Annotated in this window: 55 protein-coding genes and 1 riboswitch (2 of these 56 cut by a window edge); of the genes, 31 read left to right on the top strand and 24 right to left on the bottom strand. The window is 58.1% G+C overall.

Annotated features, from left to right (window positions below; genetic code table 11):
- From cobJ to QQG91_RS00815, 6 genes are all read right to left on the bottom strand, one after another.
- Positions 1 to 1,166: the 5' portion of a precorrin-3B C(17)-methyltransferase gene (gene cobJ, locus QQG91_RS00840; RefSeq protein WP_285771095.1), read on the bottom strand. 646 nt of this gene lie to the left of the window's left edge; the window shows 1,166 of its 1,812 coding nt (coding positions 1-1,166); the start codon lies at positions 1,164 to 1,166; the stop codon falls past the left edge of the window.
- Positions 1,157 to 1,858, bottom strand: a complete 702-nt coding sequence (cobI, locus tag QQG91_RS00835; protein WP_285771094.1) for a precorrin-2 C(20)-methyltransferase — start codon at positions 1,856 to 1,858, stop codon at positions 1,157 to 1,159. The genes cobJ and cobI overlap by 10 nt, the downstream gene beginning before the upstream one ends.
- Positions 1,859 to 1,889: 31 nt before the next feature.
- On the bottom strand, positions 1,890 to 3,092 hold the full coding sequence (cbiE, locus tag QQG91_RS00830; protein ID WP_285771093.1) for a precorrin-6y C5,15-methyltransferase (decarboxylating) subunit CbiE: 1,203 nt from the start codon (positions 3,090 to 3,092) through the stop codon (positions 1,890 to 1,892).
- Entirely contained in the window at positions 3,089 to 3,727 is a 639-nt protein-coding gene (locus tag QQG91_RS00825; protein WP_285771092.1) for a precorrin-8X methylmutase, read from the bottom strand. The genes cbiE and QQG91_RS00825 overlap by 4 nt, the downstream gene beginning before the upstream one ends.
- A gap of 64 nt (positions 3,728 to 3,791) precedes the next feature.
- Entirely contained in the window at positions 3,792 to 5,027 is a 1,236-nt protein-coding gene (locus QQG91_RS00820; RefSeq protein WP_285771091.1) for a sirohydrochlorin chelatase, read from the bottom strand.
- A complete protein-coding gene (locus QQG91_RS00815; protein ID WP_285771090.1) occupies positions 5,024 to 5,245 on the bottom strand; it encodes a DUF6732 family protein in 222 nt (73 codons plus the stop codon). Before QQG91_RS00815 ends, QQG91_RS00820 begins: the two co-directional genes overlap by 4 nt.
- A 286-nt stretch (positions 5,246 to 5,531) precedes the next feature.
- Here QQG91_RS00815 and QQG91_RS00810 point away from each other — a divergent pair, with 286 nt between their 5' ends.
- Positions 5,532 to 6,506 carry a glutathione S-transferase family protein gene (locus tag QQG91_RS00810; protein WP_285771089.1) on the top strand — a complete coding sequence of 325 codons (975 nt, stop codon included), beginning with the start codon at positions 5,532 to 5,534 and terminating at the stop codon, positions 6,504 to 6,506.
- Here QQG91_RS00810 and QQG91_RS00805 read toward each other — a convergent pair whose 3' ends face one another.
- A complete protein-coding gene (locus QQG91_RS00805) occupies positions 6,507 to 6,869 on the bottom strand; it encodes a response regulator (RefSeq protein ID WP_285771088.1) in 363 nt (120 codons plus the stop codon).
- A gap of 169 nt (positions 6,870 to 7,038) precedes the next feature.
- Here QQG91_RS00805 and QQG91_RS00800 point away from each other — a divergent pair, with 169 nt between their 5' ends.
- From QQG91_RS00800 to QQG91_RS00785, 4 genes are read left to right on the top strand one after another with little or no spacing between them, the layout of a single operon-like run.
- Positions 7,039 to 7,410, top strand: coding sequence for a DUF1636 family protein (locus QQG91_RS00800; RefSeq protein WP_285771087.1), 372 nt, complete (start codon positions 7,039 to 7,041; stop codon positions 7,408 to 7,410).
- Positions 7,410 to 8,351 carry a threonine-phosphate decarboxylase gene (locus tag QQG91_RS00795; RefSeq protein ID WP_285771086.1) on the top strand — a complete coding sequence of 314 codons (942 nt, stop codon included), beginning with the start codon at positions 7,410 to 7,412 and terminating at the stop codon, positions 8,349 to 8,351. The genes QQG91_RS00800 and QQG91_RS00795 overlap by 1 nt, the downstream gene beginning before the upstream one ends.
- The gene (gene cbiB / locus QQG91_RS00790) at positions 8,348 to 9,247 is read left to right on the top strand and encodes an adenosylcobinamide-phosphate synthase CbiB (RefSeq protein ID WP_285771085.1); all 900 of its coding nucleotides are present in this window, start codon (positions 8,348 to 8,350) and stop codon (positions 9,245 to 9,247) included. Before QQG91_RS00795 ends, cbiB begins: the two co-directional genes overlap by 4 nt.
- 54 nt (positions 9,248 to 9,301) lie before the next feature.
- The gene (locus QQG91_RS00785; RefSeq protein ID WP_285771084.1) at positions 9,302 to 10,474 is read left to right on the top strand and encodes a lytic murein transglycosylase; all 1,173 of its coding nucleotides are present in this window, start codon (positions 9,302 to 9,304) and stop codon (positions 10,472 to 10,474) included.
- Between the two features lie 41 nt (positions 10,475 to 10,515).
- On the opposite strand, the gene QQG91_RS00780 is transcribed toward QQG91_RS00785, so the two are convergent.
- On the bottom strand, positions 10,516 to 11,523 hold the full coding sequence (locus tag QQG91_RS00780; RefSeq protein ID WP_285771083.1) for a LacI family DNA-binding transcriptional regulator: 1,008 nt from the start codon (positions 11,521 to 11,523) through the stop codon (positions 10,516 to 10,518).
- An 85-nt stretch (positions 11,524 to 11,608) separates the two neighbouring features.
- Between QQG91_RS00780 and QQG91_RS00775 the strand changes: the two genes are divergently transcribed.
- Positions 11,609 to 12,781, top strand: coding sequence for a phytanoyl-CoA dioxygenase family protein (locus tag QQG91_RS00775; RefSeq protein ID WP_285771082.1), 1,173 nt, complete (start codon positions 11,609 to 11,611; stop codon positions 12,779 to 12,781).
- 48 nt (positions 12,782 to 12,829) lie between these two features.
- On the opposite strand, the gene cobO is transcribed toward QQG91_RS00775, so the two are convergent.
- The 3 genes from cobO to cobN form a co-directional block, all read right to left on the bottom strand.
- Positions 12,830 to 13,438, bottom strand: coding sequence for a cob(I)yrinic acid a,c-diamide adenosyltransferase (gene cobO, locus QQG91_RS00770; protein WP_285771081.1), 609 nt, complete (start codon positions 13,436 to 13,438; stop codon positions 12,830 to 12,832).
- Between the two features lie 113 nt (positions 13,439 to 13,551).
- Positions 13,552 to 14,763: a TsoY family (seleno)protein gene (locus QQG91_RS00765; protein WP_285771080.1), complete on the bottom strand. Its 1,212-nt coding sequence runs from the start codon at positions 14,761 to 14,763 to the stop codon at positions 13,552 to 13,554.
- An 88-nt stretch (positions 14,764 to 14,851) separates the two neighbouring features.
- Positions 14,852 to 18,541: a cobaltochelatase subunit CobN gene (gene cobN, locus QQG91_RS00760; RefSeq protein ID WP_285771079.1), complete on the bottom strand. Its 3,690-nt coding sequence runs from the start codon at positions 18,539 to 18,541 to the stop codon at positions 14,852 to 14,854.
- 67 nt (positions 18,542 to 18,608) lie between these two features.
- Between cobN and QQG91_RS00755 the strand changes: the two genes are divergently transcribed.
- On the top strand, positions 18,609 to 18,767 hold the full coding sequence (locus QQG91_RS00755; protein WP_285771078.1) for a hypothetical protein: 159 nt from the start codon (positions 18,609 to 18,611) through the stop codon (positions 18,765 to 18,767).
- Positions 18,768 to 18,769: 2 nt separating this feature from the next.
- Here QQG91_RS00755 and QQG91_RS00750 read toward each other — a convergent pair whose 3' ends face one another.
- Complete coding sequence (locus tag QQG91_RS00750) at positions 18,770 to 19,222, bottom strand: GNAT family N-acetyltransferase (RefSeq protein ID WP_285771077.1); 453 nt, start codon at positions 19,220 to 19,222, stop codon at positions 18,770 to 18,772.
- Positions 19,219 to 20,298 carry a cobalamin biosynthesis protein CobW gene (gene cobW / locus QQG91_RS00745; protein WP_285771076.1) on the bottom strand — a complete coding sequence of 360 codons (1,080 nt, stop codon included), beginning with the start codon at positions 20,296 to 20,298 and terminating at the stop codon, positions 19,219 to 19,221. The genes QQG91_RS00750 and cobW overlap by 4 nt, the downstream gene beginning before the upstream one ends.
- Before the next feature lie 60 nt (positions 20,299 to 20,358).
- Between cobW and QQG91_RS00740 the strand changes: the two genes are divergently transcribed.
- Positions 20,359 to 20,685 (top strand): DUF1636 family protein, encoded by a 327-nt coding sequence (locus QQG91_RS00740; RefSeq protein ID WP_285771075.1) that lies wholly within the window; start codon positions 20,359 to 20,361, stop codon positions 20,683 to 20,685.
- On the opposite strand, the gene QQG91_RS00735 is transcribed toward QQG91_RS00740, so the two are convergent.
- Together QQG91_RS00735 and QQG91_RS00730 are read right to left on the bottom strand one after the other, a co-directional pair.
- Entirely contained in the window at positions 20,682 to 21,362 is a 681-nt protein-coding gene (locus tag QQG91_RS00735) for a CbtA family protein (RefSeq protein ID WP_285771074.1), read from the bottom strand. The genes QQG91_RS00740 and QQG91_RS00735 overlap by 4 nt on opposite strands.
- Positions 21,363 to 21,381: 19 nt before the next feature.
- Complete coding sequence (locus tag QQG91_RS00730) at positions 21,382 to 21,549, bottom strand: CbtB domain-containing protein (protein WP_285771073.1); 168 nt, start codon at positions 21,547 to 21,549, stop codon at positions 21,382 to 21,384.
- A 35-nt stretch (positions 21,550 to 21,584) separates the two neighbouring features.
- A riboswitch (cobalamin riboswitch) is annotated at positions 21,585 to 21,803 on the bottom strand.
- Positions 21,804 to 21,989: 186 nt separating this feature from the next.
- Here QQG91_RS00730 and QQG91_RS00725 point away from each other — a divergent pair.
- From QQG91_RS00725 to QQG91_RS00700, 6 genes are read left to right on the top strand one after another with little or no spacing between them, the layout of a single operon-like run.
- The gene (locus tag QQG91_RS00725) at positions 21,990 to 22,727 is read left to right on the top strand and encodes a heparan-alpha-glucosaminide N-acetyltransferase (protein ID WP_285771072.1); all 738 of its coding nucleotides are present in this window, start codon (positions 21,990 to 21,992) and stop codon (positions 22,725 to 22,727) included.
- A 6-nt stretch (positions 22,728 to 22,733) separates the two neighbouring features.
- Positions 22,734 to 23,672, top strand: a complete 939-nt coding sequence (locus QQG91_RS00720; protein WP_285771071.1) for an AEC family transporter — start codon at positions 22,734 to 22,736, stop codon at positions 23,670 to 23,672.
- Between the two features lie 17 nt (positions 23,673 to 23,689).
- Positions 23,690 to 24,520: an S-formylglutathione hydrolase gene (fghA, locus tag QQG91_RS00715; protein WP_285771070.1), complete on the top strand. Its 831-nt coding sequence runs from the start codon at positions 23,690 to 23,692 to the stop codon at positions 24,518 to 24,520.
- On the top strand, positions 24,517 to 24,969 hold the full coding sequence (locus QQG91_RS00710) for a YaiI/YqxD family protein (protein WP_285771069.1): 453 nt from the start codon (positions 24,517 to 24,519) through the stop codon (positions 24,967 to 24,969). Before fghA ends, QQG91_RS00710 begins: the two co-directional genes overlap by 4 nt.
- Positions 24,966 to 25,586, top strand: coding sequence for an HAD family hydrolase (locus tag QQG91_RS00705; protein WP_285771068.1), 621 nt, complete (start codon positions 24,966 to 24,968; stop codon positions 25,584 to 25,586). Before QQG91_RS00710 ends, QQG91_RS00705 begins: the two co-directional genes overlap by 4 nt.
- A complete protein-coding gene (locus tag QQG91_RS00700; protein WP_285771067.1) occupies positions 25,586 to 26,488 on the top strand; it encodes an ornithine cyclodeaminase family protein in 903 nt (300 codons plus the stop codon). Before QQG91_RS00705 ends, QQG91_RS00700 begins: the two co-directional genes overlap by 1 nt.
- Here the strand turns inward: QQG91_RS00700 and QQG91_RS00695 are convergent.
- Complete coding sequence (locus QQG91_RS00695) at positions 26,485 to 27,726, bottom strand: MFS transporter (RefSeq protein ID WP_285771066.1); 1,242 nt, start codon at positions 27,724 to 27,726, stop codon at positions 26,485 to 26,487. The two genes, QQG91_RS00700 and QQG91_RS00695, sit on opposite strands and share 4 nt — an antisense overlap.
- A gap of 190 nt (positions 27,727 to 27,916) precedes the next feature.
- On the opposite strand from QQG91_RS00695, the gene smc reads away from it, so the two are divergent.
- Positions 27,917 to 31,372: a chromosome segregation protein SMC gene (smc, locus tag QQG91_RS00690; RefSeq protein WP_285771065.1), complete on the top strand. Its 3,456-nt coding sequence runs from the start codon at positions 27,917 to 27,919 to the stop codon at positions 31,370 to 31,372.
- Between the two features lie 15 nt (positions 31,373 to 31,387).
- On the opposite strand, the gene QQG91_RS00685 is transcribed toward smc, so the two are convergent.
- Together QQG91_RS00685 and QQG91_RS00680 are read right to left on the bottom strand one after the other, a co-directional pair.
- The gene (locus tag QQG91_RS00685) at positions 31,388 to 33,034 is read right to left on the bottom strand and encodes a thiamine pyrophosphate-binding protein (RefSeq protein ID WP_285771064.1); all 1,647 of its coding nucleotides are present in this window, start codon (positions 33,032 to 33,034) and stop codon (positions 31,388 to 31,390) included.
- 59 nt (positions 33,035 to 33,093) lie between these two features.
- Positions 33,094 to 34,134: an NAD(P)/FAD-dependent oxidoreductase gene (locus QQG91_RS00680; protein ID WP_285771063.1), complete on the bottom strand. Its 1,041-nt coding sequence runs from the start codon at positions 34,132 to 34,134 to the stop codon at positions 33,094 to 33,096.
- A gap of 47 nt (positions 34,135 to 34,181) precedes the next feature.
- On the opposite strand from QQG91_RS00680, the gene mnmC2 reads away from it, so the two are divergent.
- The gene (gene mnmC2 / locus QQG91_RS00675) at positions 34,182 to 34,856 is read left to right on the top strand and encodes a tRNA (5-methylaminomethyl-2-thiouridine)(34)-methyltransferase MnmC2 (RefSeq protein ID WP_285771062.1); all 675 of its coding nucleotides are present in this window, start codon (positions 34,182 to 34,184) and stop codon (positions 34,854 to 34,856) included.
- On the top strand, positions 34,856 to 35,728 hold the full coding sequence (locus QQG91_RS00670) for a DMT family transporter (protein ID WP_285771061.1): 873 nt from the start codon (positions 34,856 to 34,858) through the stop codon (positions 35,726 to 35,728). Before mnmC2 ends, QQG91_RS00670 begins: the two co-directional genes overlap by 1 nt.
- On the opposite strand, the gene QQG91_RS00665 is transcribed toward QQG91_RS00670, so the two are convergent.
- Positions 35,725 to 37,803 (bottom strand): lytic transglycosylase domain-containing protein, encoded by a 2,079-nt coding sequence (locus tag QQG91_RS00665; RefSeq protein ID WP_285771060.1) that lies wholly within the window; start codon positions 37,801 to 37,803, stop codon positions 35,725 to 35,727. The two genes, QQG91_RS00670 and QQG91_RS00665, sit on opposite strands and share 4 nt — an antisense overlap.
- A gap of 153 nt (positions 37,804 to 37,956) precedes the next feature.
- On the opposite strand from QQG91_RS00665, the gene dapA reads away from it, so the two are divergent.
- Positions 37,957 to 38,829, top strand: a complete 873-nt coding sequence (gene dapA / locus QQG91_RS00660; protein ID WP_285771059.1) for a 4-hydroxy-tetrahydrodipicolinate synthase — start codon at positions 37,957 to 37,959, stop codon at positions 38,827 to 38,829.
- Complete coding sequence (locus tag QQG91_RS00655) at positions 38,829 to 39,719, top strand: DMT family transporter (protein WP_285771058.1); 891 nt, start codon at positions 38,829 to 38,831, stop codon at positions 39,717 to 39,719. Before dapA ends, QQG91_RS00655 begins: the two co-directional genes overlap by 1 nt.
- On the opposite strand, the gene QQG91_RS00650 is transcribed toward QQG91_RS00655, so the two are convergent.
- Complete coding sequence (locus QQG91_RS00650; RefSeq protein ID WP_285771057.1) at positions 39,716 to 40,162, bottom strand: ion channel; 447 nt, start codon at positions 40,160 to 40,162, stop codon at positions 39,716 to 39,718. The genes QQG91_RS00655 and QQG91_RS00650 overlap by 4 nt on opposite strands.
- A gap of 111 nt (positions 40,163 to 40,273) precedes the next feature.
- On the opposite strand from QQG91_RS00650, the gene smpB reads away from it, so the two are divergent.
- The 3 genes from smpB to QQG91_RS00635 all read left to right on the top strand — a co-directional run bounded on the left by smpB (position 40,274) and on the right by QQG91_RS00635 (position 42,944).
- Positions 40,274 to 40,750, top strand: coding sequence for an SsrA-binding protein SmpB (gene smpB, locus QQG91_RS00645; protein WP_285771056.1), 477 nt, complete (start codon positions 40,274 to 40,276; stop codon positions 40,748 to 40,750).
- A 143-nt stretch (positions 40,751 to 40,893) separates the two neighbouring features.
- On the top strand, positions 40,894 to 41,760 hold the full coding sequence (gene sseA, locus QQG91_RS00640) for a 3-mercaptopyruvate sulfurtransferase (protein WP_285771055.1): 867 nt from the start codon (positions 40,894 to 40,896) through the stop codon (positions 41,758 to 41,760).
- Positions 41,760 to 42,944 carry an amino acid aminotransferase gene (locus tag QQG91_RS00635; RefSeq protein WP_285771054.1) on the top strand — a complete coding sequence of 395 codons (1,185 nt, stop codon included), beginning with the start codon at positions 41,760 to 41,762 and terminating at the stop codon, positions 42,942 to 42,944. Before sseA ends, QQG91_RS00635 begins: the two co-directional genes overlap by 1 nt.
- Before the next feature lie 126 nt (positions 42,945 to 43,070).
- On the opposite strand, the gene QQG91_RS00630 is transcribed toward QQG91_RS00635, so the two are convergent.
- On the bottom strand, positions 43,071 to 44,405 hold the full coding sequence (locus QQG91_RS00630) for an ammonium transporter AmtB (RefSeq protein WP_285771053.1): 1,335 nt from the start codon (positions 44,403 to 44,405) through the stop codon (positions 43,071 to 43,073).
- A 24-nt stretch (positions 44,406 to 44,429) separates the two neighbouring features.
- Positions 44,430 to 44,768 (bottom strand): P-II family nitrogen regulator, encoded by a 339-nt coding sequence (locus tag QQG91_RS00625; protein ID WP_285771052.1) that lies wholly within the window; start codon positions 44,766 to 44,768, stop codon positions 44,430 to 44,432.
- A gap of 264 nt (positions 44,769 to 45,032) precedes the next feature.
- Between QQG91_RS00625 and QQG91_RS00620 the strand changes: the two genes are divergently transcribed.
- Positions 45,033 to 47,183: a transglycosylase domain-containing protein gene (locus QQG91_RS00620; RefSeq protein ID WP_285771051.1), complete on the top strand. Its 2,151-nt coding sequence runs from the start codon at positions 45,033 to 45,035 to the stop codon at positions 47,181 to 47,183.
- Here QQG91_RS00620 and QQG91_RS00615 read toward each other — a convergent pair whose 3' ends face one another.
- A complete protein-coding gene (locus QQG91_RS00615) occupies positions 47,184 to 47,543 on the bottom strand; it encodes a hypothetical protein (RefSeq protein ID WP_285771050.1) in 360 nt (119 codons plus the stop codon).
- 141 nt (positions 47,544 to 47,684) lie between these two features.
- On the opposite strand from QQG91_RS00615, the gene QQG91_RS00610 reads away from it, so the two are divergent.
- From QQG91_RS00610 to QQG91_RS00580, 7 genes are read left to right on the top strand one after another with little or no spacing between them, the layout of a single operon-like run.
- The gene (locus QQG91_RS00610) at positions 47,685 to 49,430 is read left to right on the top strand and encodes a type I secretion system permease/ATPase (RefSeq protein ID WP_285771049.1); all 1,746 of its coding nucleotides are present in this window, start codon (positions 47,685 to 47,687) and stop codon (positions 49,428 to 49,430) included.
- Positions 49,427 to 50,701 (top strand): HlyD family type I secretion periplasmic adaptor subunit, encoded by a 1,275-nt coding sequence (locus tag QQG91_RS00605; protein WP_285771048.1) that lies wholly within the window; start codon positions 49,427 to 49,429, stop codon positions 50,699 to 50,701. The genes QQG91_RS00610 and QQG91_RS00605 overlap by 4 nt, the downstream gene beginning before the upstream one ends.
- A 60-nt stretch (positions 50,702 to 50,761) precedes the next feature.
- Positions 50,762 to 51,229 (top strand): RidA family protein, encoded by a 468-nt coding sequence (locus QQG91_RS00600; protein WP_285771047.1) that lies wholly within the window; start codon positions 50,762 to 50,764, stop codon positions 51,227 to 51,229.
- On the top strand, positions 51,226 to 51,978 hold the full coding sequence (locus QQG91_RS00595; RefSeq protein WP_285771046.1) for a glycerophosphodiester phosphodiesterase family protein: 753 nt from the start codon (positions 51,226 to 51,228) through the stop codon (positions 51,976 to 51,978). Before QQG91_RS00600 ends, QQG91_RS00595 begins: the two co-directional genes overlap by 4 nt.
- 31 nt (positions 51,979 to 52,009) lie before the next feature.
- Entirely contained in the window at positions 52,010 to 53,182 is a 1,173-nt protein-coding gene (locus QQG91_RS00590; protein ID WP_285771045.1) for a GNAT family N-acetyltransferase, read from the top strand.
- Positions 53,182 to 53,478: a 4a-hydroxytetrahydrobiopterin dehydratase gene (locus QQG91_RS00585; RefSeq protein ID WP_285771044.1), complete on the top strand. Its 297-nt coding sequence runs from the start codon at positions 53,182 to 53,184 to the stop codon at positions 53,476 to 53,478. Before QQG91_RS00590 ends, QQG91_RS00585 begins: the two co-directional genes overlap by 1 nt.
- Positions 53,478 to 54,320, top strand: coding sequence for a mechanosensitive ion channel family protein (locus QQG91_RS00580; RefSeq protein WP_285771043.1), 843 nt, complete (start codon positions 53,478 to 53,480; stop codon positions 54,318 to 54,320). The genes QQG91_RS00585 and QQG91_RS00580 overlap by 1 nt, the downstream gene beginning before the upstream one ends.
- 33 nt (positions 54,321 to 54,353) lie before the next feature.
- Here QQG91_RS00580 and QQG91_RS00575 read toward each other — a convergent pair whose 3' ends face one another.
- Positions 54,354 to 54,842: a peroxiredoxin gene (locus tag QQG91_RS00575; RefSeq protein ID WP_285771042.1), complete on the bottom strand. Its 489-nt coding sequence runs from the start codon at positions 54,840 to 54,842 to the stop codon at positions 54,354 to 54,356.
- 89 nt (positions 54,843 to 54,931) lie between these two features.
- Between QQG91_RS00575 and QQG91_RS00570 the strand changes: the two genes are divergently transcribed.
- On the top strand, positions 54,932 to 55,909 hold the 5' portion of the coding sequence (locus QQG91_RS00570) for an NAD(P)/FAD-dependent oxidoreductase (RefSeq protein ID WP_285771041.1). It continues 234 nt past the right edge of the window; only the first 978 of its 1,212 coding nucleotides appear in the window; the start codon lies at positions 54,932 to 54,934; its stop codon lies off the right edge, out of view.

Genomic DNA, 55,909 nt, shown 5'->3' with positions numbered 1-55,909 from the left:
TCGGCACGGTGCTTGCCCGCCGCAAGTGGTCCAAGGAGGTCGATGTAGAGGCCGTAACCAACAAGCTCTTCGGCCTCACTGACAAGACGGGACACCTCTGGCGTGCGCCAAGCGGCCTGACCCGGCCCGATCCCGACGACCGAGAGACGCCCGCGCGAGCGGCCTGCCATTTCGGTGATCGGCAGAGGCGCGCGCGCAATCGCACAGGTTGCTTCTGCAATCTTCTGCTTCTCTACGACAAGCACGGCATCAGGCCCCGCCGCCGCAAGCGCCGCACCTTCGGACACACCGTGACAGCCGACTTCGGCAAAAACGACGTCGGACGGATTTGCAAGTCGACCTGCCTCTGCCTCGAGTTCGGCGGCCGTAAACACGCGAAGCGGAACGCCGAGACGACGCGCAGCTTCGTTCATGGCAGGTTCGTCACCTTTGAGATCGAGAGAGGCAACGCATGCGATGGACCCTTTGGCGATCCCCGCATCTGCAAGTGTCTTTTCGACAAAGGCCCAAGTCTCATCCGCATCGGCGCCGCGTGCGGACCCAAGCCCGAGGACGTAACGCTGGGGATGATAGACGAGGTTCGAGCCACTGCCTTCGACAGGCGCTTCGGTCACGGTCAGGGTGACGGCTCCATTCTCGTCGCTTTCGATGCCGAAGATATTCTCGCCGACGACACGCACGCCTTTGCCTGCAAGGATGGCGGACATAGCGTCTTTGGCATCCTCGATATTGGCAATGCAATACCCGAGCGGCGGCTCGTCAAGCGCGACGCCGATGGCAACATCCCCCGCAGTGGTCACGGCGGCCTTTGCCTCCAAAAGCATAGCAATCTCGCTTGCCATACGGTTTGCGCCACGATGGCCGCCAAGCAGCGGGATCACGACCGACCCGTCGTCGCTTACCGAAAGCACGGCCGGCTCGGTCCGCTTGTGGTTCAACACAGGTGCAACTGCGCGGATCAAAATACCGCTCGCGCATACGCCGATGACAGGCACGCCCGCTGCAAACAGCGTCCGCACATGGTCAAGCGCGTTGCCGAAAAAGGCATCGGCTTTGTCCACGCGACCTTCGCGGCCATGTACTTGATATCCGAATTTGGACGCGATGCGATGCGCCACATCCTCACCCGCACGCGAAAGCGTAACGACGACCGGTTTCACAGCCACGGGTCTTCTCCCTTAGTCAGTAGTATCATTGAAAAATAAGGCGCCTTTTCGGGCGCCTTCGAAAGCGGCAGCACAACCTCTTCGGGGAGTGTTGCGCGCTCGACGTAGCTTGCCTTGTCCGTGAGCCCGAGGCTCTCGATCACGGCGCGGATTTTCGGAAGATGACGACCCACCTTCATAATCACAACGCTTTCTGCGCCCTCGATCCGCGCACGAAGCTCTGGCTCGGGGAGCGGACCTGCAAGGACTGTCAGTCTCTCGTTGCGGGCCACAAGCGGGCGACCCGCACGCGCCGCGCAAGCGGTGATCGACGTAACGCCGGGCACGACTTCGACCTCGTAACGGTCGGCAAGCCGCGCATAAAGATACATGAACGAGCCATAGAAGAAGGGATCGCCTTCGCAGAGGCAAACCACATCCTCGCCTGCATCCAAAGCAGCGGCGATTTCTTCGGCCCCCTTGTCATAGGCAGCCTGCGCGGGGGCGCGCTCGACCGTCATCGGGACATCCATAATGATCTCGCGCGCGCCGCTCGGGATGAGTTCAGCGGCAATAGAGCGCGCAAAACTCGACCCGCCCGCAAGGGTCGGATAGGCAATCACGTGCGCGCTTTCGATCAAACGTGCCGCGCGGAGCGTCATAAGATCAGCGGCCCCCGGCCCCAGACCGACACCATAGAGACGTCCCTTCATCGGATGCTCCACTTTTGAATTGTCACAAGGCTCATCGTTTGATCAGGCTCCATTGGGTCACGGTCATAGCAGGACGCCAGCCCGTAAGACGCCCTACCGGCGAGGCACGCTCGACCGACAGTCGAACCAATTCGCCGCCGTGCTCTGCATAAAGCCGCATCAGCTCTGCCTCGGATTCAAGCGTCACGGCATTGGCAACCAAGCGTCCGTGGGTCTTGAGCGCGGCAAAGGCAAAGTCGAAGACCTCTTGCGACAGGCCGCCGCCGATGAACACAGCGTCAGGACGAGCAAGACCTTCGAGAGCCGATGGCGCAGTTCCGTCAATGAGTTGAAGTTTCGGGGTCCCTAGCCGAGCCGCATTGGTCGCCGCCATCGCACGGCGCTCGTCTTTCTGCTCGATCCCGATGGCCATTGCGTGGGGCGCCGAACGCATCCATTCGATTGCGACCGAACCACTGCCCGAACCGATGTCCCACAGCAAAGCGCCCCGCATCGGCATCAGCTTGGCAAGGGTCACAGCGCGGACTTCCTGCTTGGTCATCGTACCGTCCGAGACGAAATTGTCATCTGACAATCCGGGAACACGGGGCAAAAGGGCCGCATCAGGACCCGCGATACATTCGACAGCCATAGTGTTGAATTCGGGCACATCATGGTCCCAGCTCTCGGCGATCCCATCGAAACGCAGCTCGTCTTTGCCGCCCATCGCGGCAAGGACAGTCAGCTTGGACTGGCCGTATCCACGTTCTGTCAGGAACCCCGCGATCTGGGCGGGGGTTTTCGATCCGGTCGTTAAAACAATCATCCGCACTTCGGGCTGGATAAAGGGGATCATCTGCTCGACAGGACGTCCATGGACGGTCAGAAGCTCGATATCGGGCATCGACCATCCCATGCGGGATGCGGCAAGCTGAAACGCAGACAGCTGCGGATGAAAGACGATCTCGCCTTCTTCCATCGCTCGGCCAATGCGTGCGCCGACCGAATACCAAAGCGGATCACCCGTCGCGAGAACGGCGACGCGCTTGCCGCGAAGGCTTTGGAGTAGGTCTATCAAAGCATCGAACGGCGAGGGCCAGCTGATGCGCTCGGCCTTGATCGTCGGGGTGAGTTTGTGGTGCCGATCCCCACCGATGATCACATCAGCGGTTTCGAGGACCGTAATCGTTGCAGCACTCAGACCATCGAGACCGTCTTCGCCGATCCCGATCACATGGAGCCAAGGCGCGGTCATGCGCGGTCCTCGGGGAGACCCGCTGCCAGTGCATTGACCGCAGCAGAGGCCATAGCCGATCCGCCTTTGCGACCCTTGAGCGCGACGAATTCACAGTCGCGCGGATCGGCGGCAAGCTCTGCCTTGGACTCTGCCGCGCCGACAAAACCGACAGGGAAACCGAGGATGACAGCGGGCTTGGGGAACCCCTGATCCAAAAGATCAAGGAGATGGAACAAGGCCGTTGGCGCATTGCCGACCGCAACAACCGCGCCTTCGATGTGCTGCTCCCAAAGCTCGACAGCGGCAGCGGAACGCGTGTTGCCAATGGCTTTGGCGCGCTCGGGCACCTCGTCATTGTTCAGCGTTACGATGACTTGGTTCTCGGCAGGCAGATACCGTCGAATGATGCCCGCGCCGACCATCTCGCAGTCGCAAAGCACAGGCTTGCCAGCGAGGAGCGCCTCGTGCCCAGCGCGATAGGCGTTCGGTGAAAATGCAAGTCGATCAGCAATCTCCACCATTCCGCAAGAATGGATCAACCGCGTGACCAAAGGCACCAGATCGGTTGGAAACCGATCAAGCCGCGCCTCTTTGCGCACTGTGGCAAAGCTCTGCGCGTAAATCGCTAGGGGGTCTTTTTCATAAGGGCGCATCGGTGATCCTTGAGGCATTCGGGGGCAACCCCGAATGCCTTTGGCGAAATGACGGGTATGCGGCTCAGCGCTTGTTGGTTTTCAACACACTTTTCGGCCCGTGCGGGTGATCCGCCTGAGGATAGGCCGCATGATGGTGGTGATGGTCATGCCCGTGGTGATGATGCCCGTGATCGTGACCATGGTGGTGATCATGATGGTGGTGGTCCTGCGCCTTGAGACGGCACATGCCCGTGCAGAAGGTATCGCAAAGCGTGCAATCGGCCACGTTCGATCCCGGAGCCGAAGCACCCTGACCTTCGACGTGGTGATGGTGGCTTTCCTGGATCGCGCCGACCTCGGACTCGAAGCCGATCACCTGCGTGCGGTATTTACACAGAACACAGGTCGGCGGAGGCATATCGCCGAACGCGGGGTGATCGCTCACTTTGATCCCGCCAAGACGTTCCGATGGCTTGATGTGCTTGTGCTCACCGCCTTCGAAGGAAAGGACCTGCTCACGGAACGGGCAAATCGCACAGTTCGGGATGACCGACTTTCCGTTCTGCTCTTTGATCCGCTCGGCAAAGGTTTCGAGCACTTTGGGGTGATCGTTGAGATACCCCGCCTTGACGAAATGGATATCGGGGTGCTGCGCGGCGACCTGATCGGTGAAGCCATAGATACGGTCGATCAGGATACCCGTGAACAGGAAATAAGGAAAAACGACAACGCGCTTGTAGCCGAGCTTGGCCACATGCTGGAGCGCGGGCTCGACAAGAGGGAAGGTCACCCCCGAATAGCCGACCTCGCACCAACCGAACCCCATGCCCTCCCAAAGGATGCGTGCAATTTTGGATACGTTGGCATTGGCATCGGGGTCAGAGGCGCCACGACCGATCACAACAAGACAGGTTTCGTGCAGAGGCACGTCCCCCGCTTTGGAGTTGGCGGCATTGATGGCTTCCTGGATGCGATCCGCCGCGGCAGCGATCATTTTGGGATCGACGCCCAACTCGCGGCCGTATTTGACTTCGATGTTGTGCTTGGCCGCATAGGTATTGAGCACGGTCGGAATGTCGTTCTTGGAGTGCATCGCGGCAAAAAGCATGCCCGGAACAGCCAGAATACGTTCGCAGCCGGCCTCGCGCAGGTTGTCGAGCCCGTCGCGGATCACAGGATTGGCAAACTCGAGATAACCATAGTCCACGACCCAATCGGAAGGCAGATAGGCAGGCAGCTTTTCAGCAAGAACTTTGAATTCGTCCACTGCGGCCTTGCTCCGAGAGCCGTGGCCGCAAATCATTACACCGGTTTTCATGCTGTTGCTTCTTCGCTTTCTTCCGCCTCGGTTTCTTCGGCAGGCTCGACTTCATCCTTGCGCCCCTTGAGCGCTTCACGAAGCCCGAGGAGGATCGCAAGACCAAGTGCGGCACCCGCCACCAAATGGTCATGGCCTGCAAACTCGCCGAGATGACCGACATGTGCCGCAGCAGACTGCGCGGTCAGGATCAGAAACAGGGTGAATGCGATACGCATGAGCAATCTCCGTCAAATACCAGAGAGCCGCTCTCGCGGTGCCGACGACGTAACGATCTGGTCCCCAATTGGGTCAACCGCTTCGCCACCAACCTCTCTGGCCCAAATGGGCTTCGTCAGCGGACAGGGTATATTGCACACCGTCGGGGTGCAAATGGTTAAACGTCGCACCGAAGTCGGAAACCGACCTGTGCAATGCTGCACGAGACATGCGCGCTGGGAATGTTTGAGAACCGAGCGCGATGGGCTAGGTTTTGAATAAGGAAAACGAAAGACGGAGTGCAAAATGGGCTATCTCGAAAACGGAACGTGGATCGACAAATGGTACGATACCGAATCGACGGGTGGCAAATTCGTGCGCTCGACCGCAGGCTTCCGCAATTGGATCACCGCAGACGGCGCCGCTGGTCCGACAGGTGACGCAGGGTTCAAGGCAGAGCGCGGTCGCTATCATCTCTATGTCTCGCTGGCTTGCCCTTGGGCCCATAGAACCCTTGTCTTCCGCGCGATCAAGGGACTTGCCGATCACATCTCAGTCTCGGTGGTTCATCCCCATATGCTTTCGGACGGCTGGACCTTCGGGACCGATTTCGACGGCGCGACGGGGGACACGCTTTTCGGTTTCGATTTTCTACGCGAGATCTACACCAAGGCGGACCCGAAAATCTCGGGTCGGGTGACGGTCCCGATCCTCTGGGACAAGGAACAGGGAACCATCGTCTCGAATGAAAGCTCGGAAATCATCCGTATGTTCAATTCGGCCTTTGACGGCATCACCGGAAACACGGACGACTATTGGCCGGAGGCTCTTCGTGACAAGATCGAAGCGGTGAACGAACGCATCTACGACACGGTGAACAACGGGGTATATAAATCAGGCTTTGCAACCACACAAGGCGCATACGAAGAGGCGGTCGAGCCGCTCTTCGAGAGCCTTGACTGGATCGAAGACACCCTTTCGCGCAATCGCTATCTCCTTGGCGAGGCATTGACCGAGGCGGACTGGCGACTTTGGACCACGCTGGTGCGGTTCGATGCCGTGTATCACGGACACTTCAAGTGCAACCGTCGCCGTATCGTCGATTATCCCAATATCTGGGCATATACGCGCGAGCTATACCAGCGTCCCGGCGTCGCGGAAACGCTCGATCTCGATCATATCACCGCCCATTATTACTATAGCCACGATATGATTAATCCGACCCGCGTTGTTCCTGTCGGCCCCGATCTTGACTGGAATGCACCGCACGGACGCGGGTGATCAACCGCGCTGGCCATAATGCGTGACAATCTCGGCGACATCGTTCGGGTCCGTTTCGCATTTGACCAAGGCTCTGGCATTGGCGCTAAAAGCAAAGAGCGAACCGTCCGAGAAAAAGGTCGTATCCGTGACAAAAACCACGTTGGTTTTGGGGGAACGGATACGCGCCCAATCGGCAAGCCCGAGCGCGCTCCCGTCAGGGAGAACGAGGTCCACGAGCATGACGTCGAAGTCCTCGCGCCTTACGGCGTCCATCGCCTCGTCAACGCCGTCTGCAACATCCACTGCATTGCCAAGTCTCTCGATATGGCGCTTCCAAATCCAACTGAGATTCGGATTATTTTCAACAATCAAAACTTTCATCAGGCCCCCGACGTTTTGTCGATTGCACCTCCGACAACGCACTACGCACCTTGGGTTTCGCTCCAAAAGTTTAACGATGCGTTAACAAATGTGCCGCAATCGAGATGACGTGAAGGCACTTGCGAAAGCGGCAAAAATCCGCTTTCAACCCCGTGATATGGAGAGACAAATGACAAGCTGGATCACGATCTGCGACACCTGTAAACGCGAGGACTGGGCGACGAGCGGCAAGACACGCACAGACGGCGAAGAGCTTGCCATTCTGATCGAAGCGGCCGCAGAAGGTCGCGAAACAGTTCGCACGCGACGTGTTTCCTGTCTCATGGGGTGCACCCATGGCTGTAACATCGCGATACAGTCCGAGGGCAAGCTTGCCTATACTCTCGGTCGTTTCGAACCCGATCAGGAAAGCGCAGAAGCTATCGTGGACTACGCCGTCAAACACGCCCAAAGCGAAACAGGACAAGTACCGTTCCGTGAGTGGCCCGTCGGCGTCAAAGGGCATTTTGTGACCCGCCACCCGCCTCTGCCCAAAGACTGATGACACTCAAGAGGGATCATGGCGGCGGTGTCGATGCCGCAATCGAAACGTGGGGCGGTCGGCGCGACGAGTGGCTTGACCTGTCGACGGGGATCAACCCTGTGCCCTACCCGATCGGCGCGATTTCTGCGTCCGCATGGAACGACCTCCCTGATCAACGCGCGCTTTCTGAATTGGAACGCGCTGCGCGTTCATTCTGGAACGTCCCGCAAGAGGCGGCAGTGCTTGCGGCGAACGGTGCATCTGCCCTGATTGCGCGCATGCCCGAAATTGCGCAGGACGGGGCCTATATTCCGGGACCGACCTATAACGAACATGCCGCCGCCTTTCGCCAGATGGGTAAAACCGTCTCAGACAACGACGGTTCGCTTCAAACCCACATTTACGTGCATCCGAACAATCCCGACGGGCGGGTCGTAGACGCGGGCGTGTTTCAAAACCGTAGGCTCACAATTATCGACGAGAGCTTTTGCGACGTGACCTCTGCCCTGTCTTTGATCGAACACAGTTCGAAAAAGGGCGTTCTGATCCTCAAGAGCTTTGGAAAGTTCTGGGGCCTCGCAGGACTTCGGCTCGGGTTTGTGATCGGGGACCCCGAATTGGTCGCATCACTGCGCGAACGTTTGGGACCGTGGAGTGTTTCAGGGCCCGCACTCGAGATCGGAGCGCGCGCGCTTTGCGATCACGAATGGGCAGAGCGGACCCGCGAGCGACTGGCCGAGGATGCCGCGCGGCTTGACGCCTTGATGAGCGCAAATGGGGCAACTCCGCTTGGGGGCACGACTCTCTTTCGTCTCTACGACACCGAAAGCGCCGAAGGCTGGCGAAACCACCTTGCCAAAGGTAAGGTCCTGTCGCGTATTTTCCCCTATTCGAACCGATGGGTCCGTCTCGGTCTTCCGCATCCCGATCGCTGGACACAACTCGAGGACGCGCTGTGATCGTTGCTCTTTCGATGATCCTTGATGCTATTTTCGGAGAACCCAAATGGCTTTGGGACCGCTTTACGCATCCTGCTGTGTTGATGGGTCGTTGCGTGTCCTTTGTCGATGAGCGCTTCAATCAAGGTCGAGCGCGCAAGCTCAAGGGTATGCTGAGTTTCGGAGCCCTTTGCCTTGGCTTCGGGCTGTTGGGGGTGATGCTCGAGGCGCTTCCGTTCGGCGTTGTCGATGTCGTGATCGGTGCAATCCTGATCGCGCAAAAATCGCTGGTCGAGCATGTTGCCGCCGTTGCTTCGGCACTGCGCCTATCGCTCGACGAAGGTCGTCGCCGCGTCGGCTGGATTGTCGGACGCGACACTAAAGAGATGGACCGGGCTGCGGTCTCACGCGCTGCAATCGAAAGTGCAGCCGAGAATTTTTCCGATGGGGTGATTGCGCCGATTTTCTGGTTCGCACTCCTCGGATTGCCCGGACTTTTGATCTATAAGATCACCAATACCGCAGACAGTATGATCGGCTATCGCACCCCGCGGCACGAGCAATTCGGATGGGCCGCAGCGCGCTTTGATGACGTGTTGAACTGGGTGCCTGCCCGGATCACCGCGCTTCTCATTGCCCTGACAACGCGGCCGCTCCCCTCACTTGGCGACATACGCAAAGACGCCGCGCTTCATCGAAGCCCCAACGCAGGATGGCCCGAGGCCGCGATGTCACGGGTTCTGCGGATCGCTCTTTCGGGTCCGCGGTCCTATGAAGGGGAAATGCGGCACTATCCCTTTGTCAACGCAGGCGCGCGCGAAAACGTGACACCCGATGACATCAATCGCGCATGCCGCACTCTCTGGCAGGCATGGGGGATCACATTTGTCGGCGTGGTCTTGCTGGCTCTGTTCTAGAGACTTGCACCAAGTTGCCATCTCGCTAGGCTCCTTCTCAACCAGGAGGATTACATGCGTTCAGCCATTCTTGCCGTTTCAGCCGCTCTTCTTGCCCAAACCGCATCAGCGCAATCTTGCGGAGGCAGTTTTCAGTCCTTTGTCACAGGACTAAAATCCGAAGCGGCAAGCCTTGGATATTCCCAGACCCAAATCGACACGTTCTTTAACGGTGTGGCCCAAGACGGCGCAGTTCTCAAAGCCGACCGCGCCCAAGGGGTTTTCCAAAAGAACTTCCTCGACTTCTCGCGTTCGTTGATCTCGCAGAACCGCATCGACAACGGTCGCATCTATGGTGACCGCTATGCATCGGTCTTTGATCGCATCCAGCGCGAATACGGTATCCCCAAAGGCGTGCTCTTGGCATTCTGGGCCTTCGAGACCGATTTCGGCCAAGTGCAGGGCAACTTCAACACTTTGAACGCCCTTGTGACGCTGTCCCATGATTGCCGCCGTCCCGAGCTTTTCCGTCCACAGATTTTCGCAGCGCTCGAACTCTTTAAACGCGGCGATTTCGAACCGAGGAAAACAACTGGGGCTTGGGCGGGTGAAATCGGGCAAGTGCAGATGCTCCCCAAGGATATCATAGAAAACGGACGTGACGGGGATGGCGACGGGCACGTCGATCTCAAGGGGTCTTCTCCCGATGCACTCATGTCGGGGGCTGCGATGCTCTCTTCTCTGGGGTGGCGCCCGAATGAACCTTGGCTGGTGGAGGTTACGGTTCCAGAGAACCTCGACTGGTCAAAAACAGGTCTGAACCACGCGATGAGCGAAGCAGACTGGGCGCGTCTTGGAGTGACCCCAAGGAGCGGCACACTCGGCAATCCGAACCTCCAAGCTTCGGTTCTCCTTCCTGTCGGACGCAAAGGGCCTGCCTTCCTCGCCTATCCCAATTTCCGCGTCTATTTCGAATGGAACAAGTCGATGGTTTACGTGACCACCGCAGCCTATTTCGCGACACGCCTGATGGGCGCTCCCGCCTATAACGCAGGGTCACCCGATGTTGGTCTTTCGGGAGAAGAAATCGTCAGTCTCCAGCGCAAACTCGAAGCGCGGGGTTATGACGTGGGCGGCGCGGACGGCATTATCGGCGAGATGACGCGCGAGGCCGTTCAAACCGAACAAGAGCGGCTCGGGCTTCCCGCTGATGCCTGGCCGACACGCGAATTGCTTGGCCGCCTTTAACTACTATCAGGTAAGATTCTTCGGGTGCTGGTTCATTGCACTCAAAGAGGCACTGCTATGCCGATATCCGCCTCCTCGATCTCGATCGTATCGGGAACGAGACGATAGTGTTTGAGAAACAAGAGAGAGACCCGCCGCGCGTCCTGACGGAAATTGTGGTGGAGCACAAAGCTCAGCTTGCCATCCTGTAGAAGCTGTTTGTTCGTGCGGTCGAGATCGTGGGCGGCAAAGATATCTATGGGACGTCGCGCCTCGGCAAAGGCGTCGAGGATCGCGCGATTTCCTCCACCTATGGAATAGACCGAGTCGATATCGGGGTGCGCCTCGAGTGCGCCCAGAACCAGCGTCTTGGTGGTTCGGTTCACGCCAAGACCCTCGGACACCGAAACGATGTCCTGCGTCGGATTTCGGCGCGCGAAATAGTCGAGAAATCCGACACGGCGTTGCTCTTCGCCCTGAAATGTCTGGCTCGACAGCGTGAGGAGGATCTTGGACCGCTTCGGTGACTTCATCTTGTTCAAGAGGTGCGCAGCGGTTGCGCCCGCTTTGCGGTTCTCCATCCCGACATAGGCAAGTCGAAGATCCGCTGCGACATCTGTCACATAGGTGACAATAGGGACTCCGCGGGCACCGATTTCGCGCAGGCAGGTTTCGATTGCGACGGTGGCGGGCACTTTGAGGACGATACCATGACTGCCCCTGCGCGCGATTGAATAAAGTTTCGCGATGATTTCCCGCTCTTCCATGCTCTCTTCAAGATGGAAGCGCATCCTGAAAGAGGCAGGTCGAACAAGCGGTAATTCATCCTCGAAAGCCTGACGCACGGCGCGGGAAAACCGCTTGGGCGACTGGATCACAACGTCGATGGTGAACTTGCGCCCATCAAGCCGTGCGGCGGCATACTGGCGATCAAGCTCGGCGATGGCCGCCTCGACGCGGTCTTTTGTAACCTGCCGAACCGAAGCACGGCTATGGAGCGCGCGATCCACCGTCGCGGGGCTTAGGCCGGCTTGAAAGGCGATTTCCTTGATCGTGAATTTTTGCGGCATGGTTTTGATGTGATTTTGAGGTTCTTTCTGTCTATCGCTTTCTCCCGTCCTGCGTCACTTCTTTCTTGAAAACGGGAGGACCGAAATGAATTTCCAAGACAGAAACATGGATGATCCGGTCTGGATCAGTGCCGAGAGCGGCGACTTTGAAGTGTTCAAGGCTCAGGTCGCACAAACCACAAAAGCGGGCGATGTCCCCCATGCGCAGGACATCATCCGAAATATCCCGATCTATTCGGGCGAAGATGTGGATGCGGCCGCTCAATCGCCCCATGATCGAAAAAGTCTGACTGCGGAATGGGCGCGGGTATTTGCCAAAGGCGCGGGGATTATCGTGATCAAGAACGGCCTCGGCAATCACGCCGCCATTGATCGCGCGAGCGAGATTTTCGAAAGCATCATCCGGGACGAAAAGGCCAATGCCATTGGCGGTGGTGACCATTTTGCAAAACCCGGCGCGAACGATCGCATCTGGAATTCACTTGAAAAGCACTGCCTTGCCGATCCTGCGAATTTTGCGGCGTATTACAGCTCCAACGGCATCGCGCTTGCGTCCGAGGCATGGCTTGGACCGGCGTATCAGATGACGGCACAAGTCAATCGCGTGAACCCCGGGGGCGCGGCGCAGACCCCGCATCGGGACTATCACCTCGGTTTTATGTCGAGCACGCGGATGGCCGAATACCCCTCGTATATCCATGGGGTTTCGCCGCTCCTCACGCTTCAGGGAGCTGTGGCGCACTGCGATATGCCGATCGAAACAGGCCCGACCATGGTTCTTCCGTTTTCGCAGATGTTCTACGAAGGCTATCTTGCCTTCGGTCGCCCCGAGTTTCAGGCGTATTTCGCGGATAACTATGTCCAGTTGCCCTTGGAAAAAGGCGACCTTGTGTTCTTTAACCCCGCCGTGATGCATGGCGCAGGGACCAACAGAACCTCTGATCGCTATCGGCTCGTGAACCTGCTTCAGGTGTCCTCTGCATTCGGCCGCGCAATGGAGAGCGTCAATCGTAGCCGTATGTGCGAAGCGATCTTCGAGACCTTGATCAAAGACCGTGAGACGATTGACCTTGCAAACGTGATCGCAGCTACGGCCGAGGGCTATCCGTTTCCGACAAATCTGGATCGCAATCCACCCATCGGCGGGCTCGCCCCCAAAACCCAAGCCGATTACCTCAGACAGGCCGTTGCCGAGCGTTGGAGCAAGGAAAAATTCGTGCAGTCGCTCGCCAATCTTGAACGTAAAAACGCGACTTAAAGGCGGAGTAAGGGCGAGAGCCGATTACGGCTCTCGACCCGCTGGCGTCTAGTATTCAACGCCGATCTGGGCCTTGATCCCCGAGCGGAAGGGATGCTTGATCAGCTCCATTTCCGTCACAAGGTCCGCAATCTCGATCAAGTCGTCGTGGGCATTTCGCCCCGTCAGGACCACATGCGTCATTTCGGGCTTTTCATCACGAAGGAAGGCGACAACCTCCTTGATGTCCACATAGTCATACCGGATCGCGATGTTGATCTCGTCCAAAAGCACCATCGTATTCGACGGATCACGAATGAGCTCTTTGGCCTTTTCCCAAGCGGCTTGGGCCATCTCGGTATCGCGGGTTTTGTCCTGTGTCTCCCAAGTAAAGCCTTCACCCATTGTATAGAACGAACAGATGTCGGTGAATTTGCTCAGGATGAGATCGCGCTCACCCGTGGACATGCCGCCCTTGATGAATTGGACAACCGCGCATTTCATATCGTGCGCGATACAGCGGAAAATCATGCCAAAGGCTGCCGACGATTTGCCTTTACCCTTGCCCGTATGGACGATCACAAGGCCCTTTTTGTCGGTCTTGGTCGCCATGATCTTGTCACGCGCCGCTTTCTTCTTGGCCATCTTCTGGGCGTGGCGTTCGGTATCTTCGGTCATCTGCTCCTCCGGTTTGAGTTTTGAATCTGGGGAAAGGGAGGGAAAAGCGCAAGGTGCAAATGAAATGGGCGCCAGATGCGGCGCCCATTTCGGTCTTGCGGGAAGGGAAGGGTTTATTCTGCGGGAACAGCCACGCTTGCGGACTTCGCAAAGTGACGGCGGTTCAAATGAAGGACCAGCGCAATCATCGCGAACTGGAACGCCAAGGCGATACCGACGATGATCCAATAGGTGACGCTGAACTTGGCGACGAGACCGACAGCGACAAGCCCCTTGTGCAACCAGAATTGGGTCATCACCGAAAGAGCTACACCCGGGCAAACAAGGGCGTAGGACCCTGCCGAATTCTTGTCACCTGTAAGAAAGGTTGCGGCATAGGCTTGGCGGCGCAGCACGGTCAAGCCGAGCAAAAGAAACAGGATCTGGACCGTCAAGAACTGTGTGAGCGTCATCAATGTATCGATATTCGAGCTGTGCGCCTCGAAGGCCGCGTGAAGGCCGTGGTTCTGCCGAAGCGTCATGATGCCCAAGACCGTCATGAGCGGAATGACAATCATAAGGGTCGGCGCGGCCTCTTTCGCGGTTCCGTAGTGCAGCATCGAATTGAACGCCGTAACAGATGCAACAGCCACATAGATCAACGCGATCAGGCCGAAGAAGGTCGACAGAATAAGCGAAGCACCGACAACGGTTGTGCTTGTCGACATTGCCGCAGGCGCCGAAAGACCGACGGCGACCATGGCAAGCGCAAAGGCGGGAAGAAGCTGTGCAAAGGAGTTATGCGCGGTGACATCGAAAAGCCCGCCTTCAGAGAGCACGCGGCCCAAGAAATGCCCGATCATCCGCAAAGCCAGAAGGCCTGTCAGGACGAAAGCCACCATAGCAGCGGGGAACAGAAACTCGACGACGCTCCAGAGGTTGGGCACAAAGACAAGACCGACGATGAACAATCCGTTGATCGACATGGCAACAGCAAGCGGCATCGCCAGAAGCTGGGTTTCCCCGTTCGAATGACGGAGTTTTTGATAGCTCTCTGTCTTTTTGAATTCCGCGAACTTGGTGAAATTCCAGATCAGATATCGGATGTTCTGAAAGGCGAAGAACGCGATTCCGAGCATGGCGGCTAGAATTCCGAACTGTTGCCAGGGATTACCTTTGCCCCATGCGGCGACGATGTCCTCGAACACCGGAACCGTTGCGTTGGGGTGCGGGACCCAGAACAGAAGATACATGAAAAACGTAACAGCAAGGCCACCGGCCCCGACCGAAGCGAGGAAATAAAGAGGCGACCAATTATCTGCGGGTCGACTGGAAATCGGGGTCATGATGCCCTCCTTATATATTAGTAATATTAAATATATTAGGAGCGGATCTAAAACATTACAAATTATAAATGTTTAATGCGACACTCTGTCATGTATCCGGGCTAAGTCCTTTTGCAAGAGCGGAAATTCGTGCGCGGGCCGAATTCGAACGGGGCACCCAAAGCCCGCGATCTATCGCTTCTTCGAGCCGTTCCGCAATCTCTCGGAGTGCCGAAGGGTTGTGTTCCGCGATAAACTCTCTTGTGTCCTGATCGTCGAAGAAGGCCCCTTCGACAAGGTCGAAATGGTGGTTCTTGACCGCGCCCGTGGTCGCCGCAAAAGCAAAGAGATAGTCGACCGTGGCCGCGATCTCGAATGCGCCCTTATAACCGTGCCGCTTGACCCCTTCGATCCATTTCGGATTGACCACGCGAAAGCGCACAACGCGCCCGATCTCGTCGTCCAGCGTCCGGATCACGGGGCGCTCGGGCCGCGAATGATCGTTATGATAGATCGGGCGGTCGCGCCCCTGAAGCGTAGAGATCGCAGCGGCGGCACCGCCCTCGAACTGGTAGTAGTCGTCACTATCGAGAAGATCATGTTCGCGGTTGTCCTGATTCTGGACGATGGCTTCGGTCTGGCTCAACCGCTGTTCAAACCCTTCGCGGTCGCGAACACCCTCGCCGTCCGCACCATAGGCATAGCCGCCCCACTCGAGATAGGCGTTTCCGAGGTCGGATTTTTCGGCCCAGATCCGCTCGTCGATGAGCGCCTGCAAACCTGCACCGTATGCACCGGGTTTGGAACCATAGACGCGCGCGGCGGCTTCGCCCGACCGCGTTCTCGCTGCGGCGGGGTTCATGCTCTCGTCTTCATCAAGAGCCTGAACGGCACGTGCCGCACTGTCGACCAATGCGATGAGCTGCGGGAAAGCATCGCGGAAAAACCCCGAAACGCGCAGTGTCACGTCGACGCGCGGGCGGCCAAGCACACCTTGAGGCAGGATCTCGAACCCCGTCACGCGGCGGTTGGCGCTGTCCCATTTGGGCTTTACCCCCATGAGAGCAAGCGCCTGCGCGATGTCATCACCGCCGGTGCGCATGTTCGCGGTGCCCCAGGCCGTGACAAGCATAGTGCGCGGCCAATCCCCGTGGTCTTGGAGGTGCTTTTCGATCAAGAGATTTGCAGACTTCCATCCCAAGGCCCAAGCCGAGGGCGTGGGAACCGCGCGGCTGTCCACACTGAAGAAATTGCGTCCCGTCGGAAGCACGTCCATGCGGCCGCGGGTCGGCGCGCCCGAAGGTCCCGCGGCAATGGCGCGACCGTCCAGCACCTTGAGGAAAGCCGCCGCTTCCGCAGGCCCACAGGCGGCAACGGTGGGCCGGATCACATCGTTGATCTCGGCAAGAACCTCTGCGGAACGAGGACCGGGGGCCGCAGCACCATCCAGCAACCGCTGGGACAAAAGCTCGAGACGTTCGACGGTATCCCCTGCGGTGCGCCAAGCCCCCTCACCATCCAAAAGCAAAGGCTTGGGCCCGAACCAAGTCTCGGCGAGATCGGCCGAGAGCGGATCAAAGCCGAGCTCGAGATCATCTGCCAGAGCGCGGAGCAAAGAGGAATCGCCCCCCACACCCGCACCTCGTGGAACCCGCGCAAGCGCAATCGCAAGATCGCGCGCCTGCACACCCTCGGGAGAGGCCCCGAAAATATGCAGACCATCGCGGATCTGCGCTTCTTTAAGCTCGCAGAGATAGGCATCGAGCTTGGCAAGATCGCCCTCTTGATCGCCCGACATCCCGACATCAGCGGCAAGCCCCGTCACCTCGGAAAGCGAAAGGATTTCGCGGCGCAAATGGTCGATGCGGCGCGGATCGACGCCCGCCGCCTCGTAATATTCATCGACCAAAGCTTCGAGATCGCGGAGCGGTCCATAGCTCTCGGCGCGGGTGAGAGGCGGCGTAAGGTGATCAATGATCACCGCCTGAGCGCGCCGCTTGGCCTGCGTACCTTCACCCGGATCGTTGACGATGAAAGGATAGAGATGCGGCACAGGTCCGAGGATCACTTCGGGCAGGCACGTCTCGGAAAGGGCAATCGCCTTGCCGGGGAGCCATTCAAGATTGCCGTGCTTGCCCATATGGGCGATCGCATCTGCACCCCAGTGGTGGCGGAGCCAGAAATAGAAGGCGAGATAATTGTGTGGCGGCACAAGATCGGGCGAGTGATAGGTCTCGGTCGGATCGATGTTATAGCCGCGCGCGGGTTGAAGCCCCACAACCACATTGCCGAACCGATGGATCGAAAGGGCAAAACCGTCCTCGGCACAGAACGGATCGTTAGCCGGAGCGCCCCAACGGTCGGTGATGCGTTCTTTGACCTCCCACGGAAGAGCCTCGAAATAGCGCACATACTCGGCCAGAGGCAGCACTTCGCCCCCCTCTCGCTCGGCGCGATCTGTGAGCCAATTCGTCGGACCCGCCATGAGACGTTCCATGAGCGCCTTGGGACCATGGGGGGCATCCTCGACAGCATAGCCCGCCTCGGCCATTTTTTCGATGACACGCGCGGTGCCCGCAGGGGTATCAAGACCAACCCCGTTCGCCAAACGACCGTCCTTGTTCGGATAATTGGCAAGAACGAGCGCAACTTTGCGGTCCGCAACCGCCCGATGACGCAGACGTGCCCAATTGGCGGCGAGCGCCACCACGAAGTCAATCCGATCCCCGCGCGCCTGATAGCTGGCAACGGGGCATTCCGTGGCTTCGTCGAAATAGGCCTCACCCTTGAAACTGATGGCACGGGAGAGGATACGCCCATCCACTTCGGGCAGGGCGACGTTCATCGCGATGTCGCGCCCAGAAAGACCCGAAAGCCCTTCGTCCCATGCCTTTTCACTGCTTCCAGCAAGAACCACCTGAAAAACGGGAGCTTCATTGGCAAAGGTCGCAGCAAGCGGGTTCTCGGACCCTTCGCCTGCATGGGGCGAACCAGTCGCGAAGGAGGTGCAATTGAGGATAACGGACGGCGGCGCGCTGGTGAAAAGCTGCTCCAAGGTTGCGACCGATACGGGATCCTTGAGGGAGGCAACAAAAACCGGAAGAGGGTTCAGCCCAGCCCGCAACAGCGATTTGGTCAATCGGTTGATCGGATTGAGGCCCGCACCCTGAACAAGTGCGCGGTAAAACACGACAGGCACCACGGGTGCGCCGTCGATCCATTGACCGCGCAGCATCGACAAGTCGGGTTTGTCCTCACCCGGCCAGTATATCCCCGCGCGCAAAAGCGGTGCTGCGCCCGCGGGCTTGTCTCCTCCATCAAGCATCGCTTTGGCATAGTTCAGGAATGCGACCGCGTTGGCTGGGCCACCCTCGACCAGATAGGACCAGAGCGCGTCGTAATCCTCGTCCTCGACCGTCGAGAAGCGGCGGAGTTCGTCGTCGGGTTTATCATCCCCCGGAAGCGCGACAAAAGGTACACCCGCCTCATGAAGACGGGCCGCATACTGCTCGAACCCGTATTTCCAATACCCCGCTCCTCCAAGGATACGAGCGATGACCAGTCGGGACTTGGTCGCGCAATCGTCCAGATGGAGGTCCACCGACATCGGATGCATCAGATTCATCATCGAAGCCAAGCGAAGACTCGGGGCATCCGTCATTTCCGACCGTGCCTGAGAAAGCGCTGCAAGTTCGGTATCGGCAGCGGAAATCACCACAACATCCGCCGGAGTCTGCCCGAGATCGACGGGTTCCTTGCCGTCATCGATGTTTCCGGGGGTCGCAGCGAGCAAATGCATTCGTTCGGTCCTTGTCTCAGCTTTGGCTTTCAGGCATCAGCATAGAGAAGCCAGAGAGGTCTTGATCATGGATTATGGAAAGTCGGGCAATGCGAAAAAAGGGGCAAATGCGCCTCGTTTCCAGCCCAGCAAAAAGGGTGAAGCACCCTACATGCAAAAAGCGCCCAAAGAAGAGCTCCTTGCAAAGCTCAAAGCGGCAGCGGCCAAGGGTAAGTCCAAGGACTGATTTCATCCCAACCGTTTTTGCATGAAGATGCTGGACGGCGCGTCGGGATAGTCACCGAATGGACCGCAGAGCTCAAACCCGTGCCGCGCGTAGACTTTATGCGCGGCATACAGCAAATTCCCTGTTTCAAGCTTGAGCCACTCAAGATTGTGCCGGCGCGCCTCGTCTTCGATCTGGCGCAAGAGTGCATCCGCAATCCCGCGCCCACGCGCGTCGGGATCGACAAACATCGACTTTACTTCGCCATATCCATCCTTGAGCGCCAAGGCACCAGTGCCCTGGATCACCGCGCCTTCGCGCGCGGTGAAAAAGCGGATGGAGGGCACGCAAAGCTCGTCGATCGACAAGAAGAAGTTATCCTCGGGCGGAAAGAGGCTCTGCATCAAAGCATGGCTTGCTTCGAGCAGTTCTACCACACGCGGGGTCTTGGGATCGGCGAGCTCTACGAAAATCATGCGCAGAGCGCCTCTTCGATGGCAGCGCGATCAAGTCCGGCCTCGCCGATGACGACAAGACGGGTTTCACGGGCCCCTGCAAAGGGCTGATCGAAATAGGTATCAACGCGCGGACCCACAGCCTGAAGCGTGAGGCGCATGGGTTTACCCTGAACCGCAACAAAACCTTTGAGACGAAGGATGTCGTGGGCGCGGATCACGTCGGACACCTGAGTTGCAAAAGCTTTGGCATCTGCGACTTCGCCCAAAGTGACGACAAAGCTCTCGAACTCGTCATGGCCGTGATCGTGATGATGGTGATCGTGATCGTCATCGTCGTCATCATGGTCGTGATCATCGTCGTGGTGATGGTGGTGGTGCACCTCGTGACGGGCTTCAAGATCGTTCTCTGCACCAATGCCTTGACCAAGCAGGACATCGACGGGAAGCGCACCCATCGACGTTTTGACGACCTGCACACCGTCGCGGCTTTCGGCCTTGAGCTTGGCGGCAAGGGCCTCTGCTTCTTCGGCGGAAAGAAGATCGGTCTTGTTGACGACGATCATATCCGCGCAAGCGATCTGGTCTTCGAAGAGTTCCGAGAGCGGGGTCTCGTGATCGAGGTTCTCATCCAGCTTGCGCTGGGCGTCGACGGCCTCGACACTATGCGCAAAACGTCCATCGAGAACGGCGCGGCCATCGACGACGGTCACGACACCATCCACGGTCACTTTGGTTGAAACGCTCGGCCAATTGAACGCGCGCACAAGCGGCTGCGGCAGAGCAAGACCCGAGGTTTCGATCACGATGTGATCGGGACGGTTTTCGCGGGCAAGGAGCTTTTCCATTGTGGGGATGAAATCGTCGGCCACGGTGCAGCAGATACAGCCGTTCGAAAGCTCCATCACATCGTCTTCGGAACAGGTTTCGTCACCGCACCCCTTGAGGATATCGCCGTCGACACCGAGATCGCCGAATTCGTTGATGATAAGCGCAATGCGCTTGCCTTTGGCGTTTTGCAGCATGTGACGGATGAGTGTCGTCTTGCCCGAGCCGAGAAAGCCGGTGACAACAGTTGCAGGAATCTTGGCAGCCATGGTTCGCTCCGTTATGGGTCGAGTGTATCTTTGGCCCATGAGGACCGGAAAGGAAAGTCGATGGCGGACAAGATCACCATCTGTGAAAGCTGTCGCTCGGCGGATACGGCGCCCATGGGGGCGGCGCTTGCCGAACGGTTGCGTGGAATGGTCGACGCGGAAGTCGCCACAACCGATTGCATGATCGTGTGCAGCAAGCCCGTCACCGTGTCGTTTCGCGCGACGGGCAAAGCCGCCTATCTCTTTTCTGGCGTTGACCCCGAGAGCCAAGCCCACGAAATCGCAGAGTTCGCCCGCCTATATGCGCTGGCCGATGACGGGATCGTCAATGACGTCCGCTCCATCGGCCAACTCAGGTTTTGTTTGATCGGGCGTGTGCCCGCCTAGCCTTCGGATTTTTCCCAGAGGAACCCTGCAAGCCAGCCCATCGCGATCCAAGCTACCGCCGCGACGCCGATACTGCGCACCGCGTAAAGCGTAGCGAGTTCGGGCGGCGCAACACCATAATAGGCATCGAGATGCGGGGCACCGACAAGTTGCGGCGCAGCGATTGCGACCGTCCCGAGAAGTGCCGTCCCGAGGTTACGCCCGAACCCGAGAAGCGCCACGCCGGACACTGTTCCCAGTGCAGCAAAGAGCCACCACGTCTGACGCGCGATGAGACCGGCTGAAGCCGTGCCAGGAAGCTCGGGCGGAAGACCGAACGCAGGCGCGAGGTTCACCGCAAGAAACCCTGCAAGCCCCCAGATCATTCCCGTACGTGCATCAATCCGCTTACCGAACTTTTGCGCCAGCAAGAAGGCGGCAACCATGATGAGCGCGAACCCCGTATAGGTCACGAGGTTCGAACCAAAGGTGCCGAAATGGCGTGCAAGCTCGCCCCAGATTTCAGGTGCGAGACGCGGTGATCCGATTTGCCCATCACTAAAATGAACGCGCTCGGAAAACTCGTATAACTCGCCTTCCATCAGGAGCGGGACAACGAAGGTGAACTGCAACAGGGCCGCGAGCGCCCCCGCAGCAAGACCAGCGATCAACGCGCTGGTAAAAACCTGTTTGAACATCAGTCTATGCGCTGCCGACTTAGTGGCAGGGGAAGCCGATTGCGTGACGCGAGTCGTGCGCGATGTCGTGCGCGGTCGCCGAATGGCTGAAGCCGGCTGCAAATACGAGACCGAAGCCGAGAACGACAGCGGAAACGATTGCAAGGATTTCGGTATTTGCGCGAACGGCAACAAGTGCTTTGGTCATATTCTTTTCTCCTAACCCGTCACACCCGACGGGAATTGGTTTCAGTTCACAAGGTCGGTCTCCTGGCTCGCGGGTCGTAGCGCTGTCCCCGCCTTCCCGGTTTCCCAGTGGCATAAAGGGGGCGCTCACCGCATACAGTCGCGGGGGCGGCTGTGGACTCTGGCCTCCTGTCTGGATCTGCCGTTACCACATTCCCGGTTATCCCCTGACTCGCTTTGCGAATACTTGCGGGGCACCATGTCACTCCGTTGTCGCTTTGGGGGGGCTTACCGTCAAGTCCGAAAATCGTCTATTAATGCTCTGCTTTCGACACATCCGCGCTTTCCAAGGCTTGGCAGCGACGCGAGGAGAGGCCATTGTGCCCCAAAGTCGCGAATTGGTCTGGAATTCAGGCCCAAAAACCGCCGCCGGATTCGGTCGGCCAGCAAAAGGATACCGCGTTGACGCCTCGGACTCTCAGGATCGCGCAAATCGACATTGCGCGCACGATTGCTCTGATTGCAATGGCGGTGTTCCATCTCACCTTTGACCTTGAAGCGTTTGGCTTTGTCGAACGCGGCACGATGGCAAGCACGCCTTGGATCATCTTTGCCCGCCTGATCGCAGGGAGTTTCATTTTTCTGTCGGGTATGAGCCTTGTCATCGGATCGCTCGACGGGCGACCCGATATTCGCAAAGTGCTCAAGAGGCTCGGTATGATCGGCGCCGCGGCTGTGGTTGTCAGCATCGCAACCTATTTCAGCATCGGCTATGCCTATGTGCGCTTCGGCATTCTGCACCATATGTTCGTCGCGAGCCTTCTGGGGCTTGCGGTTCTTGGCTGGAACTCTATCGCTCTTGCCGCATTTGGTGCGCTGATCCTGTCTTTTCCCCATATCCTCCCTTGGCCCTTGTTCGAAGGGACGGGGTGGCTCTGGCTTGCCCGCACGACACCCATGCCGCCCATGGTCGATTATGTGCCGGTCCTCCCATGGTTCGGGGTGTTTCTCTTCGGAATGGCGACCGCCAAGATGATCCAGTCGGCCATCGGCTGGACGGTTGTCGCTGGCATGTGTGATGCGCAGGCAAGGCCCATCCGTATTCTATCATGGGCAGGGCGGCACAGTCTCTTGGTCTATCTGATCCATCAGCCCATCCTCTTTTCGGCCGTCTTTGCCGCTCGCTATTCCATCGGTTAAGCCTGAATGATCGAAATCTTCTTACAAACACTTCCGTTTTTCCTGTTGATCGGCTTCGGCTTCGGCGCAGGAAAGACGGGTTTTTTCTCGCCCGATGCGACGGCAGCGCTTACGAAATTCGTCTTTTATTTCGCTCTATCGGCTCTTCTGTTCCAGTTTTCGGCACGGCTCGAATTCTCGGATATTCTGGACTGGAATTTCATCGCCGCCTATTTGACGGCGTCTTTGGCGATCTACCTTGTTGCAACGATTGTGGCCTTTGCGCGCAAACTCCCGATCGAAGAAGCCGCAATCGAGGCCCAAGTCGCCGTCATCGGCAACGTTGGCTTTCTCGGCATTCCGATGCTCGCCATTCTCCTCGGAGACCGCGCGGTTCTTTCCGTGATGGTCATTCTGAGCGTCGACCTCATCGTCTTCTCCTCGCTCGTCGTTATTCTTGTCCACGGCTCGCGCGATGGGCGCATGTCGTTTGCGATCCTGAAATCCATCGGCAAAGGGCTTCTGGCGAACCCGATGATCGTTTCGATTGTTCTGGGGCTCAGTGTTTCGGCGCTCGACATTTCAGTGCCCAAGCCCGTTGGTCAGTTTCTCGGCATTCTGGGCGCTGCCGCCACGCCGGGCGCTCTCTTTGCAATCGGTGCCTCTTTGGCCACCAAATCGGCGGAGCGGGTTGCGGTGGCGGGTTGGCTTTCGTTCTGCAAACTGATCCTGCACCCCGCAGCCGTCGCCTTTACCGCGCTCTATGTTTTTGATGTCGATCCCTATGCAGCAGGCGTGATGATCACGGCATCGGCGCTTCCCGTCGCAGGGAACGTCTATATCCTTGCCGCGCATTTCGGTATTGCCCCGACGCGCGTGTCCGCTTCGATCCTGATCTCCACTGCGATCAGTATTTTCACCGTTTCGGCTGTCGTGGCTTGGGTCACGCCGTTCATGCCGATGTAACAGACAGGAGAGCTGTGATGAAAACCATTTCCGAGAACAAATGCTTTGGCGGCATTCAGGGCGTCTACTCCCATCCGTCCAAGGTGTGCGGCGTCGAAATGACCTTTGGGCTTTTCCTTCCTGCCGAGGCAAAGGACGGCCCCGTTCCCGTGCTTTGGTATCTTTCGGGCCTGACCTGCACCCACGAGAATGCAATGACCAAAGCGGGGGCACAGGCATGGGCCGCCGAGCAGGGCATCGCGCTTGTCTTTCCTGATACCAGCCCGCGCGGCGAAGGCGTTGCAAATGACGAAGCCTATGACCTTGGCCAAGGCGCTGGTTTCTATGTGAACGCAACCCAAGAGCCTTGGGCCCCGCATTTCCAGATGTGGGATTACATCACAGAGGAGCTGCCGCGCGTCATCACTGCGAACTTCAACATCGACGAAGAGCGCCAGTCCATTACTGGCCACTCGATGGGGGGACACGGCGCATTGACCATCGCGATGAACTTACCGGGGCGCTATCGTTCGGTCTCGGCCTTCTCGCCGATCTGCAATCCGACACAAAGCGATTGGGGCCGCAAGCAGCTCGCCGCCTATCTGGGTTCGGACGAGAGTAAATGGCGCAAACACGACGCCTCGATCCTCATGGAAGACGTCGGGTTCGACGGTCCCGTTCTGATCGATACGGGCTCGAAAGACCAATTCGCCGACCTTCTGAAGACCGAGGAGCTTGCAGCCGCAATTGCAAAGCGACGCCAGCCCGCGACGCTGCGCATTCAAGATGGCTATGACCACAGCTATTTCTTTGTCTCGACCTTCATCGAAGACCACGTCGCCTTCCATGCCGAGGCGCTCTATTCGTGATTTACGTCGATGCAGATGCCTGCCCCGTCAAAGACGAGGTCGAGCGCGTGGGAACGCGCCATGGCACCAGAATATTTATCGTCTCGAACGGGGGGCTGCGGCCCTCGCAGAATCCGCTTGTTGAAACGGTGATCGTTCCAGAGGGGCCCGATGTCGCCGATATGTGGATCGCCGACCGCGCCACCAAAGGCGACGTCGTGATCACGGGCGATATTCCCCTTGCCTCAAAATGCGTGGCTGCGGGTGCGCGTGTGCTCAAACACAACGGCGAAGCTCTCACCGAAGCCAACATCGGAAATGTTCTTGCCACGCGCGATCTTATGGCCGACCTTCGGGCCGCCGACCCCTTTCGTCAGGGCGGCGGCAAGCCATTCTCGAAAGCGGACCGCTCGCGGTTCCTCGACGCGCTCGAGCGCGAAATGCAACGGATCAAAAGAGAAACCAAATGACAATCGAAGCAGTCGTTTTTGACATCGGCAACGTCCTCATCGAATGGCACCCCGAACGGTTCTATGACAGCGCCATCAGCGAAGAGCGCCGCCGCGCCATGTTCGCAGCGATCGACCTGCACGGCATGAACGACAATGTGGATCGCGGCGCGAACTTTTCGCAAGAGGTCGCGGCGATGGCCGATCGTCACCCCGAATGGCGGGAAGAAATCCTTCTGTGGGAGAAGAACTGGCTCGACATGGCTTCGCCTGTGATCCCGCATTCGGTCAGGCTCCTCCGTGCGCTCCGCGCAAAAGGCGTGCCCGTTTTTGCCCTTTCGAATTTCGGGATCCAGACCTTTGACTATGCCAAGTCGGTCTATGATTTCCTGAGCGAATTCGATCGCCCCTATATCTCGGGACATATGGGGGTAATCAAACCCGACGCCGAGATTTACGAGATGCTCGAGGATGATTGCGGCGTTGCACCCGAGGCGCTTCTTTTTGCCGATGACCGTATCGACAACATCACCGCGGCCATGGCGCGCGGCTGGCAGACACATCTCTTCGACGGCCCCCAAGGCTGGGCGACGCGCTTGGTCAAAGAAGGCCTGCTCACCCCGTCCGAGGCCCTGTGATGGTCGATATCGTTCCCTTTGACGCCGAAGCGAAACTTGACTGGATCGCGCTGACCGATGCCTTTGCCCATGGACACACACTCCCCAAGGCGGAAGTCGAGGACGTGTTCCTCTATCGGGGCAAAGATACGCTCTTGAACCGTAGCGCATGGATCGACGGGCTTGGTCTGGCGGTGAAATGCGCCACGATCTTTCCCGAGAATTCAGCCGTTCAAAAACCGACCATCAACGGCGCGGTAAATCTGTTTTCCGATCAAGACGGCACGCTTGAAGCGGTCGTCGACTTCCATTTGGTGACCAAATGGAAAACCGCCGCGGATAGCCTTTTGGCTGCGCGCAAACTCGCGCGTCCCGACAGCCGCAACATTCTGATCATCGGCGCGGGAACGGTGGGACGAAGCCTGAAAGAGGCTTATTCCGCAGCCTTCCCCGATGCAAAATTCACGATCTGGAACAGAAGCCGCGCGGGTGCGGAAAAGTTTGCGGTCGAGCTCCACGATGTGCGGGTCGCAAGCGATCTCGAAGCCGCTGTGAAAGAGGCGGACATCATCACGTCTGCCACGATGGCGACCGAGCCCTTTATCGATGGAGCGTGGTTCCAAGCGGGGCAGCATATCGACCTTATCGGCGCCTATCGCCCAGACATGCGCGAGGCGAACGATACCGCTCTTTTGCGCTCCAAAGTCTTTGTCGATAACCGTCACACGACGGTCGGCCATATCGGCGAACTCAAAACCCCGATTGCCCAAGGCGTGATCCCCGAAAGCCATGTCATCGCCGACTATTACGATCTGGACAAGTTCACCCGCACAGCCGAGGACATCACGCTCTTCAAGAACGGTGGGGGCGCTCATCTCGACCTGATGACCGCCCGCTATATCGTCGACGCTTGGCGCGCCTAGTTGGTCATCAGTCCTTCTAGGCGGCGTTCGCGGATCGGAAGATGGATGATCGCCGAAAACGCACCGACACCGACACCGACCCACCAAACGTATTCATACGTTCCGTAGATGTCATAGAGTGCGCCTCCGAGCCAAACACCGAGGAAGCTCCCGAGCTGGTGGCTGAAGAATACGATGCCATAGAGCGTGCCCATGTAGCGCAAGCCGTAGATATGCGCGACAAGGCCAGAGGTCAGCGGAACCGTCGCAAGCCAAAGCGCACCCATCGTCACCGAGAAGATGATGACCGTCGTAGGTGTCATCGGCGTCATGATGAACCAAGCCGCAATGATCGTGCGACCGAGATAAACACTCGCCAAAAGGTATTTCTTGGGGAAGCGCTTACCCAGCCACCCTGCGAGCAAAGTGCCCGCGATATTCGCGACACCGATCAATGAAATCGCAGCGGCACCGAGCGCGGAGGTGGACGAAATTCCGATACCGTCTAGGAAACCGCCCGCAGCAATAGGACCGCACATTTCGGTCACAAAGGCGGGAAAATGGGCGGTGACAAAGGCAAGCTGATAACCACAGGAGAAGAACCCGAGGAAGATCATCGTATAGGACGGGTCCTTGAACGCCTTCACAAGAATTTGGCCCAAGGACTCTTCCAACTCGGCGCGGGTTGCCATTTGCGGCGCACGCATCAAAGGAAGGAACACAAGCACACCGAGGATCATCGCCGCGAAAACCAGAAACACACTTTGCCATGGCATAATGGTCAAAAGCGCCTCGGCCATGGGAGCGCCGATCACCTGACCCGCCGAACCGGCTGCGGTCGCAATGGCAAGCGACATGGAACGATGCTCGGCCGATGACGCACGCCCGACGACCGCAAGAACAACGCCGAACCCCGTTCCTGCAACACCAAAGCCGACCAGCACTTCGTACATCTGGTGCTGGATGGGAAGCGTCGCTCCGGCAGAAAGGACAAGTCCCACGGCATAGGCCACAGCGCCCATGATAATCGCCTTACGGTCCCCGATCTTTTCGGCAATGGCGCCGAAAATCGGCTGCCCGATCCCCCACGCGAGGTTCTGGATCGCGATCGCAAGCGAGAAATCGGCGCGAAGCCAGCCGAACTCTTCCGCAATCGGAATTTGAAACACCCCGAAAGAGGCGCGAATGGCGAACCCCGTCATGACGATTAGAGAACCGACGATAAGAACGGGTGTGATAAGGGACGATGATTTTGTCATGGCGCGACATTGCGCGCGAACATCGGTCTCAGTCAATTGAGAAAACTTGCCCCTATCCGATGACGCGTTTGAGGGGTTTTGACCGATATCTTGTGGATAACTTGCGCGATATCCGCATTTTATTGTGCGTTTCGTTGACATGACGCGCCAAGCAGACCCAAAATTCCAAAGCGGGAATCAAGAGGGCCACGTGCGTTTTACCAAACTCAGACTGAACGGCTTCAAGAGCTTTGTCGACCCGACCGATCTTATGATCGCGGACGGGTTGACGGGTGTCGTCGGGCCGAACGGGTGCGGTAAATCCAACCTGCTCGAAGCTCTGCGCTGGGTCATGGGCGAAAACCGACCGACCGCAATGCGCGGCGGCGGCATGGAAGACGTGATTTTCGCGGGCACCGCGACACGGCCCGCGCGTAATTTTGCCGAAGTCGCCCTTTTGATCGACAACTCGGATCGTCTTGCTCCCGCAGCCTTTAATGACGTGGACCAACTCGAGATCGTGCGACGGATCACGCGGGACATCGGATCGGCCTATAAGGTCGGGACCAAAGAAGTCCGCGCGCGCGACGTCCAGATGCTCTTTGCCGATGCCTCTACGGGTTCCCATTCTCCCGCGCTTGTCCGTCAGGGCCAGATTTCGGAATTGATCAATTCGAAACCCAAATCGCGCCGCCGAATTCTCGAAGAAGCTGCAGGCATTTCAGGTCTCTATCAGCGCAGGCACGAGGCCGAACTCAAGCTCAAGGGCGCTGAACAGAACCTCGCCCGTGTCGATGATGTTATAGAACAGCTTGCAAACCAGCTTGGCCAACTTGCGCGTCAGGCCCGGCAAGCAGCCCGATATCGCGAGATCGGTGAGAACCTTCGACTGGCCGAGGGGATGCTTCTCTATCGGCGCTGGCGCGAGGCCGAAGAAAGCAGGCTCGCCGCGGTTGCCGAACTGCGCGAGCGCACTGTTGCCGCTTCGCGCGCCGAGGCAGACGCCCGCGCCGCAACCAAAGCCCGAACCGAACGCGAAGAGGCCATTCCGCCCCTGCGCGAAGAAGAAGCAATCGCAGCGGCTGTTCTGCAAAGGCTCGTTGTAGAGCGCGATGCGCTCAAAGATCAGGAAATCCGCGCCCTCGAAAAAATCGAAACGCTGCGGAACCGCGTCGACCAACTCACGCGGGACATGGAACGCGAAGCGGGCCTGAACAAAGACGCGGGCGAGACGATCGAACGGCTTGAATGGGAAGCGCGCGAAATCGCCAAGGCGAGTGCGGGACATCCCGACCGTCTTGCCGAAGCCCAAGAGATCGCCCGCGATGCGGCTGCGGTTTTGCAGGAACGCGAAAACGATCTGAGCCAGATGACAGAAGACGTGGCACGTCTTGCTGCCCGTCACCAATCGGTTCAGCGCCTTCTTGACGATAGCCGCAAGACGCTCGCCACGGCCGAAGAAAGTGCGGACCGCGCCAAGACCCAGATGTCGGAAGCGACCGTCGCTCTTGAACGCGCCGAGAGCGATCTCGAAGCGGCGCAAGATGCTGAAGCGATCGCCATCGCCACCGCTGAAAACGCCGAGGCGACGCTGATCGAAGCGGAAACCGCCCGCGCCGATACGCAGGCCCGCGAAGTCGATGCCCGCGCGTTGCGTTCCTCCGCCGAAGGCGAGGCGAATGCGCTTCGGGCCGAGGTCGCCGCTCTGGCCAAGCTGGTCGAGCGTGACACCCGCGAAGGCGGCCAGTTGATGGACCTTCTGACCGTCAAAAACGGTTACGAAAAGGCGCTTGGCGCCGCTCTGGCCGATGATCTTCGCGCGCCGGTGATCGATGGTGACGGTCTCTCAGGTTGGGCCGCGCTTCCTGCATACGACGCACCTCAGGCGCTGCCTCAAGGGATCAAAGCGCTCACCGATGTGGTTAGCGTTCCCGACGTCTTGGTCCGCCGCATGAGCCAAATCGGTCTTGTGGATGTCGAGGCCGCGCCCGCGCTCCAATCCGCCCTCAAACCCGGTCAACGGCTCGTCAGCCTCGAGGGCGATCTCTGGCGTTGGGACGGCTTCCGTGCAAGCGCCGAAGACGCCCCTTCTGCCGCCGCGCTACGCTTGCAACAGCTCAACCGTCTGGTCGAACTCAAGCGCGACCTCGAGGAGCTCAACGCAAAAGCCGAGGGCGCGGCACAAGCCCATGAAGCCCTGAGCCGCCGCCTTGCCGATCTGACCGAAGCCGACAAAATGGCCCGCAATGCGCGCCGCCAAGCCGACCAGATGGTCGCCGAAGCGAACCGCGCTGCGTCACGCGCCGAGGCAGAACGCAATCTGGCCGAGGGTAAACTCGAGAATGCACGGTTGGCGCTCCGCCGTCACCAAGAAGACGCCAACACCGCGCGCCGCGCTTTGATCGAAGCAGAGCGGAGCTTTGAAGAGCTCCCTGATTTGGGGGACTCCCGCGCCTCGGTCGAGGATATCAAAATGGCGGTCGAGGCCGCGCGTATGACGATGATGACCAAGCGAAGCTTGGCGGACGAGCTTCGCCGAGAAGGAGACGCCCGCGTCAAGCGCTCGCAAGAGATCACCAAAGAAATCAGCGGTTGGCGCCATCGTCTCGACACGGCAACGAAACGGAGCGAAGAGCTTCTTGAACGTCGCGAAAGCACGCTCGAAGAGCTCGAGATTGCCCGCGAGGTGCCCTCTGAAATCGCGGAAAAACGCGAAGAGCTGATGGAGTCGATCGAGGTCGCAGAAGAGCGCCGCAAGCGTGCGTCCGATGCACTTGCCCAAGGGGAAAACGCGCTCCGTGACGCCGCAATCGCAGAGCGCGAGGCCGAGCGCAGCGCATCGGAAGCCCGCGAGGCGCGTGCCCGTTCCGAAGCCCGCAACGAGGCTGCTCGGAGCAGTGTGGCCAATGCAGCCGAGCGCATTCGTGAAGCCCAGGACATGGCCCCCGAAGAACTGCTTGCCTCTCTGGGAAGCGAGGTCGACAAGATGCCCCCCTCGGAGGCCATCGAAAATCAGGTCAACTCGCTCAAACGGCAACGCGACGCGCTTGGGGCCGTCAACCTGCGCGCCGAAGAGGACGCAAAAGAGGTTCAGGAAGAGCACGATACCCTTTTGTCCGAGAAACAGGATCTCGAAGACGCAATCAAAGCGCTTCGCTCCGGTATTTCGTCGCTCAACCGCGAAGGGCGCGAGCGTCTTTTGACTGCGTTTGACGAAGTGAACGTGAACTTCTCGAACCTCTTCACCCACCTCTTTGGAGGGGGCGAGGCCAAACTGATGCTGATCGAAAGCGACGATCCTTTGGAAGCTGGCCTCGAAATCATGTGTCAGCCCCCGGGCAAGAAGCTTGCGACGCTTTCGCTGCTTTCGGGCGGGGAACAAACGCTCACGGCAATGGCTCTGATCTTTGCGGTGTTCCTTGCGAACCCCGCTCCGATCTGTGTTCTCGACGAGGTGGACGCCCCCCTCGACGATGCGAACGTGACACGCTTCTGCGATCTTTTGGACGAGATGACCCGTCGGACCGAAACACGGTTCCTCATTATCACCCACCACGCAGTCACGATGAGCCGCATGGATCGTCTGTTCGGCGTGACGATGGGCGAACAGGGCGTAAGCCAGCTTGTCTCGGTCGACCTCAAAAAGGCCGAAGCACTGGTTGCCTGATCGACCTAAGCAGCCTCAGTTGGCGGACGCGCGAATTTCCGAAAGCGTCTGACCCGCCGTCAAAGCCTCAGGGTCGACCAGAAGTTCGATCACAGCAAGTTTGCCAGAGGCATGCGCCCGCTCGAAGGCATCGGCAAACGCGGATTGCGTTGTGACGACTTCCCCCTGCCCCCCATACGCGACAGCAAGAGCGGCGAAATCGGGATTGGCAAGTTCGGTGCCCGAAACGCGGTTTGTGAACCGTTTTTCCTGATGCATGCGGATGGTGCCGTATTGGCCATTGTTCACGACGATGACAATCGGCTTGGCGCCATGCTGGATCGCGGTGGACATCTCGTTGAGCGTCATTTGAAAACAGCCGTCCCCCGCAAGGCAGACAACTGTCTTATCAGGAAAGCGCAAAGAGGCAGCAACCGCAGCGGGGAACCCATATCCCATAGAGCCCGAAGTCGGAGCAAGCTGGGTGCGGAACCCCTTGTATTCGAAATAGCGGTGGAGCCATGCCGCATAGTTGCCCGCCCCGTTCGTGACGATCGCCGTCTCGGGGAGATGGTCCGAAAGCCAGCGAACGACCTGTTCCATTTTCACGTCGCCGGGGGTCGGCTTGGGGGTGATCCAGCCGGTATAAGCAGAACGCGCTTTTTGCTGCCAGTGGAGCGATCGTTCCGATAGTGCCCCGTGCCGCGCAAGCGCCGATACGAAATCCATTGCGGTGGCAGTCACATTAAAATCGGCTTGCCAGAGGTGTGAAATTTCATCGGGGTCCGCATGCACCTGAAAGAACCGTTTGTCCGTCGTGACAGGATCGACAAGTTCAAAGCCGCGGGTTTCGATATCCCCAAATCGGGTTCCCAGTAGAAGGACTCGGTCGGCCTCGGCCACTATCTGACCAAGTGCGGGGTTCATACCGACGTTCAGATCGCCGCAATAAGCGGGATGACGGTTATCGAGATAATCCTGTCGGCGGAACGAGAGAGCGACAGGAACCCTTTGGGCCTCGGCGAACTGGGCAAGCTCACGCGCAGTCTCTGGCGACCAATGGGGGCCACCCGCAACGATCAGGGGGCGCTCCGCCTCACCAAGCCATGCGATGCAACGCTCGGCGGCCAGGTTCAGATCACCCGCGAGGAGCATTGCAGGACCTTTGCAATCCTGAACCTCTGCCTCGGACGACAGCATGTCTTCGGGCAGGGCAAGCACGACAGGTCCAGGGCGTCCACTCGTGGCAACGGCAAAGGCGCGCGCGATATATTCGGGAATACGCTCGGTCTGGTCGATCTCGGCCACCCATTTCGCAAGAGGACCGAACATTGCGCGGTAATCGACTTCTTGAAAAACTTCACGATCGCGATGGTCCCGCGCAATCTGTCCGACAAAAAGGATCATCGGGGTCGAATCCTGACGTGCGACATGCACCCCTGCCGAGGCATTCGTCGCCCCCGGTCCACGTGTCACAAAGGCAATACCGGGCTTGCCCGTCAATTTGCCGTCGGCTTCAGCCATCATTGCAGCGCCGCCCTCGTGCCGACAAACGACGTTCTGAATCTTACTCCCGTGCAAACCGTCCAAAGCCGCGAGAAAACTTTCGCCGGGCACCGAAAACACGCGTTCGACCCCAAAGATCGACAGTTGATCGACGAGGATTTGACCGCCGTGGCGCATAGAAAACTCCTTTTGTTTCGTGGCGAGAGTAGCCTAGGGGAAATTAATGCGCAAAGTCCCTAGAGCGAGGCTTCGGGTTTGAATCCTGTTGGGACCCTATCGACACCATCGAGAATTAGATCGGCCATCACGTGTGCGACCTTGGGCGCCATTCCGAAACCGATCTTGAAACCACCGTTGGCAATAAAGGCCTCACGATCCAACGGATGACGGCCAAGCATCGGTGCTCGGCTTTTTGCTCGGGGGCGCACTCCCGCCCAGCGCTCGATGATCTTGGCACCTGCCAAAACGGGAAAGGCGGCGATGGCGCGACTGATCACGTCGTCAAGCTGCTCGTCGGTCGTATCGGGGGCATCGAACTCGCGTTCGCTTGTCGATCCAACGGCAACCGTGCCGTTCGCATGCGGCACGATGTGGAGACTGTCAGCATAGAGTTGGGGCGACGCTTCGGCTTTGAACTCCAAGAGCGCGGCTTGGCCTTTGACACCGTTCCCGATGTTTTTTCCAAGCGCTTCGGAGAGCGAAACAAGACCGCGCCAGCCTGTCGAATGAACCACCTGCCCCTTTACTTCCCCTTCTGTACGAATCTCTCCTCCAAGGGCGCGGATCGCATGTGCAAGGGCATGTGTTGCGTTGCGCGGGTGTATCCGCGCGGTTAGCGTGTCATGCACCAAAAGGCCCGTCGCGCTTTGCGGTGCCCAACCGCCATAGTCCGCAGAGGGCACCACGGACCAATCCGCCTGTCCTTGCCAAAGGGCACGGGCGCTTTCGCCGCGCACTCTTGCAGTGGTGACGGCACGCTCGTCAGCCAGCGGCTGCAAACGTCCCGAACGTAAATACCCCGGATCTTGCCCCGAGATGTCATGCACCTCTTTCCAAAAACTCTCGGCCATCAAAAGGCTTTCAAGCTGGAAGGCTTTTTTGTCGTTCCAGTTTTCGGGGACATGCGGAGCAAGAGCCCCGACGAGCCCACCAGAGGACCCCGAGGCAACGCCGTTCGGATCAAGAACGCGAACCTTTGCGCCGCGCTTGGCGAGGGCATAGCCGACAGACAATCCAAAAGCGCCAGCTCCAAGAATAGTAATGTCTGGCGTTGCCATTCCCGTTTCCTTTCAGCAAAGTCGCGCTGAACCTAAGGCACAATCGAATGAACGACCAGCAGCAAGCGCAGCTCGAATGGCGAGACGGAAAAATCCCGATCTCCACGCAATTTGACGACCCCTATTTCTCGCTCGACAATGGCTTGGCAGAGACGCGGTATGTCTTTCTTGAAGGAAACGATCTTCCGAAACGGATCACTGGACCCTTTGCTGTCGGCGAATTGGGCTTCGGCACAGGACTTAATTTTCTCACCCTGTGGAAGGCAATGAACGATCACGGGTGCACAGGTCGCGTCACCTTTACAACCTTCGAAGCCTTTCCGATGAGTGCAGAGGCGATGCGGAAGGCGCTGGATGCGTTCCCCGAGGTCGCCGAACTTGCCCCGCTCTTGATTGCTTCGCTTGAAAAAGGCGGGCAGGTCCATGACTTCGGGATCATCCGTCTCGACATCGTGCTTGGCGATGTGCGCAAGACACTCCCCAAAAGCGATTTGGCCGCCGATGCATGGTTTCTGGACGGTTTTTCGCCCGCAAAGAACCCCGAAATGTGGGGCGCCGATCTCATGGCCGAAGTCGGTCGACATACCAAGACGGGCGGGACTGCCGCGACCTATACGGCGGCAGGCCACGTCAGACGCTCGTTGGAAGAAGCCGGCTTCGAGGTGGAACGCACGGCAGGATTTGGACGCAAACGCCACATGACACGGGCAAGGAAACTCTGATGCAACAGTCGAATGCCCGTCTCGGGATCATCTTGATGGTCGCCACCACTTTCGTCTTTGCGCTTCAGGATGGTTTATCGCGGCACCTTGCTGGGATCTATGACGTGCGCATGGTCGTGATGATCCGCTATTGGTTCTTTGCCGCCTTCGTCATCGCCATTGCCAAAAAGCAATCGGGCTCGATTTCAAACGCAGCCAGAACCGCGCAGCCCGTTTTGCAAATCATCCGCGGCGCGCTTTTGTCGCTTGAAATCTGTGTGATGGTCACGGGATTTGTGATGCTCGGTCTTGTAGAGAGCCACGCGATTTTCGCCGCCTATCCGCTCATCATTGCAGGGCTTTCGGGTCCTATTCTGGGTGAGAATGTCGGTTGGCGACGCTGGGCCGCGATCGGTATGGGATTTGTCGGGATCCTGATCATCCTCAACCCGGGACACTCGGTGTTCGACATCAACGCGCTCTGGCCTCTGACTGCTGCAATCATGTTCGCGCTCTACGGACTTCTGACACGCTATGCCTCGCGCAAGGACAGCACCACAACGTCGTTTTTCTGGACGGGCATCGTCGGCGCGGTGGTGATGACATCCATCGGTATCTGGTATTGGGAGCCGATGACCTCTCGCGATTGGGTCTTTATGGCGGCGCTCTGTGTCACCGGAGCGCTCGGCCATTACCTTCTGATCAAGTGCTATGAAGTGGCCGAAGCAAGCGCGGTTCAGCCCTTTGCCTATTTCCAGCTCGTCTTCGCATCCATCATCGGGCTGTTGGTCTTCGGCGACATTCTTCGGATCAATGTCGCCGTCGGTGCGGCCATCGTGGTCGGCGCGGGCCTCTTCACGCTCTGGCGGGAAAACGCCCGAAAACGCGCCTAGCGTCCCCTTGCCCGAGGCCTAAGGCTCGTGGCAACTGCATCGCCAGCCTCGAGCGAAGGCGACGTAGCAGGCACTTGGACCGTTTCGATAGAGCCGTCCGACCTCGATTTGGGGCGGACCAACGGTTTGATACCGCGCAACAGCTCCGTAAAGCGGATCGGTCCGGCCTCACCCGTCAAGCGCGCCTCGTAGATCGGGATAGCCTCGGTGACACGCTGGACATAATTGCGGGTTTCGCGGAACGGGATCATCTCGACCCAGTCGATAACGTCAACTTCGCCCAAACGCGGATCACCCCGCTCGTCCATCCAAGTTTTCGGACGGCTCGGCCCCGCGTTGTAACCCGCTGCGATCATCACTGGCGAAGGCCCGAATTCCTCTTGCAACATCTCGAGGTAGCGCGTGCCGATTTGCGCATTATACCGCCAATCCGATGTCAATCGGGATTTCGAGAAGGCAAGCCCAAGATCCCCTGCCACTTCTTCCGCGGTGGCAGGCATAACCTGCATCAGGCCAAGCGCGCCTACAGGGCTTCCCACGACTTCGTTGAACTCACTTTCCCGCCGCGCAATCGCAAGAGCGAGTTCGTGGTCGACGGGGATGTCCATCTTGGCGAGATCATGAAGCGGAAAATAGCTGTCATGAATGATGATCCCGCGCGTCACAGCGGTCTTGGCGACAAGCACCTGAAAAAACGGCTCGTTCATATCGCGCAGCATCGCGCCGAGCTGACCGATCTCTTCTCGTTCTAGCGTCTGAGCCAGTTTCATCACGAAAAGCACCGCCGAGGACCTCTCGCCTGCGGCCAAAAGGGTCAGGGCCGCCCGACTTGTTTCTGTCTGGAGGAAAGGGGCGCGTTGCCAATCAGGAAATGCCTCGGTGCCGAGAAGCTTCGGATCAAGCGACTGCCCCAAACGCTCGGCCGCCAAAAGACCGTAATAGGCGGTCTGGTGTTTCGCCGCCGCTTCGTAAGCCACTCGGGCGCTTGCCGCATCTCCAAGGACATCATAGGTCCGCCCGAGCCAATACCCCGACTGTGCCAAGGAAATCGGACTTTCGACCGCATTCAGACCCGCTTGGAAATGGGAAAGCGCCACTTCGGGCTTGTCCAGAAACCGAAGCGCGACGAACCCTGCGATCCATTCAAGATCGACATAATTGAATCCGTCCTCGGGCGACATAAAGTGCCTTGCCGCGAGCTCATAGGCTTCCTGATATTCGCCCTCCCGCATTTTCCAACGCGCGAGAGAACGGCGCCACCCCGACCAACGGAACGGCTGTTCGAGCTTTTCTGCACTACTCGAATAGGCCTTCAGGATAGCGATCGCCTCGGTTCTTTCCCCTTGATCCGAAAGCCAATTGTATCTGTCATATTGAAGTCCCGCATCAGACCTGAGGCCGCTCGGCACCGCTTCATACCGCTGTTGCGCGTCACCGGATTTGCGAATGAAGCCGATGCGCGCCGCAATCAATTTCCCGTCGTCTTCGGGCAAGAGCGGCAACAGGCGCTCTGCATCATCGGTCTTCCAACGCCACAAGAGCGCCTTGGCCCGATCAAGATGATAGGGCGCGAGCAAAGCGCCGAACTCGGCAATGAGGCTCGCGAACTCTTCGTCTGTGGTTCCGACACTCAGCCAAGCTTCGGACAGATACACCGAAAGATCGGTTTGGCGACCGAGCGCCTTCAACGCCCGAGCATAGGCCAGAACCCCTTCTCCTGTATCGGGTTTTTCTGTTTCGAAATAAGCAAGGATCGCCTGCGGATCGGTCACCTCGGCAAGGCTTGCCTCGCCCGAGGAATGAAGTCGGTCCAAACCGGGCCAATCTGGATGACTGGCAAGAAAGTCACGATACTCGGAAAAGTCCCCTTCCCCCTCGCGAAGTCGGGTCCAGGTCAGAAGATCCCGCGTAAGCGAATCCGCTTGCGCGACGCTTGCCTCGGCTTGGTCCCAATCTCCATCGCGGCCAATCGCAACCGCGTCTCTAAGTGACTGAATTTGGTCCGAAACCTGCCCGACAGCAGTGGAATAGCTGCTCACCACGAATGCCAGCGCCAAGGTGCCTGTTCGAAACATTATGTTTTTCTTTCTGCTCATCTTGAAACAAAGGTATCGTGAAGTAGTCACAACTCAACTCACAAACTTGGCAATCGGCGGAAAGACGTCTAGGTTCCGCCCGATTTCATCGGGGCCGACTCAATGCCCCCAACACGACAAAGGAAGTGCGTCATGATCAAAGGGTCTCTCCCTGCTCTGGTTACGCCGTTCAAGAACGGCCAAGTGGATCTGGACACACTCAAAAAACTTGTCGAGTGGCACATCGAGCAAGGCAGCCACGGTCTCGTTCCGGTCGGCACCACGGGTGAAAGCCCGACGCTCAGCCACGAAGAGCATGATCTGGTCGTCGAAACGGTGGTCAAGGTTGCTGCGGGCCGCATTTCCGTGGTGGCAGGTGCCGGCTCGAACAACACCATCGAAACCGTGCGTCTTGTCGAAGCCGCAAAAGCTGCGGGCGCCGATGCTGCGCTTGTTGTGACGCCCTATTACAACAAGCCGACCCAAGCGGGTCTGATCGCGCATTACACCGCTGCGGCCAAGTGCGGCCTGCCGATCGTGATCTACAACATTCCCGGTCGTTCGGTCGTCGATATGACCCCCGCTACAATGGGCGAGCTTGCGAAACTCCCCGAGATCATCGCGGTCAAGGACGCTACGGGCGATCTGTCGCGCGTGCCCAAAACCCGCATCACTTGCGGCACGGATTTCATCCAGCTTTCGGGCGAAGATGCCACTGCGCTCGGCTTCAACGCGCATGGCGGCGTCGGTTGCATTTCGGTAACGGCCAACATCGCGCCGCGCCTTTGCTCGGAATTCCAAGAGGCGACGCTTGCTGGCGACTATGCCAAAGCGCTTGACTATCTCGACCGCCTAATGCCGCTCCACGAGGCCGTGTTCCTTGAGCCGGGTGTGTGCGGCGCAAAATACGGCATGTCGCTGCTCGGCCTTTGCAGCGACGAGGTCCGCTCGCCGCTGACCCCCCTCAGCGACGCCACCAAAGAGCGCATCCGCGCAGCAATGGTTCACGCCGGCCTTTTGAACTGATGCGGATCAGCCCTCTCTCGGGGCTCAACGACAATATTCGGGGCAGCCTGTTTATGGTTGCCTCGATGGTCGGCTTCACACTTGAAGACAGCTTGATCAAACATCTGACCGCGACCATGCCGCTTGGTCAGATCCTGATGATGATCGGCTTCACGGGGGTCGTCTTCTTCGGGCTTCGCGCGCGCAGCCAAGGCGACACTCTTTGGACAAGGTCCTATCTTTCAAAACAAATGCTCTGGCGGTCGTTTTTCGAAGTCACGGGACGACTGAGTTACACCGCCTCCCTGATGCTTGTCCCCCTAACGCTTGCGACAGCGATCTTGCAGGCAACGCCGCTTGTTGTGGTCGCGGGCGCTGCAGTTTTATTCGGCGAACAGGTAGGTTGGCGACGATGGAGCGCGATTTTCGTCGGGTTCCTTGGCGTTCTGATTATTCTCCGACCGGGGCTCGAGGGCTTTACCCCGCTCAGTATCCTGTCTCTCATCGGGATGATCGGATTTGCAGGGCGTGATCTTGCGACGAGGGCTGCGCCGCCCCGTCTTTCGAACATGCAACTGGGGATCGCGGGGTTTAGCGTTTTGTCCGTCGCGGGGTTCATCCTGTCCTTTACTGGCACAGGAATGGTGCTGCCATCCTGCGAACAATTCGGCACGCTTGGGCTCACCGCCGTTTGCGGGATTGCCGCCTATCAATTCCTGACCATGGCGATGCGCACGGGAGAGGTGTCTTCGGTGACACCGTGGCGCTACTCGCGTCTCATCTTCGCAGCCATCGTCGGGTTCTTGATGTTTGGCGAAGCGCCCGACAGCTTCACCATTCTGGGCAGCGTCATGATCGTTGCAAGCGGTGTCTTTACACTCAAACGGTCCGCCAAACGCGGCAAAGCCTAGCCGGCCTTGGGTCTAAGTGCCTGAATTTGGTTCATCCGGATAAACCGCAGGGTTTCGACCATAACGGCTGTCACGACCCCGATATTCACCAGACCGTTTGTCGCTGCCAAACCGCCGAGCAGCCGCCATTCTTGCGGCAACAGGACATCACCGAACCCCAATGTGGTAAAACAGGTCAGAGCGAAATAGACCGAAAGCTCCAGTGATCCGAAAAGATCGAGCCACCAGAGAAGCCCTGCCCACATCCAGACGCTGACCGTCACTTGCCCCAAAATCGCGATAGACGAAACGATCAGCGCCATCACCAGCTTTGGCCGATGAGGACGCCGCGTCATCCATCCACCCGCTTGCGTAAGAAAGTGCTCGAGGAGCCAAAACGTCAGCGCGGCAAACGCGATCGAGGCAACCAGCATGAAGGATCCGACGGCGATCTGGGTAAACATGGAAGTGCTCCGTTATGTGTTGCGCCGAAGTCTAACCTGCCGCCAAGCTTTGACCAGAGGCAACGCGACACCTTGCTCCTTTGGGCGTCCTAACCTATCTGGTTGATTACTATGGCCAAGAAACCCGAAAACAAGAATTACAAGGTCATCGCCGAAAACAGGCGTGCCCGCTATGACTACGCTATCGAAAGCGACCTTGAGGTCGGGATCATTCTCATGGGTTCCGAAGTCAAATCGCTTCGCGTGGGCCAGTCGAATATCGCCGAAAGCTATGCCTCGGTCGAGAACGGCGAGCTTTGGCTGATCAACGGGTATATCGCGCCATATGAGCAAGCCAAAACATGGGGCCACGAAGAACGGCGCAAACGCAAGCTGCTGGTGAGCCGCAAAGAGCTTTCGCGCCTTTGGAATGCCACCCAACGCGAGGGCATGACGCTTGTTCCCATCGTGATGTATTTCAACGATCGCGGTCTGGTGAAACTCAAGATCGGGGTCGCTAAGGGTAAGAAAAACCACGACAAACGTGAAACCGAGGCCAAGCGAGACTGGGCGCGCCAAAAGCAGCGTCTTTTGCGTCACGGGGATTGATCCGCGCTTGGGTTGCGACACGTTCGCCCCACGCTTCAACTTCGCTCATATCACGGGCTGTTTCCCTTGCCAGCAAGGGCTTACCGCGTTAGACACGCCGCCGATCCACAAGGCTTTTGAAGCAGGCCCCAAAGGGGATTCCCATGGCAAGCAAGTTCGAAGACGACCCGAAGACCCTGGTATCCACCCAGTGGCTCGAAGATAATCTCAAGGACCCCGACCTCAGGATCCTCGATGCATCGTGGTATTTGCCGACCCAGGATCGCGATCCCAAGGCCGAATATGATGCAGAGCACATTCCGGGTGCGCGCTTTTTCGATATCGACGAAATCAGCGACCTGCGCTCGGACCTGCCGCACATGGTGCCCCCCGTCGAAAAGTTCATGAGCCGCATGCGCGCCATGGGCATCGGCGACGGCCATCAGGTTGTGGTCTATGATGGGTCGGGGCTTTTCTCGGCGGCGCGGGTCTGGTGGCTCTTTCGGTTGATGGGCCAGACCAAGGTTGCGGTCCTAGATGGCGGTCTTCCCAAATGGAAGGCCGAAGGACGCAAGACCACCGATGCCGAGCCGATCATCCGCGATCGCCATATGATCGTGGATCGCCAGAACCACATGGTCAAGGATGTGACCGAAGTGGCGCGCGCATCGAAGCTCGACGATCATGCCATCATCGACGCCCGCGCACCCGAGCGGTTTCGTGGCGAGGCCCCCGAACCCCGTGAAGGGCTTCGTTCGGGTCATATCCCCAATGCGCGCAACGTCTTTTACAAATCGCTTCTCAACGCAGACGGCACGATGAAACCCGTCGAAGAGTTGCGCACCATTTTCGAAGCGGCGGGTGTGGATTTGTCCAAGCCAGCCATTACCACCTGCGGGTCGGGGGTCACGGCAGCCGTGCTTTCGCTCGCTCTGGAGCGGATCGGCAAGACCGACCACTCTCTTTATGACGGCTCATGGTCCGAATGGGGCATGTATGCCGATCTTCCCATTGCAACCGGAGAAGCCTGATGCTCGAGCATCTCAAAGAACAACCCGCCGACAAAATCCTCATGCTGATGCAAACCTTCCGTGAGGACCCGCGCACGGACAAGATCGACCTTGGCGTTGGCGTCTACAAAGACCCGACGGGCAACACCCCCGTCATGCGCGCTGTGAAAGCGGCGGAAAAGGTCCTTCTCGAAACGCAGGCCACGAAATCCTATGTCGGCCTTGCGGGCGATCCCGCGTTTTCCGACGCGATGATCGGGCTTGTTCTCGACGGCGCAGTTGCCCGCGAGCGCGTTGCGGCAGTCGCCACCCCCGGTGGCACAGGCGCGATCCGTCAGGCTTTGGAACTTATCCGCCTCGCCTCGCCCGAGGCAACGGTATGGCTGTCCGCTCCGACTTGGCCGAACCACCCGTCGATCATCAAATATCTCGGCATGAAAATGGCCGAATACCGTTACTTTGACGAAGCAACCCGCGGCGTTGATTTCGATGGCATGATTGCCGACCTCGGCGCGCTTAAAGAGGGCGATGTTGTTCTGCTTCACGGCTGCTGCCATAACCCGACCGGCGCGAACCTGAACGACGAGCAGTGGAAAGAGACCATCGCTTTGATCAAAGCCAAAGGCGCAGTGCCGCTGGTCGACATCGCCTATCAGGGCTTTGGCGACGGTCTCGAAGCAGATGCGGCCGCAACCCGTCTCGTTGCCGCTGGTGTAGACGAATGCCTTATTGCAGCCTCGTGCTCCAAGAACTTCGGCATCTACCGCGAGCGCACGGGCATCCTGATGGCGATCGCCCGCGATGCAGGCCAGACCAAGCTTGCCCAGCAGAACATGAACTTCCTGAACCGTCAGAACTTCTCGTTCCCGCCGGATCACGGTGCGCGTGTTGTGACCACCATTCTGACCACGCCGGAACTGCGTGCAGACTGGGAAGCGGAACTCGAAGAAGTGCGCAACACGATGCTTGGCCTTCGCAGCCAGCTCGCCGACGAGCTGCGCCGTCTGTCCAACTCGGATCGCTTTGATTTCATCGCGCACCACCGCGGTATGTTCAGCCGTATCGGCACGACCCCCGACAAGGTCGAAACGATGCGCGCCAACAACGGCATCTACATGGTTTCCGACAGCCGCATGAACATCGCGGGGCTCAACACCGAAACCGTGCCGCTTCTGGCAAAGGCAATCATCGACGCCGGCGTCTAAGGCGACCGCGATCCAATAGGCAAAGGGCGGGGATTTCCCCGCCCTTTTTCTTTTGCGTATCCACAAAATCAAAAAACCCGGGCGCGAACGCCCGGGCAGTTGAGTGAAATGCCAAGTGGAAGGAACTTAGCCTTTCGAGAACTCGGGATAAGCTTCCATACCAAGCTCCGCCTTATCGAGACCGTTGATCTCGTCCTCTTCGCTGACGCGGATGCCCATGGTGACTTTGAGGAGGAACCAGAGAACCGAGGAGACCACGAAGGTGAAGATACCGACGACAACGATACCGTAGAGCTGGGTGCCGAAGGATGCATCGGAGTTGGTGAAGGCCACTGCGATGGTGCCGTAGATACCGCAGACAAGGTGCACGGGGATCGCGCCGACAACGTCGTCGATCTTGAGCTTGTCGAGCATCGGAACAACGAGAACCACGAGGATACCGCCGAATGCACCGATCAGAGTAGCTGCGCCAAGGGTCGGGGTCAGCGGTTCAGCGGTGATCGAAACGAGACCAGCCAGTGCGCCGTTGAGAACCATGGTGAGGTCGACTTTCTTGTAGAGAAGCTGGGTCAGGATCATCGCGGCAACCGAACCACCTGCAGCAGCAGCGTTGGTGTTTGCGAAGATACGGGAGATGTCAGCTACGTCACCTACGGTGCCCATTGCGAGCTGGGATGCGCCGTTGAAGCCGAACCAACCGAGCCACAGGATGAATGTGCCGAGCGTAGCAAGCGACAGGTTCGAGCCGGGGATCGGGTTGATGCGGCCGTCTTTGTACTTACCGATACGCGGACCAAGGATGAGCACACCGGCAAGAGCTGCCCAGCCACCGACCGAGTGAACAACGGTCGAACCGGCGAAGTCGAGGAAACCTGCAGCGTCAAGGAAACCGCCGCCCCACTTCCACGATGCCTGAAGCGGATAGATGATCGCGGTCAGAACAACAGTGAAGGCAAGGAAGGGCCACAGCTTGATACGCTCTGCGAGGGTGCCCGAAACGATCGAAGCCGTGGTCGCACAGAACATGAGCTGGAAGAAGAAGTCCGAGCCGGTCGACGCATAGCCGTAGTCGTCAGCGCCATCACGGGCAACGCCAACAGCTTCGAGAGCGGCGGTGGACCAAACGCCCGAGAGAACGCCGTCGATCGACCAAGTGCCGAGCGGATACATCAGGTTATAACCGATGAGGTAGTAGAAGATCGCAGCAAGCGAGAAGAGCGCAACGTTCTTGGTGAGCTGCATCGCTACGTTCTTGGTGCGGACAAGACCGGCTTCGAGCATCGCAAAGCCAGCTGCCATCCAGAACACAAGGAAGCCGCCGATAAGGAACAGAAGCGAGTTGAAGATAAACATCGAGTCAGTCGAAGCGTCGACGCCAGCAACAGCTTCGGCTTCCTGAGCAAAGCCCATAACCGGTAGCGCAACAAGCGCAGCGGCCGGGAGGAGTTTCGTGAGTTTCATTGGATTTCTTCCCCTGAGAACGCCTTAGAGCGCGTCGTCGTTGGTTTCGCCGGTGCGCACACGAAGAGCGCTCTCGACATCGAGAACAAAGATTTTACCGTCGCCGATTTTGTCGGTCTTGGCGGTGGACGCGATGGTCGAAACGACCTGCTCTACCATGTTGTCGGGCACGACAATTTCGAGCTTGACCTTTGGAACGAAGTTCACGGCATATTCAGCGCCACGGTAGATTTCGGTGTGACCGGACTGCGAGCCAAAGCCCTTGATCTCGGTCACCATCATGCCGCGAACGCCGGCGGCGGTCACAGCCTCGCGGACCTCCTCCAGCTTGAACGGCTTAATAGTTGCGATGATGAGTTTCACTGTCTTCCCCTTACGAGTTGTTCCCGGACGACCAGCTTCGGCCGTGCACAGTGGTAGAAGCGCGGAAATCAGGGGGGTTCTCAAGAAAACCCAAGCCATCCGAGAACGAACCACGCAACAATTTGCACAAATTTTGCACAAATTGTGCAACTTGATTAAAAAATAGGCTGAACAAAAACGCGTTGTATCTGCTCAGAAGCGCTCAACATTTGAGCGAGCAGCAAGTATGCTGGCAAAAAATGAAATGAACGGCAGAGCAGGCAAATGGCAGGACCGGGACGCAAAAGCCCCCCTTTGGTGGCTGAAAAACGCTACGATTCCAGTGGCAAAGCCCCAAAACCCAAAGCGGCACCCGCAAAAAAGAGCGCGCCCGCTCGTAAATCGCCCCGCAAACCGCGCGGACCGATCGGGCTGATTCTCGGCTTTTTTACCGGAATCATTCGTTTCATTTTCCGCATCATCTGGGGGATCAGCTGGCGCGTCGGTTTGATCTTTGCGCTGATTTTGGGCGCCAGCGTCTATTACATGTCCACAACGTTGCCCCCGATTTCCGAAATGGTGGACGGGCGGGCACGTGGCTCCGTGACCCTCCTTGATACCAACGGGACCGTCTTTGCGTGGCGAGGCGATCAATTCGGGGGGATGATCACCGCCGATACGGTTTCGCCTTATCTGCACGATGCGGTTGTCGCCACAGAGGACAAACGTTTCTATTCGCACTTCGGCCTATCACCGCGCGGCATTGCCTCGGCCATTCGGATCAACATGCGCGAAGGACGCGGCCCCCTGTCGGGCAACGGCGGCTCGACCATCACACAACAAACCGCAAAGCTTCTGTGTATCGGCACGCCTTATGACCCCGAAGTCTGGAAGTCCGAGGCCGATTACGAAGCAGACTGCCGCCGCTCCACGCTTTGGCGCAAAGCCAAGGAAGCCATTTATGCGATGGCGATGGAGGTCAAATATACGAAAGAGGAAATCCTCACGATTTACCTCAACCGCGCCTATCTCGGTGCAGGCACGCGCGGGTTCGAAGCTGCGGCGCAGCGTTATTTCGGGATATCGGCGAACCAGGTCGATGCCTCGCAAGCTGCAATCCTCGCCGGTCTTTTGAAAGCGCCTTCGACCTACGCACCGACATCCAACCTTCAACGGTCTTGGGACCGCGCGAATGTGGTCATCGGCTTGATGGAAGAACAAGGCTACCTCTCGGCCGCCGAAGCCGCCTATGCGCGCGAAAATCCGGCAGGACTCTCTGAAGCAGCCAAAGCGCGTTCAGGCGGCTATTTTGCGGATTGGGTCATGGAGAGCGGACCCGAGTTCTTTACCCGCTCGACCACCGAAGACGTGATCATCCGCACAACGCTCGACCAAAAGATCCAAGCCGCCGCGGAAGAGGCTCTGGTCTGGACCTTCGAGAACAAGGTCAAAGAAGGATCGGAAGCCCAGGCCGCAATCGTTGTTATGTCCGCAGACGGTGCGGTTCGCGCAATGGTCGGAGGACGCAATCTTCAAGCCTCTGGCGCATTCAACCGCGCGACACAGGCCCTGAGGCAGACAGGTTCACTCTTCAAACCTTTTGTCTATGCCGCCGCACTGGAGCTTGGTCACTCGCCGCTCGAAGTGATCAACGACCAACCGCTTTGTCTCAATATCGTTGGATCGGGGGAATGGTGCCCCCAGAACTATGACCGCGAATTCAAAGGCAACATCACCCTCACACAAGCGCTCTACGAGAGCAGGAACATCCCCGCTGTTCTCTTGTCCGAAGCCGTCGGTCGCGAGGCTGTTCGATCCGTCGCGACGGGTTTCGGTATCGACCGAGATTTGGCAGATGGCCCCGCCCTTGCTCTTGGCGTGTCCGAGAGCACGCTGCTCGAAATGACTGCAGCTTATGCAGGTATCCTCAACGGCGGGTCATCGGTTGCCCCTTACGGGCTTGTGGACTTGCGTCTCCAAGGGGAAAGCGACCCGATTTTCGGTCAAGGCGGCGGTATTGGCGAGCGCGTCATCAGCGACAACTCGGCGAAAAAGCTCACTTGGATGATGTCCAAAGTGATCGAACAGGGCACAGGTCAACGTGCACGCATCGACGGCTGGCAAATTGCGGGAAAATCGGGCACCACTCAGGCGTCACGCGATGCATGGTTTATCGGGTTTACGGGCGAATTCGTGACAGGCGTCTGGATGGGCTATGACGACAACAAGCCGCTCAGCGGTGTTACGGGTGGCGGACTTCCTGCCGAGATTTGGCGCGAGACGATGTCCCGCGTTCTCTCGGATCGGATTCCCGTGCCGCTCCCGATGACGGCACCCGACGGAAGCGAACCTGCGGGCGCGGTCATGAGCGAAGATCAAGCGGATCGACTTATCCAGCTTCTCCTTCAAGAGCTCCAAAGCGCTGCGGGCAATTGATCATTCGATCTCGCTGCATTTTTCGTAAACGAAGGCATAGCCATCCCAAACCATGATGATGCCGTCCACATCATAGGACTTCATCAGCAATGCACGTTCGGTCCATTGATCCTCGTCGCCCGAACACTGCATGGTGTAAAGAGTGGCCTCCATATTCACAACCTGAACAGGGCGGGTCATGCGGCATTGATTATGCACACCGTAGAAAATGCCGTTCCTGATCTCGAGCGCCCCACCCGACTCTCCTACTTTGGAGCAATCAGAGGTGAGAGCTTGTTTATAACGCCCCTCGAACCCCGCAGCGGCAAGGGACGTGGGCAAAAGGAGAAGAAGCAAAAGCGACCTGGAAAAGACAGACATTTCAACCTCAAGACTAAAATAATCATGCAATTCTAATCTGGGGTTATTCATTTTGCAGTAACGCCAAGGGAAGTAAACGTTACAATAAGGAAGTAGAGAACTAACCTTTTGGATGAGTTCAAGGACCTTCAAACCACCTCAATGAGTGCGGGGACCCAAGTGCAAGCAACCACGATCAAGGGCAAACGAATCCTGATGGCCACGATGCGCAAGAACAGCGCGTTGATCTGGTCTGCTGCCCTATTCAGCCTTGTGGTGAACGTCCTTATGCTTAGTGGACCGCTCTATATGCTGAGCGTTTACGACCGCGTTCTCGGATCTCGCTCGGTCGAGACGCTGGTCGCATTATCAATCATCGTCGGATTTCTCTACCTGTGCATGACTCTGCTCGATTACGTGCGCGGCCGCATCATGGCTCGGGTCGGGGCACGTTTCCAAAGTGCGCTTGATCCGGTCGTCTTTCGCACGGTTCAGGAGCAGGCTCTTCTGAGGGGCAACAGCGGATCTGGCGGGCTTCGTGACCTTGAGGCGGTGCAGCGGGCGCTAACCTCACCCGCTGTTGTTTCGGCTTTCGATCTTCCGTGGATGCCCGTCTTCTTTGTCGGGATTTTTATCTTTCACCCGTGGCTTGGATGGCTCTCGGTCGGTGGGGCCGCATTGCTTATGGTCCTCGCCATTCTCAATCAGTCCCGCACCCGTGATACCGCGAGCCAAGCCGCCGAGACGACGGCGCGCGCCGAACGGTATAACCAGACCCTTCAGGAAAGTGCCGAACAGATCCGTTCCCTGGGAATGACCACCGCGACCATGGGGCGTTGGGCAAAGATGCGAAATGCATCGCTTGGTTCCACGATGACGTTCTCGGATACATCGGGCCTTTATGCAGCGGGATCGCGCGGCGCGCGATTGATGCTGCAATCGGCCATGTTGGGACTTGGGGCCTTTCTGGTGCTGAGGGGAGAAATGACCGCAGGTGCAATGATCGCGGGTTCGATCCTTCTCGGCCGCGCCCTCGCACCGATCGAATTACTGATCGCGCAATGGGCCTTGATCGAACGGGCAATCGACGGTTGGGGCAATCTTACAAGGCTTTTGTCGGTATCGCGCGAGATGCCCGAACGCACACCGCTCCCCGCTCCTGAGGCAAGGCTTTCGGTCAGCCAGTTGACGATCGTTCCACCAGGTCAGGCGACTCCAACCCTGAGAATGTTGTCGTTCGAACTGTCTCAGGGGCAGGCGTTGGGGGTGATCGGTCCCTCGGGCGCAGGGAAAACGACTCTTGCCAAGGCGCTTGTAGGCACTTGGACCCCGACAGGGGGAACGATAAGGCTCGATCGCGCGACACTCGATCAATACGATCCCGAAGTCTTGGGCCAATACGTCGGATACCTGCCTCAGCGCATTCAGCTCTTTGACGGGTCGATCACCGAAAACATTGCGCGGATGTCCGAAACGCCCGATACGGGCAAAGTCGTCGCGGCAGCGCAGATGGCAGCGGCCCACGACATGATCCTGAAGCTTCCCAATGGCTATGACACGCAAATCAACGCAACTGGCGGGAGCCTCTCGGGTGGGCAAATCCAGCGCATCGGTCTTGCTCGGGCGCTTTATAATGACCCTGTGATCGTGATCCTTGATGAACCGAACTCCAATCTCGACAACGAAGGGAGCATGGCGCTCAACGCTGCCATTCGTTCCCTCAAAGCCTCGGGCAAAGCTGTGATCATTATGGCGCATCGCCCCGCAGCCATTCAGGAATGCGATCTGCTTCTCGTGATCGAAGACGGGCTCAGACGCGGCTTTGGCCCAAGGGATGATGTCCTCAAACAAATGGTCCAGAACCATCAAACAATCCAACAGGACTCCACAGGTGGAGGCGTGCGATGATCTGGGCTGCCAATCGTTTTCTCGCGATCGGGTTCGCGACGCTTGTCGTCTTGCTTCTTGGGTTCGGCGGCTGGCTTGTCGGCGCGACAATCAAAGGGGCGGTCGTGGCCTCGGGTCATGTCGAAGTCGAAAAGAACCGCCAGATCATCCAACATCCCGATGGCGGGATTGTAGACGAGATTTTCGTAACCGAAGGACAAACCGTCGCGCAATCCGATATGCTCATTCGGCTCAACACTGCGGAATTGAGTTCGGAAATTGCGGTGATCGAAAACCAGCTTGCCGAACTATCTGCACGAAAGGCGCGGCTTGTCGCAGAGCGTGACAACGAAACGGTTCTCGATACCGCGCAGGACCTGTCGGCAAGCTATGAGCCACTATTCGCCTCGCAGCAAAACCTGCTCACTCTTCGGCTCGAAGCCGAAGGGCGGGCCGCAGAACAGCTTGCCCAACAGTCCAATCAGATCAGCCGCCAGATCGACGGGATCGACGCACAGCTTGCGGCGATGAACGAACAACTGGTTCTTCTGGATGAAGAGCTCGCCACCCAACAGAGCCTTTTGGAACGAGGCTTGTCAGAAGCCCCACGTGTTCTCGCACTGCGCCGCGACCGCGCTGCGCTGGTTGGACAGATCGCTGAAACGCAAGCCGCCCGCGCCGTCGCCACCGAGCGCCAGAGCGGTATCGCTCTCGAACTCCTGAGCCTTGCAACCACTCGCCGCGAAGAGGCGATGGCAGAGCTCAGGGATATCGAACCACGCGAAACTGAACTGGGAGAGAGGTTACGCACTCTGCGCAACCGACAGGATCGCGCTGTCATCCGCGCGCCTCTTGCGGGAACCGTTTATGATCTTCAGGTGCTTGGCGCTTCGGCTGTCGTTCGTGCGGCTGAACCCTTGATGTATCTGATCCCGAATGATCGCCCCGTGGTGATCACGGCACAGGTCGCATCGCGCGATATTGACGAGGTCTATATCGGTCAGGCTGCGACGGTTAGGTTTACAGCCTTTGATCTGCGTAGAACCCCCGAACTGTTCGGAACAGTGCTCAATATCTCTGCGGACACGTTTCAAGATCAGCAGACAGGCCGTTCATACTATCGGATCGAACTCGGCCTTGGCGAGAGCGAAATCGACAAACTGGATGCGGACCAAAAACTCATCCCCGGGATGCCTGTCGAAACCTTTCTCGCGACGCGCGACCAAAGACCGATCGATTACCTGCTGAAACCGCTTGCGGATTATTTTACCCGCGCGTTTCGAGAAGGTTGACGATTGCAGCGCAGAGGCCCTCGGGCTAGCGTCACGGCACCTACAATTCGGAGCGACACAATGAGCGACACAATCGAAACCCGTCTCGCCGATCTTGGCATCACTCTTCCCGATACGGCGCCCGCCGTTGCAGGCAATTACGTTGCCTATGTCGTGACAGGAAACCTCGTCCATGTTTCGGGCCAGATCAGCCAGCGTGACGGCAATCTGATCAAGGGCAAGCTCGGCGTTGATTTCGACCTCGCTCAGGGCGCCGACGCTGCCAAAGCCTGCGCCGTTTCTCTCCTGACCCAAGTCAAATTCGCCTGTGGAGGGGATCTGAACCGGTTGGTGCGCGTGGTCAAACTCAATGCCTTTGTGAACTCTGCCCCTGATTTCACGGACCAGCCCAAGGTCGTCAACGGCGCATCGGACTTTCTGGTCGAAGTGCTCGGTGACGCTGGGCGCCACGCCCGCTCTGCCGTAGGTGTTGCCGCGTTACCGCTTGGCGTCGCAGTAGAGATTGACGGCGTTTTTGAAATCAAATGACGCTTCCCCGCGCCTTTCTTGACCGTCCGATTGCCCATCGCGCCCTCCACAACAAGGCCGAGGGAAGGCCCGAAAACTCGCGCGAGGCTGTGATGGCTGCGGTCGAGAGTGGATACGGAATAGAGATCGACATTCAGCCGTCGAAAGACGGTGTTCCGATGGTCTTTCACGATTACGCCTTGACCCGACTAACAGGGGTGCAAGGACCAATCGCGATGCGCACCGCAAAAGAGCTTGGCGAAATGCCTCTCTTGAACGGGCAAAGCGGTATTCCCACCCTCGCAGAGGTTCTTGAAATCGTTGCGGGACAAGTGCCGCTCCTTATCGAGATCAAGGATCAGGACGGGCGCATGGGTCCAAATGTCGGACCGTTGGAACGTAGTATCGCCGACCTGCTTGGCACCTATTCCGGCCCAGTCGCGGTTATGTCGTTCAACCCACATTCTGTTGCGAAAATGGGGGAACTTTGCCCCCAGATACCGCGCGGGATCACAACTTCGGCATACAGCGCTGAGGATTGGCCGACCCTTCCCGCCGAAGTGCGAATGCATCTCAAAGCTATTCCAGACTTTGATCGCACGGGCGCCTGTTTTATATCGCACGAAGCGGCAGATCTGGAGTCCGGGGACGTCGCGAACATCAAAGCAAAAGGTGCTCCGATCCTCTGCTGGACGATCCGTTCGGCTGAAGCCGAAGCAAAGGCACGCGAGATCGCCGACAATATCACATTCGAGGGCTATCAGGCTTGACGACCGCAGCGGCGCACACAGGTATTCCGACATGAGCGACGCATTCGAAGTCACGAGCCACAGCAGCATAACCGAAATCGGCCAACCGATTTGGGACGCTTGCGCTGTGCCCGAAGGCGGGCGGCCCTTTGATCCTTTTACAACCTATCGCTTTTTGAAAGCGCTGGAGGATTCGGGATCGGTTGGGGGACGAAGCGGATGGCAACCACGCTATCTTTCGGTGCGCAAGAACAACGAGACGATTGCCGTCGCACCGCTCTTTGCAAAGGGCCATTCGCAAGGGGAATACGTCTTCGATCACAATTGGGCGCATGCTTATGAAAATGCGGGGGGGCGATATTACCCCAAGCTTCAGATCGCAGCGCCTTTTACGCCCGCAACGGGGCGGCGCTTTTTGACCAGACAGGGCCACGAGGCCGATGGCATGGCCGCACTCGTGCAAGGCGCGGTTCAATTGGCATCGAACAACGGCCTATCATCGCTTCACATTACCTTTTGCACCGAAGCGGAAGCCATCGCAGGCGAGGCGATGGGATTGATGCGCCGTGTCGGCCAACAATTCCATTGGGCCAACGAGGGCTACCAAAGTTTCGAAGACTTTCTAGCCGCTCTTTCGAGCCGCAAGCGCAAGACAATCCGCAAGGAACGCGCTCAGGCTCAATCCTTTGGTGGCGAGATTGTCCAATACACAGGCAAGGACATTCGCGCCGAGCACTGGGATTATTTCTGGGCGTTTTACCAAGACACAGGAAGCCGCAAGTGGGGCACGCCCTATCTCACGCGTTCCTTTTTCGACCTGATCGGTGAAACGATGGCCGATGATGTGTTGCTTGTCCTTGCGGAAAAGAACGGCCGACCGATTGCTGGCGCATTGAACTTTATCGGCCGCGAGACCTTGTTCGGACGGTATTGGGGATGCACCGAGCATCACCCATGTCTTCATTTCGAGGTCTGTTATTATCAGGCGATCGATTATGCGATTGCCAACGGACTTCGGGTCGAAGCTGGCGCCCAAGGTGAGCACAAGCTTGCGCGCGGTTATCTTCCCGCCCCGACGCATTCGCTCCATTGGATTGCCGATCAAGGGTTTGCGCGCGCCGTCGAAAACTATCTCGAGCAAGAGCGCGCTGCCATAAACGAGGAAATCGAAATCCTCACCGACTATGGCCCGTTTCGCAAAGTGGACCAAGAGGAACAGGACTAATGGAAAAACTCTCACCCGACGCCCGAGCCGCGCTGATATCGGAACTTTCACAAAATGGCTGGAGCGAAGTCGAGGGCGAGGATGCCCTCCAAAAAACCTTCAAATTTCGGAACTTTATCTCGGCCTTCGGGTTTATGACCAAGGTCGCGCTCTATGCCGAAAAATGGAACCACCACCCCGAGTGGTTCAATGTCTATAACCGTGTGGACGTGCGACTTACGACACATGACGCAGGCGGCTTGACAGAGCTTGATGCGAAACTCGCAAGACAGATGGACAAATTACAAGAAGACTAATGGAACAAATTCTTTCGACCCAAGTATGGAACGGCAAGACTGTCGGCGATTATCTCACCGTTGAATTTCTGGCAGGACTGGCAGGCGATATTCTCGCACTCATCGTCATCGTTGTGCTTGGACTTTGGGTTTCGAGCTGGATCAGAAACCGGATCGTGAACATCGCTGCGGGCAATCGGCATCTCGATGATACGCTGTTCAATTTCCTCGGAAACATCGCGAGCTATGCCGTCCTTGCCTTTGCGGGGATATTCATTCTCAACACCTTCGGCATTCAAACGACGTCCATCGTGGCGGTCATCGGTGCAGCAGGTCTTGCGATCGGTCTCGCTTTGCAGGGAACGCTTTCCAATGTCGCTGCGGGCGTGATGATCATCCTCTTTCGCCCCTTCAAGAACGGCGATTTCGTGGAGGTGAACGGGGTCAGCGGCACGGTCAAACAAATCTCGCTCAACTTTACCGAGCTTTCAAGCGTCGGAAACGTGCAGGTGATCGTTCCCAATTCCCAAGTCTGGGGCAATACGATCACCAATTATTCGGCGTATCCTACCCGCCGTGCCGAATGGATTTTCGGTGTCGGCTACGGTGTCGATCTTGGCAAGGCCGAACAGGTGATCCGCGATACAATCATGTCCGACCCAAGGTCCAAAACAGAGCCCGAACCCTTTATTCAGGTAAACGGCCTCAACGACTTTTCAGTCGATTTTCTCGTCCGCGTCTGGGTCAATTCTTCGGACTATTTCCAGTATCAGGCCGATATGAAACGCAAGGTCAAAGAGGCATTGGACGCCAACGGGATCGATATTCCATTCCCAACCCAGACACTTATTCAATCCCAATAAAGACAAAGGGCGCCACTCGGGCGCCCTTTGATTTTAGATCTGGTCGAGCAGTGTCTCGCCTGCGGAAATCTCGCAAGTGCCGGGAGAATCCTCGGCGTTGAGCACTTTGACGACGCCGTCCTCGGCATAGAGCGAGAAGCGCTTGGAGCGGTCGTAAAAACCGACCGGCGGTGCGGTGAAATTCATCCCGATCGCCTTGGTGAATTCGGAAGCGGGATCAGCAAGGAACGTAAGTCCTGCCTCGCCTGCGCCGGTCGAATCCGACCATGCTTTCATCACAAAGGGATCGTTTACCGAGACACAGATAATCTCGTCGACACCTTTGGCGTCGAACTGCGACTTGGTGCGGATAAAGCTTGGAACGTGGGCCGAGGTGCAGGTGCCGGTATAGGCACCGGGGAGGCCGAACAATACAACTTTGCGGCCGCTCAGCAGATCGCCAAGTGCAACCGCCTCAGGTCCATTGTCTCCCATCCGATACAAAGTTGCCTCGGGGAGCTTTTCACCTGTTGAAATGGTCATCTTATTTTCCTCTTTCGGAATTGCATGCAGCATGGGCCTAGATATAGGGTCCGCCAGAACCAAAGCTATCAAAAAAAGGGAAAAAGCCGATGAAACATTTCGTTGTGGTCGGTGCAGGGCAAGCGGGCGCCTCGGTGGTAGCAAAATTGCGGTCCGAAGGCTTTGACGGCAAGATCAGCCTGATCGGCGCAGAGACTGTTGCGCCCTACCAGCGCCCCCCTTTGTCCAAGGCTTACCTACTTGGCGAAATCGGAGTGGATCGACTGCTTCTTCGCTCGGATGACTGGTATCAAGAGAACAACATCGAGCTTCGTTTGAACACGCGCGTGGTCGAGATCAATCCCGCAGCGCAGACCCTGACGCTTTCGGGCGAAGAAACGATGGCTTATGACGCGCTCGCGCTCTGCACAGGCTCGCATCCGCGCACGCTTCCTGCCAAGGTCGGCGGCGAGCTCGACGGCGTTTACACGGTGCGCGATCTTCTTGACGTGGACACGATGGCACCCGAGTTCGTCGAAGGTCGCAAGCTTTTAGTGATCGGCGGGGGCTATATCGGGCTCGAGGCTGCGGCGGTTGCTGCGAAAAAAGGGCTCGACGTGACCCTTGTTGAAATGGCACCGCGCATTCTTCAGCGTGTGGCCTGCGAAGAAACCTCGACCTATTTCCGCGATCTGCACACCGCCCACGGGGTCAAAATCGTCGAAGGTGTCGGGCTCGACCATCTTATCGGCGAAGAGCGCATATCTGGCGCGAAACTCACCGACGGCACCACTTTGGACGTGGACTTTGCAATCGTCGGCGTCGGAATCATGCCCGCGACAATTCTGGCGGAAGCCGCAGGACTGGTCTGCAACAACGGGATCGACACAGACCATCAGGGCCGCACTTCGGACCCGCATATCTGGGCGGCGGGCGACTGCGCCAACCTCACATTCAAAGGGCAAAAATTGCGGATCGAAAGCGTCGGGAACGCGATCGATCAGGCAGAAATCGTTGCCCAGAACATGATGGGCAAAGGCATCGATTACACTCCCGCTCCGTGGTTCTGGTCGGACCAATACGATACC

Source organism: Marivivens sp. LCG002, from assembly GCF_030264275.1.
Classification (GTDB): domain Bacteria; phylum Pseudomonadota; class Alphaproteobacteria; order Rhodobacterales; family Rhodobacteraceae; genus Marivivens.
Note: the sequence above shows the minus strand (reverse complement) of the source record. Positions and strands in the feature narration are given on the sequence as shown.

Excerpts from the sequence above, each read along its gene's own strand:
- QQG91_RS00755 (WP_285771078.1), top strand. The coding sequence starts at position 18,609 with ATGGATTATGGAAAGTCGGGCAATGCGAAAAAAGGGGCAAATGCGCCT.
- QQG91_RS00605 (WP_285771048.1), top strand. The coding sequence starts at position 49,427 with ATGATCTGGGCTGCCAATCGTTTTCTCGCGATCGGGTTCGCGACGCTT.
- QQG91_RS00735 (WP_285771074.1), bottom strand. The coding sequence starts at position 21,362 with ATGTTCAAACAGGTTTTTACCAGCGCGTTGATCGCTGGTCTTGCTGCG.
- QQG91_RS00630 (WP_285771053.1), bottom strand. The coding sequence starts at position 44,405 with ATGAAACTCACGAAACTCCTCCCGGCCGCTGCGCTTGTTGCGCTACCG.
- QQG91_RS00575 (WP_285771042.1), bottom strand. The coding sequence starts at position 54,842 with ATGACCATTTCAACAGGTGAAAAGCTCCCCGAGGCAACTTTGTATCGG.
- cbiE (WP_285771093.1), bottom strand. The coding sequence starts at position 3,092 with ATGACCGCGCCTTGGCTCCATGTGATCGGGATCGGCGAAGACGGTCTC.
- QQG91_RS00695 (WP_285771066.1), bottom strand. The coding sequence starts at position 27,726 with ATGACAAAATCATCGTCCCTTATCACACCCGTTCTTATCGTCGGTTCT.
- QQG91_RS00655 (WP_285771058.1), top strand. The coding sequence starts at position 38,829 with ATGCGGATCAGCCCTCTCTCGGGGCTCAACGACAATATTCGGGGCAGC.
- cobN (WP_285771079.1), bottom strand. The coding sequence starts at position 18,541 with ATGCATTTGCTCGCTGCGACCCCCGGAAACATCGATGACGGCAAGGAA.
- QQG91_RS00620 (WP_285771051.1), top strand. The coding sequence starts at position 45,033 with ATGGCAGGACCGGGACGCAAAAGCCCCCCTTTGGTGGCTGAAAAACGC.
- QQG91_RS00585 (WP_285771044.1), top strand. The coding sequence starts at position 53,182 with ATGGAAAAACTCTCACCCGACGCCCGAGCCGCGCTGATATCGGAACTT.
- dapA (WP_285771059.1), top strand. The coding sequence starts at position 37,957 with ATGATCAAAGGGTCTCTCCCTGCTCTGGTTACGCCGTTCAAGAACGGC.
- QQG91_RS00740 (WP_285771075.1), top strand. The coding sequence starts at position 20,359 with ATGGCGGACAAGATCACCATCTGTGAAAGCTGTCGCTCGGCGGATACG.
- QQG91_RS00635 (WP_285771054.1), top strand. The coding sequence starts at position 41,760 with ATGCTCGAGCATCTCAAAGAACAACCCGCCGACAAAATCCTCATGCTG.
- fghA (WP_285771070.1), top strand. The coding sequence starts at position 23,690 with ATGAAAACCATTTCCGAGAACAAATGCTTTGGCGGCATTCAGGGCGTC.
- cobO (WP_285771081.1), bottom strand. The coding sequence starts at position 13,438 with ATGACCGAAGATACCGAACGCCACGCCCAGAAGATGGCCAAGAAGAAA.
- QQG91_RS00810 (WP_285771089.1), top strand. The coding sequence starts at position 5,532 with ATGGGCTATCTCGAAAACGGAACGTGGATCGACAAATGGTACGATACC.
- QQG91_RS00670 (WP_285771061.1), top strand. The coding sequence starts at position 34,856 with ATGCAACAGTCGAATGCCCGTCTCGGGATCATCTTGATGGTCGCCACC.
- QQG91_RS00775 (WP_285771082.1), top strand. The coding sequence starts at position 11,609 with ATGAATTTCCAAGACAGAAACATGGATGATCCGGTCTGGATCAGTGCC.
- QQG91_RS00610 (WP_285771049.1), top strand. The coding sequence starts at position 47,685 with ATGAGTGCGGGGACCCAAGTGCAAGCAACCACGATCAAGGGCAAACGA.
- QQG91_RS00795 (WP_285771086.1), top strand. The coding sequence starts at position 7,410 with ATGACACTCAAGAGGGATCATGGCGGCGGTGTCGATGCCGCAATCGAA.
- QQG91_RS00650 (WP_285771057.1), bottom strand. The coding sequence starts at position 40,162 with ATGTTTACCCAGATCGCCGTCGGATCCTTCATGCTGGTTGCCTCGATC.
- QQG91_RS00805 (WP_285771088.1), bottom strand. The coding sequence starts at position 6,869 with ATGAAAGTTTTGATTGTTGAAAATAATCCGAATCTCAGTTGGATTTGG.
- QQG91_RS00730 (WP_285771073.1), bottom strand. The coding sequence starts at position 21,549 with ATGACCAAAGCACTTGTTGCCGTTCGCGCAAATACCGAAATCCTTGCA.
- QQG91_RS00750 (WP_285771077.1), bottom strand. The coding sequence starts at position 19,222 with ATGATTTTCGTAGAGCTCGCCGATCCCAAGACCCCGCGTGTGGTAGAA.
- QQG91_RS00780 (WP_285771083.1), bottom strand. The coding sequence starts at position 11,523 with ATGCCGCAAAAATTCACGATCAAGGAAATCGCCTTTCAAGCCGGCCTA.
- QQG91_RS00580 (WP_285771043.1), top strand. The coding sequence starts at position 53,478 with ATGGAACAAATTCTTTCGACCCAAGTATGGAACGGCAAGACTGTCGGC.
- sseA (WP_285771055.1), top strand. The coding sequence starts at position 40,894 with ATGGCAAGCAAGTTCGAAGACGACCCGAAGACCCTGGTATCCACCCAG.
- QQG91_RS00680 (WP_285771063.1), bottom strand. The coding sequence starts at position 34,134 with ATGGCAACGCCAGACATTACTATTCTTGGAGCTGGCGCTTTTGGATTG.
- QQG91_RS00815 (WP_285771090.1), bottom strand. The coding sequence starts at position 5,245 with ATGCGTATCGCATTCACCCTGTTTCTGATCCTGACCGCGCAGTCTGCT.
- QQG91_RS00600 (WP_285771047.1), top strand. The coding sequence starts at position 50,762 with ATGAGCGACACAATCGAAACCCGTCTCGCCGATCTTGGCATCACTCTT.
- cobI (WP_285771094.1), bottom strand. The coding sequence starts at position 1,858 with ATGAAGGGACGTCTCTATGGTGTCGGTCTGGGGCCGGGGGCCGCTGAT.
- QQG91_RS00720 (WP_285771071.1), top strand. The coding sequence starts at position 22,734 with ATGATCGAAATCTTCTTACAAACACTTCCGTTTTTCCTGTTGATCGGC.
- mnmC2 (WP_285771062.1), top strand. The coding sequence starts at position 34,182 with ATGAACGACCAGCAGCAAGCGCAGCTCGAATGGCGAGACGGAAAAATC.
- QQG91_RS00685 (WP_285771064.1), bottom strand. The coding sequence starts at position 33,034 with ATGCGCCACGGCGGTCAAATCCTCGTCGATCAACTGTCGATCTTTGGG.
- QQG91_RS00820 (WP_285771091.1), bottom strand. The coding sequence starts at position 5,027 with ATGAAAACCGGTGTAATGATTTGCGGCCACGGCTCTCGGAGCAAGGCC.
- QQG91_RS00615 (WP_285771050.1), bottom strand. The coding sequence starts at position 47,543 with ATGTCTGTCTTTTCCAGGTCGCTTTTGCTTCTTCTCCTTTTGCCCACG.
- QQG91_RS00590 (WP_285771045.1), top strand. The coding sequence starts at position 52,010 with ATGAGCGACGCATTCGAAGTCACGAGCCACAGCAGCATAACCGAAATC.
- QQG91_RS00595 (WP_285771046.1), top strand. The coding sequence starts at position 51,226 with ATGACGCTTCCCCGCGCCTTTCTTGACCGTCCGATTGCCCATCGCGCC.
- QQG91_RS00765 (WP_285771080.1), bottom strand. The coding sequence starts at position 14,763 with ATGACCCCGATTTCCAGTCGACCCGCAGATAATTGGTCGCCTCTTTAT.
- QQG91_RS00785 (WP_285771084.1), top strand. The coding sequence starts at position 9,302 with ATGCGTTCAGCCATTCTTGCCGTTTCAGCCGCTCTTCTTGCCCAAACC.
- QQG91_RS00800 (WP_285771087.1), top strand. The coding sequence starts at position 7,039 with ATGACAAGCTGGATCACGATCTGCGACACCTGTAAACGCGAGGACTGG.
- smpB (WP_285771056.1), top strand. The coding sequence starts at position 40,274 with ATGGCCAAGAAACCCGAAAACAAGAATTACAAGGTCATCGCCGAAAAC.
- cobW (WP_285771076.1), bottom strand. The coding sequence starts at position 20,298 with ATGGCTGCCAAGATTCCTGCAACTGTTGTCACCGGCTTTCTCGGCTCG.
- QQG91_RS00825 (WP_285771092.1), bottom strand. The coding sequence starts at position 3,727 with ATGCGCCCTTATGAAAAAGACCCCCTAGCGATTTACGCGCAGAGCTTT.
- QQG91_RS00705 (WP_285771068.1), top strand. The coding sequence starts at position 24,966 with ATGACAATCGAAGCAGTCGTTTTTGACATCGGCAACGTCCTCATCGAA.
- QQG91_RS00665 (WP_285771060.1), bottom strand. The coding sequence starts at position 37,803 with ATGTTTCGAACAGGCACCTTGGCGCTGGCATTCGTGGTGAGCAGCTAT.
- QQG91_RS00700 (WP_285771067.1), top strand. The coding sequence starts at position 25,586 with ATGGTCGATATCGTTCCCTTTGACGCCGAAGCGAAACTTGACTGGATC.